The organism is Bacillus cereus group sp. RP32, assembly GCF_040459735.1.
GTDB classification, from domain to species: Bacteria; Bacillota; Bacilli; order Bacillales; family Bacillaceae_G; genus Bacillus_A; species Bacillus_A wiedmannii.
The window spans coordinates 3170493-3228163 of sequence record NZ_JARVHO010000001.1; the positions used below are offsets into that span (position 1 = coordinate 3170493).

Here is a 57671-nt window from a genome sequence, read left to right on the forward strand (position 1 = left end):
TGTTGACTGTTTATTCACAACCCAAGCCATTCTAAATTCCCCCTATTATTAATTTAAAAATAGATCTACAAATTCGTTTACATTCATATTTTCTAGTTTTTCTTCATTTAGACAAACTTCATGAATTTGTTCTTGTTGCTTACTAGAATAATGACCTGCCATATTTGCAGTGAATTTTTGAACAACTTTTGGAATTGCTTCGTCTCTACGGAAACGGTGACCAAGTGGATATTCACATTCCACATTTTCTGTTACAGTGCCATCCTTAAAATGAACTTGAACAGCGTTGGCGATTGAGCGCTTGTTCGGGTCAAGGTAATCTAAACTATACTGTTTGTTTTCAACAACAACCATCTTATTACGTAATTCATCTACACGTGGATTATTTGCTACTACATCCTCATAATCATCCGCAACGATATCTCCTTTTAACAAACCAATTGCCGTAATGTATTGTAAGCAATGATCACGATCAGCTGGGTTATTTAATGGACCTTCTTTGTCGATAATACGAATTGCTGATTCATGAGTTGTAATCGTAATACGATCAATTTCATCTAATCTTTCTTTAATTTCTGGATGTAATTTCACAGCACACTCTGCAGCTGTTTGTGCATGGAACTCTGCTGGATATGAAACTTTAAATAATACATTTTCCATTACATAAGACTCTAATGGTCTTGCTAACTTTAATTCTTGTTTATTGAATAATACATCTTGGAATCCCCAGCCTGGTGCAGATAATGCTGTTGGATATCCCATTTCACCTTTTAGAGCAGTCATTGCAAGATGAACACCGCGGCTTGTTGCATCACCTGCTGCCCATGATTTACGTGAGCCTGTATTTGGTGCATGACGATATGTACGAAGACTAGAATTATCAATCCATGCATGTGATAATGCATTAAAGATTTCTTCACGTGTTCCACCGAGCATTTTTGCAACTACAGCAGTTGTTGCTACTTTTACGTATAATACATGGTCAAGACCAACACGATTCAAACTATTTTCTAAAGCTAGTACACCTTGAATTTCATGTGCTTTAATCATCATTTCTAATACTTCACGTACTTTTAATGGTTCTTTTCCTTCTGAAATACGAACACGGCTAATATAATCTGCAACTGCTAAAATACCGCCTAAGTTATCAGATGGATGTCCCCACTCTGCTGCAAGCCAAGTATCGTTATAGTCTAACCAACGGATCATACATCCGATATTAAATGCACCTTTCACTGGATCAAGCACATATGACGTACCTGGTACACGTGTACCATTCGGCACGATCGTTCCTGGTACAACTGGTCCTAGTAATTTCGTACACTCTGGATATTGTAGTGCTAAAATTCCGCATCCAAGTGTATCAAGTAATACGTAACGAGCAGTACTGAATGCTTCTGCGCTAGTTACCTCTTTATTTAATACATAATCCGCAATTTCTTCTAATAATGCATCTTTTTGTTTAATTTCATTTGTTTTAATCATACTATTCTTCCCTTTCTGTCGAAAATTCGTTATTATTAATGATGGGTGTCGGTCAAACACCCATCTAGCGGGCGGTGCTAACAACTCCCCAGTTGTTCTTATTTACTAAGTACATGTCGCTCGCCAACATAATTTACACGTGGACGGAACAATCGATTGTTCGCATGTTGCTCAATTACGTGCGCGCATAGTCCTACTGTTCTAGAGCTAAAAAAGATTGGTGTGTAAAGTTGAATTGGAATACCAAGCATCCAATATACTGGAGCTGCATAATAATCAAGGTTCGGATAAATTCCTTTTTCCTTCTCCATAATCTTTTCTCCAGCTTCACACATTTCATATAGTGTATAATCGCCTTTTACATCACATAACTGCTTTAAAGCTTCCTTCATCATCAGTGCTCTTGGATCCATCTTCTTCATATACACACGATGTCCAAAGCCCATAATTTTTTCTTTGTTATATAGTTTCTTCTGTAACAACTCTTCAAACTTCTCAACATTACCAGCTTCTAAAAGCATGTACATAACCGCTTCGTTTGCACCACCGTGTAAGCTACCTTTTAAAGATGCAACTGCACCTGTTAAAGCACCATATAAGTCCGATTGCGTTGATGCAATAACGCGCGCTGTAAATGTAGAGTTTGGCATTTCATGTTCACTATATAAAACAAGGGAACGATCAAAGATCTTCTCCTCAAGTTCAGTTGGTTTTTTACCTGTTAACATATAGAAGAAATTCGCGCTATATGTTAATTCTTGAAGAGGCTGAATTGGCTCTTCATTATTTAAAATATGATAGCTATTCGCTACAATGTTTGGTACTTTGCTCAATAATTTGTACCCGCGGCTTTTGTTTACTTCTAACGAGCGGTTTTCGATATCATTATCGTAACCAGCTAATGCGGACACACCTGTACGCAATCCATCCATCGGGTGCGTTTCTTTCGGTAATGCCTTTAATACGTTGAATACACCTTCTGGTACCGCGTATTCTTCTTTTAATTTCTTTTCGAGTTTTGCTTTTTCATCCTCATTTGGTAGATGTTCTTCCAATAAAAGGTGCACAATGTCTAAATACTCTTTTGTTTTTGAGAGTTCGATTAAGTCATACCCTTGAATTACAATTTCACCTTTCACTGTGTCAAGAAACGAAATTTTCGTCTCCGCTGCCACTATACCATCTAATCCCGGGGAAAATTTTTCTTCAGCTTTCATCATTATTTCCTCCAATCCTAATAGATCTTCGTGCACATAACTGTAAGCCTTTACAAAATCGTGAAACTACATTTCTATTTCAATGTATCAGAGTTTTTAGAAGATTTCAATTTATTTTATAATGATAAGTTTCCTATACTTTTACCGATGTAACAATACAATTTTTCAAAAATAATTTTCATATTTTATAAAGAAAGGACAGACTTCTTTGTTCGACTTATTAAAACAAAATATAAGGATGAATCAGAAAATCCTACAGAACATATCATTCTCCCATTTTTTTTAAGAAAATAAAAAAACGAGCTGTACACATATACAACTCGTTTCTTCATAATATTTATTTCACTATCTCTTCAATATAATTCTTATATAAAACTTATTTACTTTTAAAAAAGTTATTATTTTACATAATTAAATTAAATTCCTACGTTTCCCCGTACTAACCTACAACTAAATGATAGTTTTGAAAGTGCTAAAGATCATCAACATTCAAAAAAATAGAATGTCTCTTTCTTTAACTTACATAATTTACCATACAGTTTCCTAAAGACTATTCCTAAAGAATATCCAGGCTGAATTGGACTATTAACATGCTATATTCAGAATTCTTCCTTAAACCATTGTAGAGCGTCATGTTCAATTGAAATTTTGATCTTTGTTCCTCTCGTTTACGCAAATTCTTTTTTACCTAATCGCTGTTTTACAAAAATGACAAAAATAATGAAAGCGATTAGTCCTGAAATTGCACTACCTGCAAATAAAATACGGTAACCGAACATTTGCGAAACAACTCCAAGTAAAATCGCACCAAGTCCAATCCCTAAATCAAATGCGGTAAAGAATGAAGCGTTAGCAACTCCTCTTTTACTCGGATCAACAATTGTAAGCATCGCTGCTTGTAATGCGGGCTGTGCTGAACCGAATCCAACACCGTATAATGCAGCTGCGATAACTACACCCATTAAACTATTTGAAATCGTTAATACAACTATTGCGATAATCGTAATACATAGTGCCGGGAGTATGATAAATACTTCTCCATACTTATCTAATAGTTTTCCTGAAATTGGTCTTACAATCGTTAAAGCAACTGCATATACAAGAAAGAATGTCCCAGGATTCACATCAATTGACGATGCAAATAGCGGTAAAAACGTCGTAATCCCTCCATATGCAAATGATAAAAAGAAAACAACAATCGTAATTGATAGAACGGATTTTTCAAACAGTTGCATTTTCCCTTTTTCTTTTTGTGGTGTGAATGGCATTTTCGTCATGAACGATAATAAGACTGCCATAAAGGATAAAAGAGTTGCTAACAAGAATAGGCTGTGAAATGAATAATTTTGTACAACCGATAATCCAATCATTGGGCCGATTGCCATTGCAATTGTCATAGCCATCCCATACCATCCCATACCTTCACCACGGCGTGAATCTGGTATAATATCAGTTATCGCTGTTCCAACAGCTGTTGTAGAAACAGCCCATGTTACCCCGTGAATAACACGTAAAACAGCTAAAAGGATAATAGTCGACGCTAAATTATAGGAATACATCGTTAACCCAAAAAAGATGAGTCCAAAAATAATAAACGATCTTCTACCATATTGATCTAACATCCCTCCAATAATCGGTCGTATTACAACTGCAGCTATTGTAAACATTCCCATCATGAGTCCAACTTGTGATTCATTGCCGCCTATCTCTTTAATAAAGAGCGGGAGCGTTGGTACAAGTAAATAAAATCCTGTAAATAAAAATAACATTGCGAAAGTCATTTGAATAAATGATTTCGTCCATAATCGTTCCATTAAAATTCCTCCATAAACACGTATGTTATTGCAATTAACACCTCCATTTTACATTTTCTTAGTCCCTTTTCCCTCCGTAAATAGACGTATCTTTTTATAATAAATGGTCCACCATCAATTTAAATTGGTCTTACAACTTTATAAGTATACATTAGCCTAAAGTCCTATCTATATGTACCTTTATACGTGTGAAAAGAATATACTACTTTATTATCACAACTTAGGAGTGATTATGTTATGTGGGTATCTTCAAGAGTAACAGCCGTCGTTCCTTCGACTCCTGGGATACACGTTCCAGCCGTTCATACAGCTAGTTCCGATGTAGGAATTGAACTCCCTGCAACTTGGCAACAATATCAAATTCCCGGTCAAGTTACTCCCTCATTTTGGCATCATGGCGCACATCCAAGTAGTACTACCTTTTACAACCCCAGTTATACTCCATTGCCTCAGGCTCAAGTCTTTTATCATTTTCCATCAATTTATTTTCAGAATTTCTACGGTACTTTTAACATTTAAATTCATCATTGCATAGCTGCTACATTTTAACGAAAATAATACTTCAAATAGAGAATTATGTAGTAATTTCACATAACAACTATTTAATCCTAAAAACCTATAAACTGCTTACTATAGAATTTTCTGTAGGAAATCAATAATCAATATTTTAATTTAAACGATAAAAAAGCACTTAAGATTGTAATTTTCACAAATCTTAAGTGCTTTTTTGTACTTTTTATTAACTTCTCTTATTGTCCATTATTGACAGGGGCTTCTCCTGTATTCCCGCCAGTATCTGGTTGTGTGGTCGCTGGAGGTGTTGTATTTCCTTGACCTCCTCCGTTATTCGCTGGAGGTGTTGTATTTCCTTGACCTCCTCCGTTATTCGCTGGAGGTGTCGTATTTCCTTGGCCTCCTCCGTTATTTGCTGGAGGTGTTGTATTTCCTTGGCCTCCTCCGTTATTTGCTGGAGGTGTCGTATTTCCTTGGCCTCCTCCGTTATTTGCTGGAGGTGTCGTTCCTTGGCCATTTCCATTATTTTGTTCATTTTGTTTCTTTTCTTCTTCTTGTTTCTTTTGCTCTTCTAGTTTCTTTTGCTCTTCTAGTTTCTTTTGTTCTTCTTGCTTCTTCAGTTCCTCTTGTTGCTTTTGTTCTTCTTGTTTTTTAAGTTCTTCTTGTTTCTTTAATTCTTCTTGCTTTTTCTCTTCTTCAGTTTTTTGCTGTTGATCTTGTTTTGGTTGTTCCGTTGTATCCGGTACGCTTGTATTTGGAGAAGAATCACGTTTTTCCCCTTTTATACGCAGCTCACTACCTTCTTGAATTACACTACTTGGCATTTTAAATCTTGATTTATCTGTAGCCATCTCGCTCATCATTTCTTTAAAGATCAACTGTGCGATTTTCGTATTTTTACTACTAATATACTCGTCTTTACCATCTTTCATATACCCAGTCCATACTGCCATCGTATATTGCGGCGTATAACCTGCAAACCAACTATCACGAGTCGCACTTTCTGGAATGTTATATTGAGCTAATTGTTTTGAAGCATAGTTTGTTGTACCTGTTTTACCAGCTACATCTAAAGAACTTATATTTGCTGCTGTACCAGTACCTGATGTTACTACTGAACGAAGCATATCAGTAATCATATATGCTGTAGAGTCAGCTATAACTTGTTTTGGTTTTTGCTCAAAACTTTGTGACTTGCCGTCTGGATAAACTATTTTCTTAACAAAATGCGGTTTTGCATACTTTCCACCATTTCCAAATGTCGCATAAGCACCCGCCATTTCAGTTGGTGATACTTCGTTTGTACCAATAGCTGTAGATTCTGCCAGCGGTTTATTAAATGTAATACCTAATTTCTCAGAGAATTCCTTTGATTTATTAAGTCCTACTTCTTTTGCAGTTTTAACTGCTGGAACGTTACGTGACATTTTTAACGCTTCACGCATAGTAATTGGGCCTAAATGACTTCTGTCCGCATTTCGAAGTTCTTGTCCAGTTGAATATTTAAATGGAGAATCATCAATTTGATGATACGTAGCCCATTTTAAGTATTCAATTGCAGGACCGTAATCAAAGATTGGCTTCATCGTCGAACCAGCTGCACGATCTAATTCAATTGCCATATTATGCCCTTTAAATACTGCTTTATTTTCACCGCGTCCACTACCTATAGCACGAACCTCACCTGTTTTCGTATCCATAAATGTGAAAGCACCTTGGAATTTATCATTTGGATAATTAATAATATTTGTATTTAAAATATTATCAGCTAATTTCTGTGCTTTTGGATCCAAAGTTGTATGAATTTCTAAACCATCTGAGCCAATATTAGCATCGGGCAATTCTTTTTCTACTTCTTTCACAACTGCATCCATAAATGCAGGATATGGCATTGCTTGAAGTTCAGTTGCAGGTTTAAGACCATCCGTTACTGAAACTTTCGATGCTTCTTCCATTTCTGCTTTTGTAATATAACCATGTCGATTCATTAATCCTAGTACAACATTTCTTCTTTCTGTTGCCCTTTGAACATTTTCTGTTTTCGTTGGATCATAGTTATTCGGCGCTTTTGGTAAACCTGCAAGCATCGCAACTTCTGGTAATGTTAACTCTTTTAAATCTTTATCATAATAGTTTCGTGCTGCTGTTGCGATTCCATATGAACGGTTTCCTAAATTAATTTTATTTAAATACATTTCTAAAATTTCATGTTTTGAATATTGTTGTTCTAGCTTATACGCTAAATATATTTCCTGAACTTTACGTTTTGATGTTTTTTCCATCGATAAGAAATAGTTTTTAATAACCTGTTGCGTTATTGTACTTCCACCTTGTGAACCATAATCTCCTTTAAGACTCACTAAGACAGCACGGGCAGTACCTTTAAAGTCTACTCCACTATGCTCATAAAAACGTGAATCTTCTGTTGCTAAAAATGCATTTTCTACTAATTTAGGAATTTGATCATACGTAACATTCGTCCGTTTTTCTTTCCCGTATTCATATACCAAATCGCCATTTTTATCATAAATTTTTGAGGATAACGGATTAACAAGTTTTGCTTTCTCAAGTTTTGGTGCATCCTTAATCATTACGAAGAAGGTAGCAACCCCCGCCACTAAACCAACAATACCAAGTAATAAACAAGTAATCAAAAACTTACGAAAGAACGATGTTTTACCTTTTGGTTTTTGTGTTTTAGAAGCTGGCTGTTTTTTCTTTTTAACTTGTCGTCGCTCCTCTCGAGAACGATAATTTTCTGACATGTTACTTTCTCCTGCCTTTCAATTCTCCCGTTGATTTACTTGAAAATATTGAGGTCACTTTCTAAACTGAATTTAATTAAGAAAGTATATTGACCTGGAGCATTCAATATTTTCCTAATTCACAGATTATAAATTTTAGAATTCTTCTTATGCAAACTATTTTCACTTCTATTTTTCCTAATAATGCTGCCCCTTTAAGCATAGAATGTAAAAAGTGAATTTTTCATACCTCGTATAAATAATATACCTTTTTTTCAAATGGTCAATATTTTCTTATTTATAAATCAAAGGTGAAATAAAAATAGCACAACGATATGTACTTCGTGTGAACTTCCTTATCATTACGTATAACGAACATTTAATATATCGCATATAAGTATAATATCTCTTTAATTATAAGGATTTCAACACTACAACCTCAACATCTACAAGAAATTATTAAAAATGAAAAGTGAGGAGTTGCATAATGATGAAGCTATCTCCCGTGAGTTCTAAAAATATTGTTGCTGTTGGCTATAATCCTTTTTCTATGATTTTACGCATTCAATTAAGGAATGGAATGTATGATTTCTTTAACGTGCCTGAAAACATTTACACCGGTTTATTAAGCGCACACTCTAAAACTAATTATCACAATACTTATATTAAAAATTCTTACCGCTATACTAAAATTTAAACTTAAACAGAATGAAAAAAAGAAAGGAGGTAGTCCCCCTTTCTTTTTACAATCATTTCACGACTTAGCTATCTCCTATTCCTCTTATTCATTTCATCATATGCTTCAATTTGTTTTTTTAATCTCCGGTCTGCTTTTTTATCATGTACAACTAATATCGCATGTATAACTCCTGGAACCCAAAATATTAATGTTAATAGGAAGTTAATTATCGCTTGAAATGGTTTGCCGCAAAATAATACGGCTACAGGTGGCAGAAGAATTGCCAATAAATACATCATCTCTTGAAAACTCCTCATTTTGTATTTTTTATCTCTCTTCTTTTCAAACGCTCACAAAACCAATTATTTTTATATTTCATACATTCCAATTAAGCATGAAAAACTTTTCTACTCTTATATATTCTATTCATATGCCTAAAAACCTACTACTTCAATCTTACCACGTATGTAAAATTGCCCCCCCTTCCTTTATCAAATGTGTATTTTCATATTTTTATTTTTTCTAATTTTTCTTCTTCCTCTATTATAGTTAATCCAATCGCAGAAATAATAGTTCCTATTGCTTGTATCCAAATACCAATGAGTGCTATTATCTTCTCATTCTTCTTATCAACCATACTGCCTTCATTTTCTATTTCATTCTTTGATACATTAATAATACCTTGATACGCTTGAAGTCCCGCACCTAAACTTTGCAAAGAATTACCTAGTATTATAATTCTCTGTATTGCTTTCATCTGAAGCAAAGCTGCTTCTACTCCTAAAAAAGCACCAATCGATTGTAAACTGTTCCCGACAATTATGAGATAATCATTCTCTTTCAATTGTTTATTTATATTAAAATATGTTCCTATTACATTTGATATATTCCCTAATGCTAATAATTCAATGCCCATTTTATCGAGCATTTCACTTTTATTCTCCAAACACATATTTTGATTTTCTCTTTCAGCTTCATCTCCGGTATCATTACTCGCTATTATTTGTAATATATAACCGAGGGCTTGTAATGAGCTTCCTACAATTACAAGATCTGATTCAACTTTCTCTTCTCCAATAAATCCTCTTGTCGTCCCAATAGCCGCAGTAAGATTTCCTCCTACTTGAAACCATGCTCCTGTCACTTTTAAACCGCTTGGATTCATTTTTATCACCTATTTAGAAATTTTCTAGTGCTTTTTTCGCCATACACAAATGACATCCTTTATCTCATATTTATTTTCTATATGTAATTTTGTGAATTCTAAAATGTGTTAATCATACAAAAAAGCACCTTTAAGGTACTTTTTTTAGACAAAGCGTATATCACTGAAAATACGCTAATTAAAAGATACGTATACAGTTCAAAATATATTTACATACATTCTGGGCATGTCAATGAAGCTCCATTTTTATCTATTGTTATATTTAATATATATTGAATCGCATGATGTGACCACATTTCAGGTGTGGGTGATTCATTTACATACTGTGGTGCACATGAATACAGCATTGGGGTCCTGATACTGCCGCCCGGATCTAAAGCAACAACAGCCATACCAGAGGGTAATTCAAGTGCCATAGATTTCGTGATACCTTCAATTGCAAACTTTGAGGCACAATATGGCGCAAGCTCAGCTTCTCCCTCTCGGCCCCAACTAGAACTCATATTAATAATCCTTCCTTCTTTCCTAGCTACCATCGCTGGGACAAATGCCCTAATTACATTTACTACACCATTTACGTTTACATTCATTATATTTTCGAATTCTTGAGCGGTTACTTTCCACAGTGGCCCATTTTTATTAACAATCGACGCATTATTTATTAACAAATCTGGTGCTCTATTTCTATGAAGTATATAATTTGCCCAACTACTTACTTGCTGAGAATCTGAAACATCAATTATTTGAAAATCATGTATATTTCCGTAATATTTTTTTAATTCTTCAATTTTATCTTTTGAACGTCCACAGCCATATATATTCCATCCCAATTCATGAAATCGATCAACCATTGCACGACCTAACCCTTGCGTCACTCCTGTTATAATTACAATTTTTCCAATTTCGTTTTGCTTCAAATATCTCTCCTCCTTTACAGCATTGTACACTCTTCCTTTTTATTCAGCCATTTACTAAAGTATCAACTCATTTCATACTTTAGTAGGAGTTTTTATGTAAACAAAAAGAGTAACCATAACAGTTACTCTTGCTTATATATCAAAAAAGTCATTATTTATTTCGTTATTGCTTTTATATTTCAGCTTCTCTTTCCCGCATTTCTCACACAATATATAAAAGTTACACCTAGATTACTTCATTATCCTTAATAAAACCATATTTATGCTTACAGTGAGATTCATCTAAAAAAATTTTAAACCCTTTTTTCAACATAGAACAGTTAACCTCTATGAAAGAATCTTCATCTATTCTGATTACCGATTTTTATTTAAATTCTCAATCTCATTTTGCAACTTTTTGAATTGTTCAAAATGCATAGTGATAGATTGACTGTTACCATAATCAACACTATGCTTCACAAATAAAACACCAGTGTCATGAAAAATTGCTTCCAATTCTTTTCTGATGGATACTTTCATTATATGTGCTGTTTTAATAGCCGATAAAATTGCAATTTCATTAAACTTTAATTTTATTTCATTTGGACAAAATGCTTCTTCAACCAATATAACTTCATTGCTATAAATAAGTGCAACAAGATTACTTGATTTTGCATCTGTTAAATCTACTTTTTTTATAACATTATTCATTACATTTTGCCTCCTTTGATTTCGCATATATTAATTATACAATTGTTTTTCAAAATTAATCGACCTTACATTAATTTTAACATACTTTTATTGTAGGATTAAGCTACACTTCAAACGTTTTACTATTCCACAATTTTTGTTACATGAACCATTTGGACTATAAGACCATATAGTAGTGTTAACAAATGATTGTAAAGCGGGTGAAAAGTATGCCCTCAGTTGTAGGGAATTTAGTTGTACAAAATAGTAACGGTTCATTTAATTTAGGCGATTTCTACAACGTTTCTCCGAAAGAAAATACGAAGGCTTATAATGGATCTGGTGCTTCAAACGTTGGTTTTGTTGTTAATACTTTTAATGGCGTGAGCGCGACTAATACGTTTGATTCTGACCTTGCAGATCAAAACCAAGTGGGTACAGCCTAATCCTATTTTTTCATCGTTCTGTTTAGGAATTTTAAATTTGTCTATACTATAATTAGGCTGTTACACAGCTATTATTGATTTTTGGAGTACCCTATCTTTTTCTCCCTTTCCCTGGGGCTCAGCAGCTAGTATGAATCTAGCTGCTTTTTCGTTTCATTATTTATATCCCTCATCTAAAATAGCGTAAAGGAAGCTAAAATTGAAATTTCAGCTTCCTTTACGTTATTTCAATAATATCAGAAGTATTAAATACGTAAGTTTTATAAAATGCGTCAGTACATATTACACTTTGCTTTAGCGGGTTTATATGCACAACTGTCATATAACTTGTAAGGATGTATCCATCTTCAAAATATGTCACCAATATTTCTTTCTCAGACAATAATGACGTTAATAATTTATCAGAAATTCTCTCTTTTACTTCGTTTGTTAAGAGCGGTTTTTGTACTTTAAACTTCTCTCCAACAATCTTTCGCATACTTAACAACTGTTCCGACATTACTGTAAATGGAACCCATTCTCTTTCTATTTTCTGCACCTTTACATCATTCATTTCTTTATCTCCTTGATCATTTATCCATTCTATTTCACACATATTGTTCCTCGATTATTCATTAATAATTGCTAGGCTCATATTTATCCCGCATTAACAGGTAGTGAAGCTCCTACCTCAAAATCCGCTATATATGAGGAGGTATGACGAAAATCAACTGCCCGTAAACGCTTAATTGGTGAAAGCTAATAAATAACGGACGATGAACACCCAACTAATTAAAGTTTCACTTTATTTCTTATTCGTATACTATCTGCACATACAAGAACATTAGTTCTAATTATACACGAACCTACGTTCTTTTGGAATGATTTAAATTATATTTTTATCCATCATTTATTTTTTCTTCATCAAGTGAGCTTTTCACTTCTTATATAATAGGCCGTCCACATATCAACAGAAAAAGCGACTTCATACAAAGTGAAGTCGCTTTTTTCTAATAACGTATATTTCTATATTTACTTTTCTATCCTGACAAGCGTTCTTTCCGGGATACAAATCTCATCTATATTAAAATGATTTATTTTTAATTTTAATTCTCCCACTCGTTCCTGATCTTCATCACCAACCCAACAACTGAATAATTCAAAATAGTCCCCCTCATTTAAATAACCTTCCATAATCGAGCATAAAGCTAATAGCTTTTTTTAGCTTCTTTCTTCTCCTTTTCACTTTGCCACTCAACAAGTTCAATGCCCCAGCTCGTTGAAACTTCATACGTGTAACTTGTTTGAAATTGAAACTCTTGTACAATTTCAAGCATACTTTCATCTGAAAAGCACGATCCAAAAACAATTGCATCATTAGAATCTGGATCCGTTAACGGAATTTCTACATTGCACCCTATATAACTTGCTAAACTCATTTTTACTCCTCCAATATTCGTATACAAAATACTTCATATAAACATTTATCTACTCGAATATAAAATCCCTGCCTAAACTAAAAAGTTTTAATTTTTCAAGTTTATTAACCAACTATAAATGAAAGCATATATTATAAAGAACGAACTCACAAAATTTCTATAGAAAAGAGAGCAATGTAAACACTCTCTTTTCGTACATACTGTTTAAGAATACATAATCTCCCCTTACTACATATATTTTGGTTGTACTATTATATGTAATTCCCTCTCCGTTACTGCTTTTTTTGGGTTACGAAAATACTCTAATTCGTATTTTAATACTTCATAGTCAACCATCCCAATCTTAATCCCTTTCGTTTCTTTTAAAATAGCTAATAAGTTACTTATATCTTCATCATGCGATTCAAAAACCTTCCCTCCGCCTTCTCTCTGAAAAATTACTTTCATATTTTCTCCTCCTACATAATATATTTATCTATTAAGTAATTCGTTTAAAAGCATTCTTTCTTTATTCTAAAAATTTCATACTAAAAAGAACATCCTTTTTTAGTAGAATGCTCTGCTTTTCACTTCATTTAACATCAATATTTTTTCAATACTATTGTATGTTTCATTCTGCAAATTATGTTTATCCACTTCAATAAAGAAAAACTTAAATCACTTCAGGTTTTAATTAGCCCGCGCCAATCAGACTACATGCAAATAGTGGAATGAAATTAAGCAAACGAAACATTATAATATCAACATTCTATGAAGCATTGATCATTCCAATTTTAAAAAAATACATAAATTCCCATTGTAATTCTTAATATTTAAATGTAATATTATATTGTCTTACTATCTATTTATAACACACACACTAACTAGAAAAAGGAACCTATATAGGTTCCTTTTTCTAATTGCAATCATTATTTCTTTTCTAGAAATTCAAATGTATTTTTAAATTCTTTATCATTCACTTTAATATCAGCATCTTTCAATAAATCATTAACTACTTGCTGTTTCCATTTACCTGTCGTATCTTGTAGTCTTTGCTGTTCTAAATCTTTACGAATTTGATTTTTTACTTCATCAAATGGCTTCAATTCTTTTTTATCTGTCACTTTAATAATATGGTAACCGTGAGTTGTTTTTACTGGCTCACTTACTTGTCCTGCATCTAATTTATATGCAGCTTCCTCAAATTCTTTCACCGTTTGCCCTGGAGCAAAACCAGTTATTTCTCCGCCTTGTTCTTTTGAACCAGGATCCTCTGAGTATTGCTTCGCTAAAGTTGCAAAATCTTCACCATTATTTACTTTCTCTTTCACTTCTTTAGCAGTCTTTTCATCTTTCACTAAAATATGACTTACCTTAATCTCTGGTTTATAGTTATCTTTTACATCTTTTTCTGTGACAGTCGCTTTAATCGCTTTCTCAAATGCGATTTCCGGCTTCATTTTTTCTTTTAATTCATCTTCATTTTTCAATCCAACTTGCTCTAAAGTCGATTTAAAGTTGTCACCCATTTTATCTTTTGCTTCTTCTACTTGTTTTTTTGCTTCCTCATCTGAAACTTTATATTTATCTAGTAACGCCTTACTTAACACCATTTGGTATAAAGTACTTTCCCCATATTTTTGTCTTAATTCTTTACTTAACTCTTTCTCTGTAACATTTCCTACTTTTGATGTTACTACGTTGTCTGAGGAACCACATGCCGATAATGCCAGTACTACGCATGAAATAATTGTTCCTAAAAATAACTTTTTCTTTTTCAATTCAAAATACCTCACTTTTATTATTATATAAGAATAACTATACATTATACTTGTGTTAACAATGTGTTTTCCACATGTAATTCATTTCATTTGAATAAACTATGTATCTTGTTCTTTTTTGTTCAAATATTAAAGGTCATCTTACTATTTATCAGTAAAATGACCCTTTACGTATTCCTATAGATTCTTAATAGTTACATGTTCTTCCAGTATCCAATTATTTTGCCCGATATCTACTGCATTTTTGGCTCTTCCCCACACACGAAAAGATTTTGATCCATCAATATTTCCTTTATAATTTATACATTCAGGCTCTGCATAATAATTCACTCCATACCCAACAGGATATTTTGAAACTGCATAAAACCATTCTACATCAAAATGTTTTACATATACCCACTGTTTATCATTGCCTAAGCAAATCATATCTTTATCTGCGTCTTCCCAATAACCATGTAAGACTAAATATGGATTTTTTTGAGTGATTGTACCTGTAAACTGAGGATTCGTAGGATTTTCATATACGTTTATGCCATATCCATCAGGATATTTTGAAACTGCAATACCAATACCATTTGATTGCTGTGTATTCTCTTTGTTAAATTGAATAGATTGATTTACTTGATCCGAACCTATAAACCAAGAAAGCGACTTATTTCCTATTAATTTATTTAAATCACATTTTCCAATACCAGGAACATTTCCCGCATCAGTATATTGCCAAATATCACACGGATATGCTGGCTTATTTCCTCCATAACGAGGAATCCATACAAAATCAACTTCAATATTACGTGCTCCAAATGATACATACGTGTGATGCCCCACGTATAGCCCTACTTTTTTCGCACCTAAACGGCGTAATTCATCTATAAACGCTTGTGTCCCCCCTTGCATATCCATCATCGTTTGAATTTCTACGTCCACCACCCAAAACTTAGCAGATTTATCGCCACGACTCCAAAAATCTTGTGCCTCTTTCCTTGCATCAGCAATAGATATAAAGCGACAAAATGCATAATTACCAAATGGAATACTGCGTTTCTTCATTTCATTCACATAATTTTGATACATAAAATCTACCGTATTCGAGCCATCTTGAACTCTAGCAATAACTAAATCTAGCCGAGATGCTGCAATATCCCAATCAATAGTTCCATTCCATTTTGAAATATCGATAATATACCCCACTACAATTCATCCCCTTTTTAATATCATATTCAAAGCTTGTCTTATTGAAAGCCCCTTATGCCTAATACTAGCTATCTATAATATAAATAAGGAGAATCTATATTATTTTTCAAAACATATAATCTTTTAATTAAACTTCCACTAATTTTATTTATTTTTCATACAGCTCATTCACAAATTCGAGATATGCACTATCATCTATTAGTAAATAATATCAATTAATTAACCTTTCATTAGCGCTATTATTAGAAACGTTTTCATTATTACTACTCATCGATATTAATCTTCTTTAGACTAATAAACATATGTATGACAGCTAACTTACTGTGTTTCTTACGATTATTCTATATTCACGAAAATGATTTCCCTCACATTTCTTATATATTTTCAATTCAAACAGACTACTTTTACATGCTATATGAAATTCTGTAACTCTTTCATCAGTGGCAGTTTCGTTCATCATTCACAGCTTGTTAACCTGTAATTAGCTAGACAAAATAACGTTTATGCATACAAAAAAGACATTTTCTATTAATGAAAATGTCTTCTTACAATTTAGTAAAACAGTTTTGGTGTCAACTCTGTATTTTGTAATTGTGCACTCTCACCGCTCGGAACACAGCTTGTGGAGAATAAAATTGGGATATCACAAATGTCATCGTTCATTACATCATGAAATACATTTGCAGCAACACCAGTAAATGTTTGACATAAATTTGAAATATCATCATTAAAAAATTGAATCACTTGCGCAGCAAAAACTGGAAAGACAACATTTGATCCACCAGGAAGCTGCGGCTGTACAACAACTTGTTCAAAATAAGGATTATTTTCTAACGCCACTTGAAATAAATGAGCAATTTCAAATGCATCTAGTGGACATGGAAGTGGATTTACAATGTTATTTTCATTATTAGTTACAATAACTGTTACACTTACATTCCCAAATTCTACAAAAGATTTTAGAAGCGTTGCTAACGCTATCGCTTTTTCATTACTTAACGCATGCACTAAAATAATATAATTCCCGCCAACTGGAATTAGCGGACCAACTGAAACAGTTGGATCAGCACCAATTGAATTTTTTAACTCATTGAAATATGTGATCCACGGTGGTGAAAGCTGAGCTTGTACATTTTCTTGCACTCTTTCATTACCTCCTAATACAATTCTTACTACTATAATATGTATCAAGGAAAAAAGTGTATTAGATAAATTACTTATTTTTTGCTTTTACCTATTATATCGATTAAACATTTTATAGAACATTCTCAGTTTCCAATGCATTTCCCACATTTTCACCACGGCATAAAACCCCATATTATTATCAACTCAACTAAAATTTCATATTATATTAATACGCCTTTATAATCTGAACGAAAAAGTGCAGAATAAGATGCTGCATATGAGGAGCTGATTTTATGAAAAAAAAACCTATAGTGGTTAAAGTTCCACCAAACTCAAAACTAAAAATCACATTTTTCGGTCCTTGTAACGAGGTAATTACAAATGTTTCTATAATTAATCAACTTTCCACACCTAAGTGTCAAACTATTACGCAATATCCAAACTATAAGAAATACGAAACTGAAGTACGATCATTATCCAGTTGTTAATCCATTCTATTCACAATCCTTACAATTTGGTTAGCTCCGCGACTTCGGGAATAGACCAAAATTACTCATTTCATGTTATTCCATTGATAATCTATTGATTTTTTACACGTTTTTATTAGTCGAGCATATATTATCGTATGGAGATTATCCACTCATAAAACCTATCTTTCTTTAGAGCGTACTTTTTATGTATGCTCTTTTTTTATTTATCTCTCATTCTGTACACATAAACCTGCTCACTTTTATATTTCACGGGCAATCAACCTACCTGCTGCTCATAAACAATTTAATCAATGTGTAATCAACAATACTCCTTTATTTATTATACATTCACTACACTGTTAAATTAGTGTATTCATTCAATCATCTTTCATCTAATATATTTCTCTTCTAAATTGACCATAGATGTATTAAAATTCTTTATATACTCAAGGAGGTCAAATATGTTCAAGTTGTATCCCATACTACTCATCTTAGGATTTATTTTATTTTTATATAGTGTAATCGCCTTAATGTTATTCCTTTCCATACAATAGCAATACCTACACAAACCTATGTTAAATATGTAATTTCTATATAGTAAAGAAAAAGCCCGTAATTATACGGCCTTTTATGTATTAATAAATTAAGATGTCTTTTCTATTCCATAAGACGACTAGCAAATGTAATGCAAAAGAAATTTCACAACCATGTTATATGTTTCGTTGTACTCTTTTTATTACCTAAAGATACCCCTTTCCCCCTTACATCCTAGTATGTGAAATGCTCCTGAAAAAAAACTACATTTAACCTATTTACTTATATATTTTAGAAAAACAATAATAATCCCCCACCATTTGGTGTAGGGGATTAACTAAACCTACTGAAAAGTATTTTATTCTCTTCGTTATTTAATTGGAGAAGGAAATCTTGCAGCTTCAAAATGAACCGTATTCAAACCATTAACATTTTGAACAATTACTCCGGCAACACTACTCTCAGCAAAAACTTCAACTGAATCCCCTGCTTCTAATTGAAGAATAGACGTTACTGAAACATCATTGTTAAAAAATACACCAGTCCCAAAGAAATCATTATCTATTGCTATTGCTGGATTTCCATTCACACGAATCTCAACTCTAGCTCTGTAATTTACATTAAAATCATTTGGAGAGAATGTTATATTCCCTAATACACTATATACCCCTTTAGTCTTCGGAATAAAAATAGATGTTGCTGCATTATATTCATTCGCTAAATCAAACTGTTCATTTTGAAATAATACTTTAACTGAAGTATTTTCCGGAACAGGTTGATTCATTGTATTAACAGCTCTAAATGCAGACGCCCTTACAAGCTTTTCTTTCTTATCATCACAACAATTCACTTTTACATACTTTCTATCACATTGACTATTTTTTCTAAAGCAATCATGACTTTTCTTTTTATAATCTTTACAATACTTACAGTAATAACAAGACGTAGTAAGTCCCCCTTTAAATTTATTATTACATACTATGCAATATAGATTAGAATAGCTTGGACAAACTGTTACTATTTTTAACAGAATAATCCCCACCATTTTGATGAGGATTATTCTTTCTCTTTTGTTTACTCGACTTTATTTAATTGGAGAAGGGAATCTTGCAGCTTCAAAATGTGAGCCGTCTTCTGAAGGACTTAAAACTCCGTCTATGCTACTTTGTGCATAAACCTCAACTTGATCTCCTTCATTCAATTGAATAATCGTCGAAACACTTACTACATTTCCAAAACCTATTGGACCGAAAAAGTCATTATCTATAGCTATTGCTGCGTTTCCATTTACACGAATTTCTACACGAGCTCTATAATTTAAACTAGGATCGTTTGGAAAGAAACCAATCGTTCCAATAATAGAGTAAACTCCCCTAGTCTTCGGAATAAAAATAGACGTTACTGGATTATACTCATTTGCTAAATCAAATTGTTCATTTTGGAACAATACCTTTACAAAAGTATTGGCAGGAACCGTTTGATTCACCGTATTTCTAGCTCTAAATGCAGATGCCCTAACAAGCTTCTCCTCATTGTCATTACACTTACTCGTGCTCTTACAACAATCATGCTGTTTCTTTTTATATTCTTTACAATACTTACAGTAGTAATAGCAAGACATGCTAGTTCCCCTTTCATGCTTATTACTACATATTATGTAAGGGGGATTCGCAATGTTTGGACGAGCTATTGTTTTAGCACTATACCTATCACCTATTTATATACACTTGAGAGGAAAACATATTAATAAAAACACAACCTAGATGTATAGTGCAATCCATTCAAATTTAATGGATTCTTCACTTAGCTATTTTACTTTCAATACAAAAAAGAGCGAATCTACATTCGCTCTTTTTTTATGGCCCAAAGCTTATCATCCAACCTAACATAAATCCAAATACAGCAAACAACAGCATAAAAACAAATAAACTACATGCCCACAATGCATATTTTCGACTTTTGCTTTTTGTGATCATACCTACGACTGAGCACACCACGCCAATACCAACTATTTGCAGAAAACCTTTACCTATAAATGTTTCTTGAGTAAGCAATATAATGTTCAAATACAATAACGCTAGAAAGGCAATAATTAATGAAATAGTCCCCATCCACGTTTCCTGTTTATACATATGATTCTTTCTTTTTTTTAAGAATGCCAATTCCATAACCTCGATTCACCTACTTTCAATTTTCTAACTTTTTCGTGGCTCATCAATTTTTCAACTTCTACTTTAGGCCCAGTTACAACTGCCCCGTATGTTTTCACCCCATTTTTTTCAAGGAAAGAAATACGCTTTGACAACTCTAATACTTTCGCTCTAGATAGCTTCACTGCTAAATCTTCATGCTTCTGTAATGACTTTAAAACATCAATAAATTGTTCCTCATGAGGTAAATCACTTTCAAAAGCACCACTTGGCCTTGAAATCATATCTGCTGGAAAGCCAATCGGTGCTACATACATACCCTCCTCATTCGTTTGCTTCTCCTCTAATCCTGTATGAATGGCATACCACACAATATCAATAGTAGGAAACATATCCGTTACCTCTTGTACACTTAATAATTCTCTAAAAGATACAAATGCTTCTACAACAGATTCTTGCGGAAGACCCTTTAATACTTGCGCTTCTTCGCTACTATTATAGGACGCATTATAATTATTAGGATGAGACAATACTTCGTTGTCTATATACGGGATTTCCGGAATTTTTTCATCTGTTGTATATTCACGGCTTACTTTCGTTGCTCTACTAAATACATAATCTGTTTTCTCTTCTCCTATTCGAATATCTTTCTTTCCTACTCTTTTATACAAATCAAAATGCAATTGCAAACTAAGCGGTAACAACGTTTGCTCCATGTCCCTATCTTTCAAAAATACATTTGGTTCTGTTACACTTAACGTTTGATTTACTACATTTCGTATCTCCATTGCGTTTGTAGGTGCCAATGTATAATATAAGAGTGTTGATATATATATAATAGGTTGAATAAGTAATAAAAAAGTAAATACAATTAAAACATTCGTAATACGTGCTCTTTTTTTACCTATTTTCAACAATTGCTCTTGTTTTCCATCAGATAGTGAAGCCGTTCTTTGATGAATAGCTTCTTGTAACAGTTCTTTATAATCATCTTGTTCAGAATGAGGTTTATCATTTGTCATTTTGACTCTTTTCCTCCTTTAACAATTCTTTTAATCTCTTTCTCCCGCGAAACATGTGACTTTTATACGTATTTAACTTTAAATCTAATACAGAAGCACCCTCTTCGTACGTTAATTGATGTACGTCACATAATAAAATAGCTTGTGCCTCTATTACCGGTAAAGTATGAATAATCTGAATTAACTTTTCATAACTATTTTTTGCGACTACATACTCTTCTGTAGATTCCCCCGCTTGTATTGTCTCTAATTCTTCCGTTCCTACAAAGGTTACTTTTTTCTCTTTCCTAACATAATCAATAAACGTATGATATGCCACTTTAAAAAGCCATGATTTTACCTTTTGATTTTCATAGTCTTCTAAATAAAGATACGCTCGATAAAAAGTCTCTTGCATCAAGTCCTCCGCTACGTGATGGCTACGAGAAAGGGAAAATAAATACCGGTACACATCGTTTATATAAACCTTATATATTTCTTCAATCTCCATCCCCCTCCTCCTTTCATATATAACACGAATAAACAAATTAAAAAGTTGCATTATTTTTCCTTTTTTCTTTTTTATTTATAAGAAAACATCATTTATACATTTTAATAACTATTTACAATTATAAACAAAATATGTGATGTTATGACTGTGAATATCTTTTACAGCCATTAAAAAAACTCCATTTGTATTATGTACGGAAATTATCTCATCGGTTATTTACAAATTGTAGGTGGGGACTATTTGACGCTTACATATACACAATCTTATCCCCCTCAATTGTTCCCGCCATTTACGGGCAATAAGACTCAAACCTCAAAATTCGGCACTTGCGGGAAAGTTGTTAGATGAGAGCCGCCCTGATCGTAACTGCCGAATTTTGAGGGCGGTTACGATCAGTTGCATATCCCCCTACTAATCTCTATAAGTTATATACAGTTCCATATGGGATAGTAAGAAAAGAACTTCCATACGGTGTGATTTGATGCACTGGATAAAAATACTCCATGGATGAATAATACGGCTGGATACCTTGTTGCTGCATTTGCATTTGTTGTTGCATTTGTAACGCTTGTTGAACAGCTTGAACTGTACTTTGTGCTCCGCTGAACGTTATTGATGTACCATACGCTGGTCGCATACCTGTATGGGTAAAATATGAATAAAACATTATTTTCATCTCACTTCCGTAAAAGTAATTACAATTTATGTTATGATTTTTTATTTCAGTGGGTGTGGAGAATTAATCTATTAGCTTTGATTAGGTTTAAAGATTTTTATTATCTGTTACACTTTCATATTTCATTTACAAGGTTCATCTACTAATACTAATTTAATTTTAGAGGGGTATTTTATTTGAATTTTCCGTTAATCAATTCACAAACTAAAGAGATAGTGAATTAACTACGTCTAATTAAATTCATTTACTTTTGAAACTATGAAAATGAATTTTCAAGATTATTAAAGGTATATGACTTATTAATACATCCTCTTCCAAATAAAAGCACCCTCAACGGATGCTTTATTTTTTACAATACTATAATTCATTAGCAATACTTCAATTGTCCACGAATTTCACCATTAGGATATTGTACTGTATGAACATTAATATATATGTTTCCAGATATGATTTCATTTACAAGAGTACCTAATGTTTGACCCGCTAACGGCCCGACCAAATCTTCTTGAGTAATCATTCCCGTAAGAGTTGCACACTCTATTGAAACTGGATTTGTTATAGGTCCAAATAAAAAAGCTACAACAGGACCGTTCGTTCCTTTTGACCCAAGATGCAGATGGGCAGCTACTACATCCTCTATATCGAATAAATCTAGCATGAATTTTAAGCTAAGCTTGTCCGGGCTTAATTTAAAGAAAGCCTCTCCTCGAGCACCTGTTTCTACTGGTGGAACTTCATTCCTACCACGTAACTTTGCAAAGAACATATTTACCACTCCTACGTTGTTATATACTCCTAATATATTCTTGTCCTTCATATATGGTGTTAATAAATCAGCTATTAGTTTACTTAATTTTTTATACCATAGGTTAAATTATCAATTTCTATAAAATCTATTAATATGACTATTACGTATTTCAATTTTATTCATATACTATATTAGATTACTCGAAAGGAGGCGAACGTATGGAAAGCTGTGTTTTGTTCGTTAATGGACAACCTCTTTTAGTGGTCTCAGTCGCTGGAATCGAAATTGCTAGATTAGAACTTTCTCTTCAAGTAGCATTGACTCTAATAGCATTAGGAATTCCAATCTGTGCATAAACGTTAGGTATCTATTCAAAAGAGAGCTTAGGCTCTCTTTTTTATTTATATCTTTCCTTCACAACAAAAAAGACGCCATTAAAATCACGGCATCGCGTAAAATAACTGCTATTTGTTTAATCATTACTTCACTAGCAGCCCTAATTCATGTAGAATTTCTGAGAACGAATAGCCATATGCAAAACCTACAATACGAATTCCTGGAATCCATCTATGTTCTAAATTTTCATTGTATGTTTTCTTATAATACTTTAATTTAGAATCTATACTGTATTTGTCGTTAATAATTACTTCATCGCTATGAAATCCATCCATTTCAATCTGAACAGCTACGTACTCTGCTCCCTCAATAAAGGCTTTATTATAACACTTTTCTAATTCTTCTAATGTCACTCCCATTATTAACCTCCTTTCCAAATGGGTGTTTTGTTCAATAAAAAAGAGCATCTAGATCAGTAGATGCGAAGATATATAAAAGGTAAGCTCTTGGAGTATTTAATAGATTATAAAATGGTTGCTTGTCCTACACTATATTATATGATTTCCATATAAAAATGGTTCATCAAAAAAATAAGATAAAAATTAATCTTTTTCATTTTAGGGATTTTTCACTTTATCAATAGTTATTTAAACTATTCTATTAATCGCTCCCCTCCAACTCCTCGCTTTCTTCACGTATTTGTCCAATTAGTGAAATTACAGAACCTACCGCCTGTATCCAACTTCCAGCAATATCTACCAACTGTCCTTTTTTATTTTCACCTGGTTCGCTGTTTACTTGAGTTTCTAAATTTCCCTCTACATCATTTGATCTATCTTCTTTACTAAATTGCCGTAATTCTCTTTTACTCTTTAGTTCGTAAATCCCTCCAATCGCCTGCAATGAATTCCCTGTAGCTTGCAGTAAGTTTCCTACAATATTTAAAGATTCATCTTTATCGGAACTATCCTCAAATTCATCAGCTAATGCTGTAAGTCCTCCTAAAGCCTGTGTCCAATTCCCCGCAATCACCAATTTAATTTTTGTTTCATTTTGAAACTCAATAACCAATCCAGATATTACAGTTACATTACCTATTGATTGAATTTCATTTCCGATTTTTTCAAGAGATATTCCCCCTTGACCATCAGCTTCTAAAGCATTTCCAACTGCTTGTAGTACGTTCCCATATACATTCAAATCTTTCCTTACATTACTGCTTATAAAATAAAAAGGTGTACTTCCAATAGCGGAAGTTATTGTACCTATAGCTGCTATCAATGCACCAAATATTTCTTTTAGTTGGTTCTCCATTTATAACCTATCCCAACATTAAGTAATTACTTTTATCCTATTCATTCATATATCTACCTGTTAAAAATTCAAACTGTCTCTTAGTTTTTTCTTCCTTTATCAGAGTGTCTTATAAAAGGATTCTTGCTTATAAATAATACTCATATATTGAGCGTAATTCTATATCGTTCTGATACTTATTAATAACACCGTTGCTTAAGCAACTCTCCACTTTATTTTATTAAAATACTCAATACACAGCGTTATTCCCATAAAATAGATAACCATTCGTAAAAAGCCCATATTGGACCAACAAAACATTATAAACATTCACATAAATATATATCTATTTATATCACTTTTTCTATTAAACAAAGTAGTTTTTGCAAATAGATGACTTCTTCACTAAAACACTTAATAAATTACTCTTTTTATGTTTTAAGTTATTAAAAATATATTTCCATTTTGTTTTCTAGTCTTACTTACACTTCTTTTTAATAACCAAGTATTGATTATACTTCCCATAAGAACGTCTCGCTTTTCTAAACATATACTTAGAAGAAAAATATTCCTGAACATTACACAAATACTTACAAATCCTTTAAATGCAGAAGAAAATACAAATTCTTAAGGCATACTTAACGATTATAAAATTTTTAAAAGGAGGTAATTATGAAAAATAATCAAAACTCAAACGATCCGTGCGAAAAATTCCAATTCCCCTGTTTTATTTCTATATCCTCTTGTGATCAAACTAATTGTTGTACACCTGTTTTTTCTCATCTTCTCAGCAACAAGAATTATCGGACCTGTGTATTTACTCCTATGGTTATAAATATTCTTGACTTTCATAAATGACTAAGGCAAACCTCTATTTTTCGCTTCTATTCAAATAAATTTATTTATTACAGTAAAAAACAAATGAAATTTTAGTATTACTCTCCCTCCACTTCCGTATTATTTAAATATTCCATACCCTTGTTCGCTTTAAAAATCTGGTATGCTAAATTACATATCTTATTATCTCAATATCACTTTATTAACTACAATTTGATAGAAATTCATTTGAATCACCTGACAAATCAACATTTGTAATTTAATTCCTTATTTAAAATTCCACCTTATTATTCTTAAACACTATATTCAAATAATCATATTAGGATTTCTTGTTGTATACACATCTATCTTTTTCATGTATTATATACGAGAAGAGTAAGGTAAGAGTTACTCTTTGCCATTTTAGGAAAGGTCCTGTTGGAAACAACAGGACCTTTTTTCATATAATTTCATTTCCGTTTATTTCCATAATGTTATTTATCAAAAACACTATGCCCACGTAACAAATATCTGTAAATCCATGAATATGCATGCGCTTTATGAAAAAAATAAAAAAGCACGTTATTCTTCATTTTAACGATAGCGCGCTTCACTCATCTTCTTTATTTGCTTTCTTTGATTTTTCATTCTCTTCTTTCTGGGCTTTCTCCACTGCTTTTAAAAACCCTTCCAATGCTTTTTTCGGATTATTATCATTTACTGGGTGTAGATCCATTCCAGTTTCCTCCTCTTAGAAAGTATTCCATGATTACCAAGTTCAATAAGAAACACAAAAGCCACGGCACTCAAGCACCTTGGTTGAATATATAAAATGAATTGGTATTTTCGTCATTCTTGCGGATCAGCTTTACAATATAGCCATTGTGTATGAACATCGGTTTTTCTAGCATCTAGTAAACCTCCTTAAAAATGCAGGATTTCCCTTTCCAATATCGAATTAGTAATGTTTGGAAAGGGGGTGTAACATGGCGGAAATTAAAGTGGGACTTACACAATTTTTAGACTTCACACTGAAAAGTAGTGCAGCTAAAACAAATTTTGTAAAGAATTTAAAATCTCAACCTGAATATCACCCGATTTTTGATTACTGGAAACAATTACGAGAAACTGTTATTAAATTTCATAAAAACGAACTACCTTTTGACTGTTTTGAAACATTAGTACAAACTGTTGATCAGAAGAAAAAGCAAAACTACATTGATGTTATAAAGCAGTACAAAAAATTTATTAAAAACAAAGAAGTCTCTTGGTTTGATCCAGGTAAATCACATTGGTTATCAGATAATTTAATCGTCCGCTCATCACCTGAACTCGGTTTGCTCATTAATGATGAGCCGCATCTTATTAAACTATTTTTCAAAGGAAAAAAAGAGCGAATTGATAAATATAACATCAACTCAACACTGACATTATTAAATGAATCAACATTTTCAAATGAATATAATGATGTGAATTATACTGTCCTTAACATCCAAAAGAACAGAATGTATGCGAATAACTCTATTAATAATGATCATTTAATAGCTCTTGAATCAGAAGCCCACCAGCTTTGTTATTTATGGAATAAGATATAAAGGGGATGGGTATCTCTTTCAATACCTTGTTCATGCGTAATTTGGGCACAATTTTCACAAATCCCATTCGTTTCGTTTAATTGAAGCTCACCTTCTTGTTTCTCACAAACAATGCACGGTGGGCGTTTTTGTTTCTTCACCCATTTCAACACCCTAATTATCCTCCTGACTTCTTAACCGCTAAATAATTCCTAAGATGTTCTTATGATCCCTTTCGCGTTCCACATCATGTTTTCTCTTTCACTCTATACAGTGCAGCAATTTCCCCTCTTGTTAGTCACGCTTCTTTCACCCATATTACTTTTTTTGGTTGTGATTATTGCTGGAACTTATATAACGCCGCCCTAATCTCTCCTCTCACAACTTCACGAATAAGTTCTAATAACGATTCCTCTAAATTCATATATGCATCCCCTACATCTTTTTTTGAATTTCCTGCTTGTTGTTTAATTCACTCATAAAATTTATAAGTAATAATCATCCACCGTTTACCTTCTCTAAGTACCGGAAAGAGATTGCTTGCTTTATCCGACATTATAGGACTTCATAAACATCTCATAAAAATATGTGAGAAAAGATCGTTATAGTGATGGCTATCATGAATACAATTTGATTTACCTTTGAAAATCCTTTTATTTAAATGTATAATTATATAAAATTTTTAAAAATTTGAATCGAGGTGAAAATCATGAGAAGTTTTGGCTCATTAATGATTTCTACTGTTTGTTCAGTACTTCTTGTAATTTGGAATACCTATTCCTTCTATAACGGATTCACAACAGGGCACACATACTACTGGATTAATGGTATCGCAGCCGTTATCTTCCTTCTATTCTTTATCCTCAACATGCGAGATTTCAAAAAGAAAAACTACAGAACCCTATAACAATAAGAGTTGATACATATGTGGAAAAAAATCAAAAATTATAGATTGAGCTTAAAAGATTTAAAGTTCATGTTATGGTTGTTCGGTATAACTTGCTTTATATACAGCTACAATTTCATTACAGGATTAGCTTTTTCCCACAAATTCCAAGTCTATGACTTAGGTGGTGCTATAGCTACATTCGCCGCATTTATGGATACTAAAAATAGGATTAAAAATAAAATTTATAAGACAACGTAATATAAAAGAGATCCTTTGTGATTTCCTTTTTTATCACAAATTGTCTTCATTGTACTTTCGAAAGATTTTAAAGCTTCTACTAGTGCATTTTTGTAATTACCTTTTCTGTAAGCTTTATGTGCATTTAAAAATTCTGCAGCTGGTCCTTCGAAGTCTTCTTCAAATAGTAAAGTTATAGTTGGTTTTACAACTTCTTCGTGCATGTGAGTTTGGTCTATACGGATAAGTTCTCCATTTGTGAATTCGTAACCCAAATTATTGTCTTTGAACCAATAATTCAGTTCTTCAATTGCCCCGTCGAATGATTGAGTTGTTGTTCTGTAGTAGTGGGATGGGTTCCATCCGTATTTTGCATAGTGTTTTTTGTAAATGATAAATGATAGTTCTATAATGTCGATTGCTTCTGTATCTGTGCATGTTTGTAAAAACTCGGAGCAACGTTGAAATGACGAATCATATTTTCCGCTGGTTAAATTGAATAATCCTAGTTCTTTAGACATTATTTTATTAACAACGTCCCATATTTGGTCGTTTTCTTCACCGATTGCTTGAATCCAAATGTGAATCACTTGGATTCTTAATCTTTCTCGTACGGTGTCATAAATGTATACATCTTTAATTTGTCCTGTTCGTTTTTTGCTCTTTTTGAAAAAGTTTCATACATAGCTATAATCCTCTTATCTTTTACAATCTATTATATAAAACTATAAATATTAATATAGGATCAGACAACAAATTATGTACTCAATAATCATCTGTATTACTGATGTAAGAAAAACAATGAAAGGGGTACTCATATAAATATAAAATTTGAGATTAATATTTCGCCAAAGTTTATTCTTGCTATCGCTCAATTGTTAAATTTTTTGCCTTAGCAGGAATCATTTGATTCTTGTTTTTTCATTCATTATGTTCGTTTGTTTTGTTTAAATAGGCTAATTTACCAATTCTATTAAATCCATTAATTTAACCATTACATATTATCGTTAAATACATATACTATATTAGATTGCTAGAAAGGAGGCGTAACCATGGATAGTTGCGTTGTGTTTGTAAATGGACAACCTTTTTTAGTTCTTTCAGTAGCTGGTATTGAAATTGCTAGATTAGAGATTTCTCTTCAAGTAGCATTAGCTTTAAGAGTGCTCGGGATACCAATCTGCGATTAATTACCGTACCGCTAAAAAAGAGAGCACTAGCTCTCTTTTTTATTTTCTCCCTTATCTTTCATTAACAACAAACAAGACGCCGCCAAAGTCACGGCAGCGCCTTACATATCTAAATATATACTAAAAACTTTTTGTTTCTAAATTGCCCTTTTCCAAAAACTTCTCTATCTACAACTCGAAATTCAGGCAGTAAGTTTAATATTGCTAATAAATAACGTGCTTTACGACCATCTAGATCTTTCCTTCTTAATCCTTCGTTCTTTTGCTCAAGCTTAGTTAAGACCTTAATAAAGTCCTCCTTAGTCAAAATTAAATCTCTATTTTTAGTTTGTGTCTTTTCTTGTAACTTTAGATGTATATATTCATTACAGACTTCTACTACCTCAGCATCTTCTTGATTATGCATAGTCGGTGCTACGCTGCATCTTCTTAATACATTTTGTTTATCGTTCCAGATTCTTTCTTTATCCATTCCATTACCTCCCCTTGTTATCTCCCTAAGTATATCTTTTATATTTTTACCTTGCTTTTGAATTTGTTTTGACATTTCCTAAATAAATTCCCATTTTTAATAAAATGGTTGATGAATAATTATGGAAAATTATCAATAGTAAGCTTCCCAAAAACAAGAATTTGAAATGGATGGAAGAACTATAGTAGTTGAAAAGTATCCTCAATACCTTAAAATTTTAATTGGTTATAAAAAATAAGTAATCTACAAATTGAAAAAGAGATAAAATGGTAACCCATGCAATTTCAGAAGTTTGACACAGCTCTGGAAAAAGCTTATAAAGAAATGTGGGGTTCCTGATATTCGGTTCCACGATTTAAGACATACCCATGCAACATTAATGTTGAAACAAGGTATTCATCCAAAGATCGTAAGTGAACGATTAGGACATAAAAGAGTAGGCGTCACATTAGATACCTACTCAGATGTCGTACCAGGCCTACAAGAAAAAGCAGTCGAAGATTTTGCAAACAATCTATTTCAAAAACACTAATGTTTGCAAAATGTTTGCAATTACGGATTTTGCATAAAAATACTAGCTTATCCGTGTGACATTGAGAGGAGACAAAAACATGAAAGAAATCAAATCTGAACAGGAATTCAAAGACATCATCGCAAGTGAGGAGCCAGTAGTTGTTAAGTTCTTTACTACATGGTGCCCAGATTGTGTGCGTATGGACAACTTTATCGGAGATGTAATGGAAGAGTTTAATAAGTTTGAATGGTATACTATTAATAAAGATGAGTTCCCAAGTATCGCTGAAGAGTATCAAGTAATGGGTATTCCAAGTTTACTTGTATATCAAAATGGCGAGAAGCTAGGCCACTTACATAGCGCTAACGCAAAAACTGAAGAGCAAGTTACTGAGTTTTTAGAAGCATACTAAGATGAAGACCCTCTGAAATATATTTTCTAGAGGGTTTTTATTTTGCCCAATCACCTTTGAGCGGTGTAGTATACGGATTCATCATAATACATCTATCCTTTTCCCTATCCCCTCGATCCAAATCGCGTTCACACCCTAACTTTGCACTTTACAACATATTTTTCCTTCACGAAACTTTGTTATCCCCTTCTTAAAAACCTAAAAAACGTCAACAATGTTTGTATAGACCCACACGAGTTTCGTTTGGTACTCTATTTATAGAAAGAAATTCCTTGTAGAAAGGTGAGTGATTAAAATGGATACTCTTTCTCATAAAGAAGCTGATAAAGGTGCTATTGTCAGCATTATGGCCTACATATTTTTATCCTCTATGAAAATCATCATCAGTTATATTACCCTCTCTAGCGCATTACGTGCTGACGGTTTAAATAACTTAACGGATATCGGTGCTTCTTTAGCGATATTAATTGGTCTAAAAATCTCTCGTAAACCTCGTGATCCAGATCATCCTTATGGGCATTCGCGCGCAGAACAAATTGCATCACTTGTTGCTTCTTTTATTATGGCAACGGTCGGTTTAGAAGTTGTTATTAGCGCCATTCAATCTTTTTTTAATCCGAAACAAGCAGCGCCTAATGTACTTGCTGCATGGGTAGCCTTATTTTCTGCTGTCGTTATGTACTTTGTATATTTATATACGAAAAAGATTGCAGCACGAACAAAAAGTAAATCATTAGAAGCCGCTGCAAAGGATAATTTATCAGATGCTCTCGTAAGTATCGGTACAGTAGTAGGTATTGTCGGTTCGCAGTTCCAAATGCCTATTTTAGATCCTATTGCCGCTTTAATTGTCGGCCTTATTATTTGTAAAACTGCATGGGAGATTTTCGTAGAAGCTTCTCATATGTTAACGGATGGAATCGATCCAGATAAGATGGAAGAGTACGCTGGTGCTATTGAACATATTGGTGGCGTGGAAAACATCGTAGACATTCGCGCGCGTATGTACGGGAATCAAACGTACGTTGATATTACAATCGAGGTAGATGCTCGTATGGAGGTTGGTGAAAGTCATTGTATTACTGACAACATCGAGGCAATGCTTCGGAAAAAGTTTGGCATTTACCATGCACACATTCATGTTGAACCAATGGAAAAAGAACCTATTATGACATAGGTTCTTTTTTAATGAACGCTTTATGAAATATAACACATAAAACGAGCCAGCTACCGCCAGCTGCCCATCCTGCTAATATGTCAGATGGATAGTGAACGCCAAGATATATTCGGCTAACTGAAATAGATAATACAACAAAGCTCGCTATAAAAATAATCAACAATTTTTTATGCAATGTAATACGTTCTTCAGTAATTGTGACGTATGCAATAAATCCTAAAAAAGCAGTAGCATTCATCGTATGACCGCTCGGAAAACTATATCCAGTTGCAGTAACAAGCTGCGTTACATCAGGTCTTGCTCGTTCGTACCATAGTTTAAGCATACTGTTTAAATAACGAGATCCATAATAATTAATTGTTAGAAGTAATGCACTAAGCAACTTTTTTCTAACGAGAAAATACATTACAAGAATGATGAGTACCGGAAAATATATTCTTTTGGAACCGATAAAAGACACCCAAGTAAAGTAAGCTGTCAAGTAATCGTTTCGAAAGCTTTGAATAAAATGCGCGACTATATTGTCAAATTTCTCAATACAAGCGGTATGATACGAAAGTGATAATACGACAAAACAAATGAGTAGCGTAAAACTTAACAAGTATAAATGTCGATATCGTTTCACATACATAACCTCACTATACAAAAAAATGGAGCGGTTGTTTTAGTTTTCCTCTCCATTTCTTTTTTATGCATAGTTTATTTAAAAATATAATTGTTAATTTTTTCTTGCATTGTTGGAATATCTTCATTCGTTACTGTAAAGCGAATCACTTTCTCGTCAAGATCAAGCGCTTCTGCAAATAAACCTGCTAATCCGCGAGATTTTCTGTCTACTTCCATAATAATTTCTAATCGATCATAAGCGCTTGGTAAGATTAATAATTCTAGTTCATCTAATTTCCCATAAAACTCTCCGGAAACAGGAACAAACTCAAATTCTTGCGCAAACGGAACTTGCTTACGTAATCGATACGGTAATTCTTCACATTCTATATGACGCGCTTTAAAACCTAATTGATTTACACTCTCTAACACACTATTTAATAGTGCATTGGGCAACACTTGAATGTAATCACGATCACTTGGATCTATACTGCGTTTAATATCAAGACCTGTATGCACCCAAACTGTTTTCATTCCAATTGTAAGCGGGGTTTCAACTGGCATTATAAATGAAAATGGAATTTCTTTTTTTTCATTCGGCTCAACAGAAAAAGGTTCTGTTAAACGAACTCGCTCTAAATCATATGTTGCTGTTACTTTTTTATCATCCACTTCTCGTACATACGACGTCGATAATGTTAAGTAAATGCTTTCAATTTGTTGGCTAACTGAACCACCAGTTATATGAACCTTCCCTAGTATCTCTTCTCCAACAATATACTCATCTTTTTCAAGAACTGTATCTACTTTTGCATTACCAATACCAACACTTGCTAAAAACTTTTGAAACACGGAACCTCCATCCTTTCTAAAGCAAAAGCTATATCTTTTTTTAAATCTTGTACATTCTCATAGTACGGCGTTTTTATTTGTAACATCCGCATAAGCATTTCACGGTTATAATTTTCCAAAGTTAATTCGTCATACCATGGTTTTTCATGTTTTTCATGTTTTTCATTAGATTCATAGCTTGCATATAATAAAAATAACGAGAAATGACCAAGCGCATAAAAATCGCTACGAAAGTGAACTTCTCGCATCAAAGCTTGTTCACCTTCATAAGCTGTAGCTCGTTCATCACCCTCACCCTTCAATTTAGCTAATCCAAAATCAATAATACTAATTTGGTTTTCTTTCATTAATATGTTTGGAATGCGTAAATCTCGGTGAATTATACCTTTATTATGAAACACCGATACAATTTCTAATATTTCATATAAAATTTTTAAAACTTCACGTTCTGTATATACATGCCCATCTAAGAAAATATAATCTTCGAAATTTTTACCAGGCATATATTCCATCACGAAAAAGCTTTTTTTCTCCCATACGAAATGATCATATAAACTAGGAATTGCATGATGATTTAATGTTTGTAAAATCATTTTCTCTTGTTCAAATGATTTTCTACCTGACTCATACCTTTGTTTACTCTGTCTTAATTGTTTTAAGACTTTATTTCTATTTATTTGTAAATCATTAACGACATATGTAACCCCATAACTGCCCATTCCAATTACTGATTCAATTTTATAACGTTCTGCAACGATTGTATTTTTTCGCAGTGGTCTATCAAATAAAGCTAGTATACGACGCCATTTCATCAGCTACTTGAAAAGAAGCTACGACTTTTACGTTTTCTTTTATAATGCTGATGCCCATAACCAGATGAACGTCGTTTATAATCGCTACTTGAATAAGAGCGACCTCTATGGCGATAATCACTACTAGAATACGAACGATTTTTTTTCCTACCTAATAAAGAATCAATAATTTTTTTGAACATCCCTTCACCTCTTGAGTAAAATTTTCTTTTAATTATACCAATAATTTCCGACTATATTTGTGACAAGTTTGTAAAGAGTAAAAAACGACGAGTTAAGCCCGCCGTTACTTTCACTCATCATCTTCATCAAAAACTTCATCAATCATACATTTCTCTAATAAATACTCAAATGTAATATCTGCGAGATCTTCAATTTCTTCTCGTTTTGGGACGTACCCTCTTTCAATTAGTTGCTCATAAAAAAACTCCGCAATCTCTTCCGTATCAATTACGACCTCAATTTCCTTCATGAGCATCACTCCTTTATTTCTGTTTTATGAAAAAATCTCAAAATTATGTATATGAGATTAGAAAAATAGTTTTTCTTTTTTTATAGGTCATATCCTTTGGACGAGATGCATACGATGGTAGTACAAGCTATCAAAAAGGGGGATTTAATTATGGAATACCAATATGAGGTAGAACAAGAAGTAGGGCAAACAAAAGAAGAGTTCATGCATGAAGATCAATGGGCAGACTCTCTTATTAAATGGCTTTTTATTTTTTTAATAATTGTAGGCATACCTTATACTGCATATGTTGTTGTTCAATTCATTCTCTCTTTCTAGTTAACTATTTTTTCTCTGTCAATTTAACTAAATAATTATGAACAACATCCATAACAATTTTGTATTCTTCATCTTTAAATGTATCGAATAACAATTGATAATCGTTATAAATATCAAGTAATCCATCAATGATCTCTTGACGATTTGTCTTAACACTCACTTTTTTTGAGTTGTTAATTGACTTTAATTTTCCTAAATCTAATTTATTCATACCAGCTTTATCTTGTTTCATTTTCTTCAAAATTGCATTTGCCGTTTGAGCATTAGCAAGTAACGTTAAATCTGATTCATCCGCTTCTAACCATTCACCATCCGTAATTCGTGACAATTCGTATATAGTATCTTCCCATGCGTCATTTTTATATCTCCATACTTCTGTACGAAAACCAACAATTCGAAACACATCTTTATCGTATCCTGTTACTTGCACGAGATCACCAAATGTGAAATTATAATTTAATTCAATCCACTCAGTTTCACCTTTTTTCATATCTTGCTCTGAAACGTGCTGCAACGTTTGCTCTACGTAAAACCCATCATGATTATTGACTTCGTAAACGTAAACTCCATCTAAAACCTTCATATTTGTGATTTTACCAACGGTTCCATATAGCGTAATCACGACTATGTCCCCTACGTTATATTTAGGTTGCTTTTTTCTCGCCATCTATATCTCTCCTTTTTTTGACGTCGTGATTTTGATAACAGTATATGCAACCTACATAAAAACGCTTATCACAGAAGCGTATATTCATAAATTTTTTCAATAAAAAATATCACCGTATAAAAAAATTATTTACAACGTAAAAAAAAGCTAGCAAATAGACTAGCTTCACGTCAAAAAATTCATATAGTTCTTATCTCTCTTGTATGTATAAATCCCAAGCTTCATCAAATATAGACATACTTTCTAGCAATCCACTTAACTCTAAGTATGAACTAATTTCATCATAATCTTCAGATTGCTTTGGAAAGCTTAAATCATCATACATTGCTTCTGCTAAATTCGATACTTCATTACTAAATAAAGCTGCACGATGCTTCATCATATAGTGGTAAAATGTCTTTTTCAAGAATATTCCCTGCCTTTCTAACTTGGATACATTATACAAGGCAAAAAAGAAAAAAACCAGCATAAAAGCTGGTTAAAAGTCGAAATAATTTCTTTTTAATAGACGTGGTCTTCCCATTAATTCTTCATATGTTAGTTGTTTTGGTAAATCTTTCGTATAAATTAGAAACAATTGATCTTCTATTTCTTTCACTGTTTGATCTGCTTGATAGTCCATACCACATGAGGAACAAGAAATGCATGGTGTCTCTTGGATTTCAATGGCTTTCGTACCATCTGGTAATTCCCAATATACAGTATTCAAGCTTTCTTTCGCTTCTGTACTGTCACACCACATACAATTCATACTGCATCACCCTCATTTTTTTTGTCGTTTTCTTCTAATTTAGCCATTTGCGATTGATACTTTTTATCTTTAAGTTGATCACGCTTATCACGTTTATCTTTTAGTGATGCATGAGTGTCATTATCTTCATAGTCTTTACGACGGCTCATACGCTGTAAGTCGTCTGGAACAAGGTTAAATTTCTTATCACTCATAAGACCTGCGATACCAACATCTGAACGTTTTTCTTCGTAGTTTGGATAGATTTCTTTAAAGTACCCTTCTGCTCTTCCTGGGATATAGCTCTCTGGCTCTGGATACGTTGTAATAACACCTTCAAAGTTACGAAGCACAACTTTATCTGCACTTTGCGAAATTAAATAGTTTGGTTGAAGCGCAATTTTCCCGCCGCCTCCTGGTGCATCTACAACGAATGTTGGAACCGCATAACCAGATGTATGACCGCGTAAACCTTCAATAATTTCAAGACCTTTAGATACTGGTGCACGGAAATGACCAATACCTTCAGATAAGTCACATTGATAAATGTAGTATGGACGTACACGGATTTTTACTAAGTCATGCATAAGTTTTTTCATAATTGGAACGCTGTCGTTAATACCAGCTAAAATTACTGCTTGGTTTCCAACTGGAACACCAGCATTCGCTAGCATTTCACATGCTTTTTTCGATTCCTCTGTAATTTCAATAGAAGTATTGAAATGTGTATTTAACCATACTGGATGGTATTTTTTAATAATATTACATAAGTTTTCTGTAATACGCTGCGGGAATACTACCGGCGCTCTCGTTCCGATACGAATAATCTCGACATGCGGAATCTCTCGTAAATTTTTTAATACATATTCTAAAATTTTATCGTTAATAAGAAGACCGTCACCACCAGAAATTAATACATCTCGTACTTGTGGTGTATCACGAATGTAACCAATTGCATCATCTAATTGTTTCTTAGGCACACCCATTCCAATTTGTCCACTAAAACGACGGCGTGTACAGTAACGACAATACATAGAACATTGATTCGTTACTAAGAACAATACGCGGTCTGGATAACGATGTGTCAGCCCTGGAACTGGTGAATCTTCATCTTCATGAAGCGGATCTTCTAAATCATATTTTGTTTTATATAACTCTTCCGAGATCGGTACAGATTGCATCCGAATCGGACAGCGTGGGTCATCAGGATTCATTAGCCAAGCATAGTACGGTGTAATATTTAACGGGATCGTTTTTGTTGAAATTTTAACGCCTTCTTCTTCTTCAGGTATTAAATTAATCACTTTCTTTAAGTCATCCAAAGTTTTGATCGTATTCGTTAATTGCCAAACCCAGTCATTCCATTGCTCTTCAGTAACATCCTTCCACAACTCGATATCCTTCCAGTGACGATTTGGTTTGTATACATCATGTAACATTGCTATTCCCCCTTTTTATACGCTCATCCTTTATATAAGCAATAGTTATGCCAACTTTACATTATTGATAAGTAAATGTACGGAGAACGCTATTACATCAACAAAAAAATATTTGTAAGCACTGTATGAAATCCATACATACTATCATATTCATTACTTTTTATATATGTAAACGCTCTTTTATTGGTGCAAACACACAAAAACCGCCAATTATTCGGCGGTTTTGTCGTACTTACTCAATTTATATTGAAGCGTTTGGCGAGGGATACCTAACATTTTTGCAGCTTGTAATATATTCCCTTCCGTTTCAATTAACGCTTGATCTATTAATTCCTTTTCCGTTTGATGAAGTGCTTCTCTAAGTGGCAATATGCTCTTATTCTTTGGCAGATTCTCTTTCCGAAATGTACGCGGTAAACAATTGGCTGTTAGTGTATCCCCTTCTGCAATAATGACAGCATGTTCAATCGTATGTTTTAGCTCACGAACATTGCCAGGCCATTGATAAGCTTGTAGTCTTTCTTTCGCTTCCTTATCCATTTGAAGTACACCTTTTTTATAACTTTTATTATATTCGTTCAAAAAATAAGACACTAATAATAAGACATCCTCAGTTCTTTCACGTAGCGGCGGAATATATAATGAAAAGACATTTAATCGATAATATAAATCAGTACGAATTTTATTCTCTCTTAAACATATTTCTGGTGGCTGATTCATTGCAGTAATAACGCGAACATCTACTTTTCTCGTCTTATTATCACCAATTCGACGAATAACACCATCTTCTAATACACGTAGCATTTTCGCTTGTAAATCGAGAGGCATTGAATTCAGTTCGTCTAAAAACAATGTCCCACCATCTACAAGTTCAAATAATCCCGCTCGTTCAATTGCCCCAGTATAGCTACCTTTCGTCGTTCCGAACAATAAACTTTCTAATAGCGACTCTGGCAAAGCTGCGCAGTTTTGTGCAATAAATGGCTTGTTCTTCCGTTTAGAAGCTTCATGAATCGCTTGTACAAATAACTCTTTCCCTGTTCCTGTTTCCCCATATATTAAAACATTTGCATCAGTTGGCGCTACTTTTTGTGCTAATTCTTTCGTCTGTTTAAATCGAGCATCATCCGTCACAATCGTCTCAAATGCAACATGCTTTTTAATTGCTTTTTTTCTAGATGACCGCTTTATTTTTGACTGCAAATCTACAATTGTATCCGTAAGTTTTTGAACTGTGGAATAATCCTTTGCAATTTCAACAGCCCCAGCAATATTTCCATCTATAAAAATAGGTAACGTCGTATTTACTGTACAAATGTCTTCCCCATTTAAATTTTGATAATGCTGAACTTGATGAACGATTGGTTTTTTTGTATCTAACACTTTCATTAACGTACTCGTTTCCCTAGATAAAGAAGGAAACGCTTCTAACAAATGTTTTCCTAACACTTTTTCAATTTTTGACCCATCGTGTTTTGCAGCTACAGTATTATAGAAAATTGTAATACCATTTTCATCTACTGCGTGTATAGCCTCATCAATACTGCCCAAAATCGCTTCAATGACTTCTTGTGTCGAAACTGCTAGCAATGTCATCCCCCCCTTTTGCCGAAAATTCAGCAATCACATGCCGAATTTCCGGCATACCTATATGCGATTATAAGCATTACGATTCCGTACTATTTAGACAAATCTTTCACCCATATATTCATATCTTCCAGCTTATCGAAAATGTAGCAGTTGTTCGCCAGTCTTCCTGTATACGTATAACCTAACTGATGAAAGGCCGCATTCATTCCGAAAGAAAGCGATCGAGCAATTGTATAGGAGCAGAAAATCGATTTTTCTTGCAGTTCTTCTTCTAACTTAATTAGTAAACTTTTCATAAACCCATGCTTACGATATTCGGGTAAAGTAGCACAATTCGTTAATTCTGCATTTCCTTCTTTTATATTCATTTCTGCAGATGCTGTACTAATTATTTTCCCCTCGAATTCGTACACATAGTATATTGTATCGTCTTCCTTCATCGTTTGTTTTACATAACTCGCTTCGTTTAAAGGAGTCGGATAAACTTCAAATACTTTTCCAAAGACAGCCGCTAATTCTTCCGCATCCTCTTCTGTCGCTTTTCTTAATAAAAATTTCTCTGGTACTATTTTTCCCTTTACTTCTTTTGCTTTAACACCGCTTAAAATGGTATCTTCCTCAGCCCAATGAATACTATTTCGTCTTTCATCATTAATAAATTTCACGAAGAAGTATGCATCGTGACCTTGAAAATAATGCGGTATTGTTGCTTCCAATAAAAAACCGAAAGAGAGCCATGTAGAAACATGCTCTCCCTTTCCTTTAATAATACATTTAGTGAAAGAATGCTTCTCTGCTAATTCGTCAATTGTTTGGATAATCCTCTGAATATTTCCTGTGTAGTGGTCTACTCGAATACGTTTATTAAAATAGTCTAAAACGCCTTCTACTGTATAGCCATTCGTCTGTTCTCTAAAAGATTCATAGTATTTCATTTTTTCACCTCACACCAATCTAGTAATGTACATGCAATAATTTTTGCGGCAGCTATCATTTTATCAACTTCTATATATTCGTTTGGATAATGTGCTACTTTCGTCTCTCCTGGACCAAATACTATCGTTGGTACACCTGAGATTTGTGTAAATAAACCTCCATCAGTCCCCCACGGAGATGCTTCAATAATCGGTTCATTCCCTTCGATTTCAACAAAGTTATGCTCTAGTGTCGTAATTAACTCATGATTTTCTTCTAGTTCACCAGGAACCCATCTCGCTCCAAACCATTCTACTTCTACAGGATTTTCAACAAACCAATTGTCCACATTATTTAATTCAGCGATCCAATTCTCGAACTCTTCTTTTGCTGCCTCTATAGTCTCATTCGGCGCAATACCACATCTTCCTTCTAAATTTAATGAATCAGGAACAGAACTTGGCCAACTCCCACCTTCAATTTTCCCAATATTAATTGGAATTGGAATGGGGATTCCTTTAAATAACGGGTCTGTAATTCGGTCATTTCTCTTCACTTCCAATTTTCTCAAATGATCTACAACAAACATACTTTTTTCAATTGCACTTACTCCTTCATAACGCGTTCCACCGTGTGCTGCTTTGCCTTTCACATGTAGACGAAACCACATGGACCCTTGTTGTTTCGGGAAAAACTTCATATTTGTTGGTTCTGGAATAATGACACCATCTGCTTTATATCCTCGTAATATAGTCGCTAATGTTCCTGCCCCGCCGCTTTCTTCTTCAATTACACTTTGAAAATAAATATCTCCTTTTAATTCAATACCAGATTCAATAATAGCTTCCATCGCAAGCATCAGTGCGACATTGCCGCCTTTCATATCCGTTGTTCCACGACCATATATACGATTCCCTATTTGCTCACCACTATAAGGGTGATGGTCCCACTGATTCACATCTCCTTCTGGTACGACATCAATATGTCCATTTAATATCATAGATTTCCCGTCGCCACTTCCTTTTAAAGTTGCCACTATGTTCGGGCTATCTGAAAAACTTGTACGCGGTGATACAAAATAAGGATGATCTTTCATTTTAGAAAATGAAGGTTCCCAAATATCAAGATCTAAACCTAGCTCACGTAATTTTTCAATCACAATTGCCTGCGCACCACTTTCATCACCAGATACGCTTTTTTCTTGAATTAATCGTTTTAAAAATTTTACGCTTTCCTCTTCATGACTCTCGATATAATCACAAATTTTCTTTTTTAATTGCTCCATATATTACATCTCCCCTCATTCGATTACTAGTAAGTTAGAGCCAATTTTGAAATCAGCTTCTGTATGTTGTTTTATATCTTCCACTGTGTATGGACTCATTAATTCTTGTAAAACGAGTCCACCCTGCGTCACTTCCATAACTGCCATATCCGTAATAATTAAATCTACACATTTCTTTGAAGTTAATGGTAATGTACACTCCGAAACAATCTTTGCGTTTCCGTATTTATCGACATGATTCATCACAACAACGACCCGCTTCGCTTTTTGTGCCAAATCCATCGCTCCCCCAATACCTGGAACGCGTTTTCCTGGTACAATCCAGTTCGCTAAATCACCATTCTCACTTACTTGTAATGAACCAAGAATCGTTATGTCTAATAAACCTTTTCGAATCATCCCAAACGCTGTGCAACTATCAAAATAACTCGCTCCTGTAATAAGAGAAGTCGGTAAACCTGCTGCGTTACATAAATTTTCGTCTTCATTCCCTTTTCTTGGCGTAGGTCCCATACCTACAATTCCATTTTCCGCATGAAACATAACGTTTATATCGTTAGGAAGATGATTTGGTACAAGCGATGGTATACCAATACCTAAATTTACAATCATACCATTTTGTATTTCTTTCGCCGCGCGCCTAGCAATCTTATCTCTCACTTCTAAGCCCATACCCATTTCCAATTCACTCCTTCCGACGGTACAATATAATTTACAAATACTCCTGGGACAACAATTTCTTCTGGATCTAAACTTCCAAGTGGGACGATTTCTTCTGCTTCTACAATCGTTATATCCCCTGCCATAGCTACGTGAGGATTCATATTACGAGCACTTTTATCAAACACAAGATTACCAAACGGATCCGCTTTTTTCGCATATACAATTGCAACCTCAGCAGTTAATGCTGTTTCAACTAAATATGTCTTGCCATTCATTTCAACTGTACGTTTTCCCTCTTCTACAATCGTATCAACACCTACATCAACTAATACACCTCCAAGTCCTACACCACCAGCGCGAATACGCTCTGCTAATGTTCCTTGAGGAGAAAACTCGATTTGTAACCTTCCTTCGTTTAGCTGTCTTCCTGCATTTGGATTTGAACCAATATGTGAAGTAATTAATGATTTTACTCTTTCATTCGTAACAAGACGACCGATTCCTACATCAGGAAATCCCGTGTCATTTCCTATTAAATTTAAATTTGTAACTCCTTTTTCTAAAATCGCCTGTATTAAAGATGGAGGGGATCCAATCCCCCCAAATCCTCCAAACATTAATGTCATATCATCGTGGAATAAAGAAATTACTTCCTCTATCTCTTTTAATTTATCGAATGTATTCGTAATAGTTGTCATGCGATACTATGCCCTCCTTTTTGCATCATTTCTTCTACACTTTTTGCAAAAATTGAAAGTAATTCATCTAACTCGGAATATGTAGTTGTCATCGGCGGTGCTACAAGCAGTGCACTATCTTCTTTTCCTGCTTGCCCTGAAACAGCTTGGTATAAAAGAAGACCATTTTTAGCTGCAACCGAAATAAGTTCCGACGCTTTTGTAAACGGTTGCAATTCTACTCCAATCAGCAACCCTTTTCCGCGCACATCAGCAATGATTGTCGATTGTTGCTGAACTTTCTGTAGTCCTTTTATTAAATACTCTCCCTTTTCTGCTGTTTTTTCAGGTAGATTATGTTTCTCCATATATTCAATAACAGCTAGAGCTGTTGCTGCAGATAATGGATTTGCACTTAACGTATGCCCACTCATTACAGAACGCGATCCACGTAAAATTGGCTCCATAACACGGTCACTTACAATCGTCGCTGCCATCGGTGTATATCCAGCTCCTAAACCTTTACCAAGAGTCATAATATCCGGTTCTACACCCCAATGCTCCATCGCAAACCATGCGCCAGTACGACCAAGCCCTGTCATTACTTCATCAGCAATAAATAAAATATCGTAATGACTGCAAATATCTTTAATGACTTTATAATATTCTTTCGGCGGAACGACTGCGCCTCCAGCTGCTCCGATAATCGGTTCAGCGATAAAAGCTGCGATATGTTCTGCACCAATTCTTTCAATTGATCTTTCTAGTTCAGTCGCACAAGCAAGCTGACAAGTTGGATATACCTTTTGCACCGGACATCTAAAACAATATGGAGCTGGAATAGTTGGATAATCTTCTAAAATTGACACGAAACGTTGTCTGCGCAGTGGATGCCCAGACATTGATAAGGCTCCCATCGTAATACCGTGATAACTCATCCATCGTGACAAAATTTTATGCTTCCCTTGAATACCTCGCTCTTGAAAATGCTGGATTGCAATTTTCATAGCTGTTTCATTTGCTTCCGTACCACTATTCACAAAAAAGCTCCAGTTCAAATCTCCTACACTTAAATCGCTTAATTTCTTCGCTAATTTTTCAGCTGGTTCACTCGTAAACTGTGATCTATAAACGAAAGCAATCTCCTCTGCTTGCTTTTTTATAACATCTGCAATCTCCTTTACGCCATGCCCAATACCTGCCGTAATTGCCCCTGACGAGCCATCAAAATATTTATTTCCGTTTTGATCATACAAATACACACCTTTTCCATGTGAAATCATTGGATACGGCTGACCAACAAGTGGTTTAATTAAGTAATCGCGCATAGCGCTCCCCCATTTCTCCAATTTGTATATATATATGAAGAAAATTGACGTTTCTTTCATAAAAAAGAACCCTCTGCGAAAGCAGTGATTTTATCAAAAAACTATTATAAAATATACAAATGAGTGCTAAATATTAATTTTGAAAACAGAAAATTCAGAACTTAAAACGAAGACCAACCCTTATCTATACGCTCCAATAACCCTCCTTTATATAAAATAAACGCTTCACTACATATTTTCTTAACATAATATCAGCTTCCCTCAATTGCCGACATTGTGTAAACTTCGACGAAACTCCCTTTAAACTCCTTCCTATTCTCCTACTTTATATTGCATATTTTCAAACAAATATCGACAATTAATCCTACTAAATGCATAGCAATTATTTTTATAGAAACCTATATTTTACATACATTCTCCTCCGTTTTATACAATAAAAAAAGAACCGATTAACCACATTAATCAGTTCGGCACGACGCTCTTTTATCGGTTAATACTGCCACTTGCTAACGTAAATAGAAAAAATAATGTTACAAATTCAAAATTCATCCTACATCGTAAAGCACAAAATCGTCCATAACTCCATTCACAATTCCTTTTTGGATATCCCCATCCCAATATTTTATTCCTTTCCTTATGTTTAAACTACCTTTCCTTTATAATTTATGTAGGACAATTATCACTTTGTATGTGTATTTGCCCATTATTAAAAAAATCCCTAGTTTTCTAAGGATTTTTGGACATGTTTTCGATATGTTACTTCATACGCTCTTAAGGTTTTTTATTTCGAAATATACGTTGTAATCGGTACATCATCATCCAACATAGATGATATACTGCTGTATACTCTAGAAAATTATAAGGCTCTTTCGCCTAAAAAACACTTATCCATAAGCAATACTCTTTATTAATTTTCAACTTTTCTTCTTCAAAAAACAATTTTTTCGCATAACCTCTTTCTTGTTAAGCATATAGTTTTAATGATGACAAAGGAGGAATATTCATGTCTCAATCTGAAATCGAAAAATATGGACAAGAAGCTGCACGTTACGAACAGCTCGCTCGTTACTATCAATTTAAAAATCCGAAAAAATATGTAGAACTATATATGAAATATTACGATACGCTTACGAAACTTGTACAGGCGTATGAAAAAAGAGATTCACAAGAAGCTGCTTTACCGTCACACATACGTTTTTTTCACTCTGCTTCCAATACACCTGCGGTTGACATTTTAGTAAACGGGCAAAAGGTTATTAAAAATATTTCATTTAAACAATTTAGTCCCTATTTAACATTAGTGCAAGGTAAATACCGTATAGATATTGTCCCTGTTGGAAATGAAACTCCCATCTTTTCAGCTTTAGTACCAATAATGGGGAATCACACTTATACTTTTGCCGCAATAAATAGTGACAATCATCTACAATTACAACCTATGCTTGATAATACACATTTACCAGCTGGTCAAGCAAAAATACGCTTTGCACATTTTTCTCCAGATACCCCTGTTGTAAATGTAGATTTAAAAGGTGGAGATCATTTATTTGAAAATGTACTCTTTAAACAAATAACAGATTTTTTGGAAGTTAGTCCTGGTACAGCAGATATTGATGTTTCACTCGCCGATAATCCCAGCGTCTTACTAACTATACCGAATTTCAAAGTCGAACCGAACATCATATATACAATTTCACTTTTAGGTTATTCAACTAAAGATCCTAAATTAGAAGCCATTATACTTACGAATTAAAACAGTCTACACCATTCATTTGGTGTAGACTGTTTATTTTTGAAATACAATTTGAAATTCTGTCCATTCGTTATCTGAACGGCACATGATGGACCCATTATGTTTTTCTACAATTTGTTTACATACAAATAATCCAATACCAGTTCCTAACTTTTTAGTAGTTACAAATGGTTCGAAAATCATTTCTACACTTTCAGCTGGAATCATTGGCCCATTATTTTTTATCACAATTCGAATCGATTGATCTTCTTCAAATACATCAATGATAATTTTCCGTTCTTCTTTCATTGATTCTAGAGCGTCAATTGAGTTCATTAATATATTTAAAAATACTTGTCTCACTTCACTCCGATAGCCAACAAGTGGAATTGGATACGGTAAATTCTTTTCAATCGAAACATTTGCATTGACCAAACTCGGATATAAGAACTGTATAATATCTTGAAACAAATCATTAAGCCAAAATTGTTCTGATTTATTCCACATTTCTTTTTTCGATACGAGTAAAAATTGCGAAATACGAAAATTTAATTGGTCTAATTCATGCGAAATAATATCTAAATAAGATAAACTTGGATGATCTGCCTTTAATAATTTAACAAATCCCATAATTGAAGTGAGTGGGTTACGGAATTCATGTACAAAACTTGCTGACATTTGCCCTAAAATCGTCAGCCTTTCTTTATGTGTTTCGTTAATATATTGCTGTTTTTCCTCTAAATTTTTTGATATAATTTCCGAGTATTTTAAAACAGTATAATAAATTAATTTATCAAAACAAGTATGTATTTGGGCCATAATCGGTTTCAATTCACGTGCGCTAACATCTAATTCACACATCGCTTCGAAAAGTTCATTTCTTCCCACATTTGCATTATAAACAAAGTCTCCAATATTCGCATCTGCCCCTGCACGTTCAATAGCAATTTTCTCGCATAATGGCTGAAGATAATCTATATCTTTTTCTTCCATAGTAAGTTCGATAATTAACTCTAATAAATCCTCTCCATTTTGAACTGCTTCTAGTTTAAATGGATCTTTATCGGAAATTATCATTTTGTTTTTCCAGTTCTCAACGAATTGGTGCCTGTTGTTTTTCAAGTGCGAACAAAATACTTCTTTAATATCCTTATCGATTGGAAAAACCCCCATTCCCTCCATTTCCATGCGACGAACACCCTTTATATTTTGAATATTAACACAAAAAATGCGATTCGTTAATAGATTATTGTCACATTTTGTTAATATGTGTTGATAAAATTTTTAATGTCCTTATTAATTGTTTAGATTGATACATTCCATTTTCCTTCCTTTCATTCAAAGTTTTTTACATTCGATGCGACTTTTTTTTGCATCCTGCTTCATTCTTTCGTACAATAGAAAATGAAAGGTGTGAAAAATATGGTAAATAAAAATGTGGAAGATTATCTCCAAGAAGGCATTTACGGCCAAAAGCAGAACAAACCAGAAGAACGTAATATGTATTTAACTACGTTACGTGAGCGTGTAGAAATCGCTTTAACTATCGGTCAAGTAATGCAAAGTAATGTATATTCTGAAGTAGCTAGTAGCATGCGCTCTTCTCAATTATTACAAATATTCCTAAATGGTGGCATTGCTTACCCACATTTATCAAAATACATTAAATTAGCAAATGAAAAAAATGTTCCTTTTACAATTGTTCAAAATAAAGGTATAGAAACACCAATCGGTTTAGTATTATCTCATAGCACTGCTGTTGACAAAGAACAAATTTATGTAGAAGATGCTATTTTCAAACAAGAAATGAAGTAAAAGGTACACTTGGTTAAATTAAATCGTTCCGAGAAACGTAAAACAAACAATAAAAAACGAGTATGGAATCGTAAACATTTCCAGCTCGTTTTTTATTAGGATGTTTAAGCTCGATCTACTTTATTTTTTAATACACACTAATTTCATTTCTGTCATTTCTTCTATTGCATATTTAATTCCTTCACGCCCCGTACCACTTTCCTTAACACCACCGTAAGGCATATGATCTACCCTAAACGTTGGAATATCATTAATCATGACACCACCAACCTCTAGCTCATCAATTGCACGCATTGCTTTAAACAAATTATTTGTAAACACACCTGCTTGTAGACCGTAACGTGAATGATTTACTTGCTCAATTGCCTCATCAAATTCTTTAAATGTATTTACTGTCATGAGTGGACCAAATACTTCTTGGCACTGAACAGATACATACTCTGGAACATTTGTTAATACAGTTGGTTCAAAAATCCTTGCATCACGTTTCTTACCACCGTATAAAACAGTAGCACCTTCCTTAATAGCTTCTTGCACCCACATTTCTATTCGCTCTACATCTTTTTTCGAAATTAAAGCCGATACGTCCGTTTCTTCCAGCAATGGATCACCAACAACAACTGCTTCCATCGCTATCTTTAGCTTTGAAAGAAATTCATCCATTCTCTTTTCATGTACAAAAACACGTTGTACCGAAATACAAACTTGTCCATTGTTTACATATGCTCCCCATTTTACACGTTCAATTACTTCATCTGTTAATTCTACATCTTCATCAATAATAACAGCAGCATTTGATCCCAGTTCCAACGTAACTCGCTTTAACCCAGCCTTTGCCTTAATTCCAATTCCAACTTTCGGACTTCCCGTAAAAGTAATGGAAGCAACATCATCATTTGTAACTATCGCCTCACCTACAGTTGAACCGGGACCAGAAATAATATTTAAAGCTCCTTTTGGCAATCCTGCCTCTTCAAATAATTCAACTAATGCATAAGACGATAATGGCGTTTGATCAGCTGGTTTTAACACAACTGTATTTCCGGCAGCAATTGCAGGGCCGACTTTATGTGCCACTAAATTTAATGGGAAATTAAATGGTGTAATAGCTCCTATAACCCCTATCGGTTTTCGTATTGTGTATGCAATACGCCCATCTGCACCAGGTGCTGCATCAAGTGGCAGTGTCTCGCCGTATATACGCTTCGCTTCTTCCGCTGCAAATTTGTATGTCTGAACGGTACGATCTACTTCTCCCCTCGCAGCACGAATTGGTTTTGCAGCCTCTTTTGCAATAATCTCTGCAAATTCTTCTCTTCTTTCATCCATTTTTTGTGCAACCTTCTCTAAAATAGTCGCACGATCATATGCAGATAATGTATTCATTTTTTTCATTGCATTTTTTGCAGCAGTAACAGCCTCTTGTACATCTTCTTCCGTTCCTTGTGCAATTTCCGCTAACGTTTCTTCAGAATATGGTGCGTATAATGGTTTATAAGTGTTTACAGACTTCCAATCTCCATTTATATATAAATGCTTTTTCATAACTCTTCCCCTTCCAAATATATGTATACAACAATATTTCACCTAGTGAAAGGTCTGGCTTATGCCATTGTATCATAGCCCTTATTCTGCCAAAAATATTATGCTCAAAAAAACCCTGCCATATAGCAGAGTCTACGAACTAATTTGTTCTTGAAATGGAATTTGTTTTTCATCTTCTAAAATAACAATTGATTCTACAGTTTTTGTAACTTCTAATCTCTTTATATAGTGTCCATCTAATTCTTTTACACAAAACTTATAATTTTCAATTTCAATGAAATCCTCTTCAGCAATTTCTATATTCTTCGTTAAAATCCAACCACCGATTGTATCAACACCATTATCATCAATTGTTAAACCTAATAACGTATTCACTTCACTAACAAGTACTTTTCCCTCTAGTATTGTTTTCGTTTCACTAACTTGTTGAATTTCTGGCTGTTCATCCGTATCAAACTCATCTTGAATATCTCCCACTATTTCTTCTAAAATGTCTTCAACTGTAACAAGTCCAGACGTACCACCATATTCATCTATCAATATAGCAATATGCGTTCTTTCTTTTTGCATTTTTAAAAATAAGTCGTGTATTGGGATAGAGTCGATAACTAAAATGATTGGCCTAATATATTGCTCTACTTTCTTATTACTTACTGCATTATGCTGCACAAAATCTGTGAAAATATCTTTAAAGTTTACAAAGCCTATTACGTGATCTTTGTCCCCATCTACAACTGGATATCTCGTATATTTTTCCCGAGACATTTTTTGCAAAGCTTCTTCAGCAGGCATTTCTTTACTTATAATATGCATCTCAGTTCGGGGGACCATTATTTCTTTCGCTATACGATCATCAAATTCAAAAATTTTATTTACATATTTATATTCAGATTGATTAATCTCTCCATTTTTGTAACTTTCTGAAACTAACAACCGTAATTCTTCTTCTGAATGAACCTCATCGTGCCCTTTCGGTGGTTTCAGCCCTAACAACTTCGTAATAATTCGAGCTGATCCATTTAGGATCCAAATAAATGGAAACGCCATACGATAAAAGAAAATTAACGGTTTAGCAACAAACAAACTCACTTGTTCAGCTTTTTGAATCGCGAATGTTTTTGGGGCCAATTCCCCTATTACAACATGTAAAAATGTAATAAACAAAAACACTAAAATTACAGCAAAAATGTCTGCTAGTTGAGTAGAAATGTTCAAATTTACAAAAAGCGTGTCAAACATTTGCTTTAACGCCGGTTTACCAAACCACCCAATCCCCAGAGCTGTAACTGTTATTCCTAGCTGACAAGCAGATAAATATTCGTCTAAGTTTGTAATGACTGTTTTGACAGATGTTGCGCGATTATTTCCTTCTGCAATTAAATAGTCAATTCGTGAACTTCGCACTTTAACAATTGCAAATTCTGCTGCGACGAAAAATGCCGTTAAGGCAATTAAAACAATCACTATACTTATACTATATATGTCCAAATACTTCTCCTTACTTACATTGTAAGCAAGGAAGCCACCTCCTACTTAATTTTATTCAAGTGAAGTAAGCATTCTAATACTCTAACAAAATTCTACATTAGCAACCACCTTTTTATATATTATATGCATACATAAAAAAGATATTTATCATTATGATAATCTAATTCATTTCCCTTAGTCAAATAGTTCTAAATCTTAAGATAAAATATTTTATATAAACGATATATTCTTCACAGGTTCATTTCGTGAAAAAACACTTTCTTTGCCGATTCCACACTTCTTTTGTCACACTAGAAGGGAACTTCCTTCATAGATCGAAATCATTCAACAGGATATATATAGGAGGGATTATTTTGGAATATAAAACACCATTTATCGCAAAAAAATTAGGTGTTAGCCCAAAGGCTGTTGTCCGGATTGCACAACAATTAAATCTTACGATAGAAAAAAATAAATATGGTCACTTTATTTTCACACAAGAAGATTTAGATCAAATGTTAGAATTCCATCTTTCACAAATAGAGCAGTCTCAAAACTCTCACCCTACTCAAAAAACATCATCAAATGATGTTGAAGAATTAAAAACTCAAGTAAATACAATTGTTCAAGACAAATCATCACATGAATTTGAGCAATTAGCAGCTCAATTAAACACTATTACGAGAAGGCTAGATCGAATGGAAGAACAAATGCAAGATAAGGCAAATGATGTTGTTACGTACCAACTTTTACAACATCGCCGTGAAATGGAGGAAATGTTAGAGCGAATTCAAAAGCTAGAAGCTTCCCTCAAGAAAGAAGAACCAATATATATTACTCCCGATTCAAAATCAACATATGAACGAGAAAAGAAGCCGAAGCGCCGCAAAATGATTTTTAGTATATTTGGATTATAATTTTTAGACCCTTATTAAAATAATAAGGGTCTTTTTTCATGAAGAATGACTTCATATTAAAATAGTATTCTCTTTATTATATATATTCATTTCGCCTTATTTTGTTAACATAATATTCTTACTGTATTCTGCGATTAATGCCTGTGCATGAGCATTCCCTTGAATCACATCTCGAAATTCTTTTAAAGAATACAAATGCGTAGCCCCTTTTCGGGCATGAATTCGCACTGGTACACCTTGTAAAGTATCATGAAACTGAAATGGCTTATCTACCGGTTCAATTGGGAAACCGATTGTTAATAAATACATATACATTCTTTTTGTCACTGCTGCAATATACCATTCTGCTTTCGTTTCTAATGCATGCATAAATAAAATAGCTGTTAGTCTTTTGAAGTGTCCTCTCCCACGAGACGTTTTCGCAATACTCAACTTGCCTATTTCATACACATTTTTTAAATCTTTCACTAAATCATTTTTAGAAAACGGATAGAAAAACTCAGAATTCGATTGCTCTGGTTCCGTATACTTAATACATTCTACTGTACCAATATGATGTTCATCTTCTATTAATAAAAATCGTGATGGATTTAAATTACGTTCTACGAACATTAAGTTTCTTTCTTCACAAAAATCTCCCCATAGTTGCTCGAACCAAAAATGTTCTTCTTTTGTTTGAACACGCTGGAACATATTTACCCGCCTTTCCCATCGCCGCTCTGTTTTTGATAACGCTTTCACTATCTATCATATAAGAACAAATCTACGTATGCAACTAAAAATATTTATGACTTATTATATTCTGCAAAACGAATTAAATTCCATCTTAATCGTCTTTTATCCCTCATGTACCGTTCTTCTAACAATATATTTATATTACTTTCAAATTCAAATCGTATAAAGCTGTCTTCCATACAGCATATATTTCTTCTTAATCTAAAAAAATCCTTTATAAAAAAGGATTTTTTTACTTCTTCATGCTTTTTAACCACTTCTCAAAAATTTGTACCATTCCATGTTTTCCGGCTAATTTCTCTTCCCCTTGTTTCGTTTTATATGGATATAATTGCAAGAACACACCACATCCAGACTCAATTTTTTTACTATGCATATGACTTCCTGGATATACACAAATAACTTCATAAATGGCCCTTCGATAATAGACTCTCTTTCCATCCTGTTCTTCTACATATTTTATAGACCAGTACTTATACATTTGCTCAGTTGCCTTCGTATTTCCAACGTGCTGAAAAATGTTGTACATTGGGCTATACTTCACTTCAATAATAATAGAAGATTGATATACGTATTTTCCTTCTTCCTTTACATAACAGTCTAAGCGAATGTCTGGCTTCTTCGTATCTTCTCCATTATAAAAATTACTCCCTTTACTTAATGCAATAAGGGGATGAGTTTCAATTAAATCATTAAATGCGACATGTACTCTAATATCATCTCGGTGTAAAACTACTGTCGTTCCATCCTGTAATCCATCTACATAAAAATGTTCTTGAATTTGTTCACGAATGGAATTTCTAGCCTCAAAACCAATTTTCTCTAACATGGAAATAACGATAAAAAAAGCGTAATATTCATACACTAAAAATGTTGGTTTATAAACAAATAATAAAGATGGAGATTGTTCTGTATATTGTGGAAGTACATCTAAATGCTGTAGTAGTTGTTGATGTGGTATCGGTAAATTTTGTGAGTACATGTTACCTGTTTCGGAAACTTCTCTCCAAAATGGAGAATGCATTAAAGTTTGAAAGTATTGTACACTTTCATGTACAAAGTGCGCTAATATTTTATATTCTTGTATCTTCATAGAGCTTTTTCGCAAATCCGCCTCTTTTAGTAAATGAATATTTTTATATTTTTGTTTCTCTCTATCGGTCACTGATCCATTACGCTCAATTGTTTGTATAATCGTTTTTACAGCTTGAAATTCTTCTGATTTCTTCCTTTTTGCTCTTTCTAATATTTCAATTGTTTGGCGCAAAAAACTTTCAGCTTCAAGTAAATAGAAATAAAATTGCATCGCTTTAAATTTAAGAAATGCATTTTCCTTACTATTTTTTTGTTCTATAAACTTACGATTATAATATTTTGCATACGGTTTTCTTTCCGCCACTATGGCTCCTTTTCTCGTTGCTTTCCGCTCTTTTTCTTCCCATTTATATTCATGTATAAATTTTGAACTCGATTCTATTTTCTTAAAAATTTGCTTTATCTTTTTCATTTTTTGCGGCAACTTTCTAAGTAACACTAAATAAGAAGAATCTTCAATATCACTAAGTGCAGAGAAAGTCTTTTTATAATAACCTCTATCTAAAATCAACTCATTCAAAATTGACTTTACATAGTTTTGAATCATTTCAAATTGATCATCAAAAAAATTTTTGGGAACGATTTGAAATGCGCCATAATATGTTCTATCTTCTATATTCACTTCAAAATGATATAATCCACAACGCCATGGATAAAAGAATTCCGTTTTTCCATGTTCATATATTAATACCTTTTGTTTTTTTTCATTTATTTCATATTTTGACTCTTTTATATTTTTCTGTCCCTCATATACTTTATTCCATATAAAAGTAATATTCATTGGACTTTCATAATGGTAATGCAATCTAATTGGTTTTAATTCTTGTACTTTATAAATACATTGAACTAATGCTGTAGTAGATGTACAAAGACGATTTAATAAAATATATTCCCCCTTTGCCTCAGTTCCAATGATTAACTTTAATACAAAAGGGAGTGTTTCTTTCGTATCAACGATTTCTGTTTCATATCGCCCTTCATTTTGCATAGCCATACAGCTCCAGTTCTCTACGCTTTTCTCTTATATATGCTAAAGAGTGTTCAAATGTAGATACTCTGTTTGCAAGTGGCGATTGCAAAAGAGGTAGTAATGTCGCCCCCCTTTTTACGTCTTCAGAAAGTAAAGATCCAACCATCATTTCAGTACCTCTTATTTTCGTCAATACACGTTGCTTGATTTGTAAATCAAATCCCTCTTCTCTACTGATCATATAGGAATGATTATTTTGGAACGGTATATTTTGCAAGTAAGTAGCGATTGCGTTTGCACATCGAAATGAAATTCCCTTTGACATATCATGTGATGACAATACAACATGTAACTTATCTAATAGTTCTAACTCTTCTTCAGAAAACACCTCAATCATCGCTTTATTCCTGACCCAGCTTATACGAAATTCTCCTGCAGTTACTTTCAGAGGTGGTTGTAATACAATTTTCTCTTGTTCCATACACATCTCACAAAACGGAATCTTTTGTAACGTTATTAAATTCGTCCGATCTAATAATCGATCTGAGAGTTCTTTCGTTGTTTCATCAAAGTTTACTGTACCTACAAATATAATATTTTCACCAATTTCAATTGTTGATGGAATTGGATTTTCTTTTTCTTGTACACCTTCATACAAATTTAGAATACGGTTTTGCTTTTCAAGTTGAAGAACAGATAGAAATGGAGTAAACCAATGCTCAATATGTGACATATTCATTTCATCAAAAACGATTATATATAGTTGATTTTGATTTTCTTTTGCCTTCATTAACGCCCTAACTAATTTTGTTTCACTTTCAATAAAAGTACCATTTGGATGAAGGTAACCAAGTAAATCATGTGGTTCTTGATACGATGGTGAAATCGGAATCCAAATCAATTCTTCCCCATACTGTAATCCAAGTGCTTCTGCATAAGCTTGCACAAATCGGGATTTCCCAGCGCCTGGTATACCACCTAGAATCGTCAACATATTTGTTTTCGCACTTATATGGAAATTATAAATGTCCGTTTCATCCAAATATAGCCCTTTATTACGTACAAAACTTTTTACATACTGTAAAAAGACGGATTCACGCTCATCCCATTCCCATTCATCCTTATGCACTTTTATTTCCTCTACTTCTACATGCTTACCTTCTTCAGTCATTCGTTTTTTTAATTGCTCATACATGTGATTGCTTACAAAATACAATTGATCTTCTACCGCTATTTCCACATACTTCATCCAGTCATTTAAGTCTATATACTTACATTCCCGCTGCTGTTCAAAATATGCGATTGAACTAATTGATGATGACTTTAAAGATATATTTCCATATAACCTTCCATCGTGCCACAATAATTCGGGAGGCTCAAAGTCTTTCGGATATTTTGGCATTAGAAATGACAAATAGCCATTTCCAAGTTTTCTTTCTAAAGACTCTCCTTTTTTGTATTCGGAAACTTTAGGTACTGGAATCATTTTATAGCCATTGGCCATTTCTCGTGGTTCTTCTGCACAAATTAACTCCACGTATATATGTCCTCTTTCATAATAGAGACGAAACATAACCAATTGCTTTTCTAATTTTCTTTTCTTTAATTCCGAAAAGACTTTTTCATTCTTTTTATTGCTACATAAACCTTCAAATACGTATGGTTCATTTTTTAATTGCTCTTGTAACGTGAATGGTATTGGCGATAGGCATTGTACAAAGAAGTTCTCTCCATTCTTCTCTCTCTCTGCTTTTGTAAACTTTCCGATAAACCTCATATAGTACATTCTTTTTATAAAACTTGGCTGAAGAGTTTTATGTAATCTCACCTTCGTCACCTTCTTTTTTTCATACTATTCTTAGTGTATGAAAGAAACGAAAAACTAGAAACAAAAAACCTGACGTTATCCGCCAGGTTCAAAATTAAAACGTATATTAATGAGATGGAAATGCTTTTTTCTCTTGTAAAATGGCATTATGAGCAATTTTCATTTTAGCAAGTACATATCGTAATCGATCTTCAGCGTTTTCATCTGTATTTTGCTGTAATTCCGCCAAATTTTCTACAGCACTCGCTAAATTTTCAATCACTCCTCGTAGTTCAGGATGATGATTAAAAAAGGATTCTTGCACTAATACTTTCCTTACTTCACTCGCTAAATCAACAATTCTGGTTAACTGTTCTTTTTCTTCCATTTTCATCCCTCCTGAATATCTTATGTATTAAATATTCTCTAGACAAAGAAAAAAGCCCTTTATTTAAAAGGACTTTTACATTTTTATATTTCCAGTTAATAACATATAAAGTGATGTGATAGCTGCGATAACAATTGCCCACATTACATATCTCTCAATACCTTTAAAACAACGATTTCCTTTTTCTTTTCTTGCATACATGTAAACAATAATCCCAATTCCATACACGATTGAAACAAGTAATAAATTTTTCAAACCTGCTGCATATAGAAGCCATACAGAATAAGTAGAAGCAATTAAAGCTAACGAGCCGTTTTTTACTTTTGCATCTTTTAGTTCGTTTGTAATAACTAATTTAAATTGGAATAACGCTGATAATAAATATGGTACTAAAATTGATGTTGAAGCAATAAAATACATAATTTGATATGTTGATTCTGAAAACAGAACGATTATAAATATAATTTGGGCAACGCCATTTGAGATCCATAATGCCATATGTGGCGTTTGTTTTTTATTTGTTTTCGTAAAGACTTTCGGAAACACGCCATCTTTTCCTGCTACGTGGGAAATTTCAGAAACAAGTAAAAACCAGCCTATTAATGTACCTACAAGTGAAGCAACTAACCCAATGTTAATCGCAACGGCGCCCCATGTCCCAACAACATGTTCTAATACATGTCCCATTGACGGGGTTTCT

General features: G+C 33.4%; 66 protein-coding genes and 3 pseudogenes (2 of these 69 cut by a window edge). 16 read left to right on the plus strand and 53 right to left on the minus strand.

Annotated features, from left to right (window positions below; translation table 11 throughout):
* The 5 genes and pseudogenes from prpB to QCI46_RS16320 form a co-directional block, all read right to left on the minus strand.
* Positions 1-30 carry the 5' portion of a methylisocitrate lyase gene (gene prpB / locus QCI46_RS16300; protein WP_088063295.1) on the minus strand. 879 nt of this gene lie to the left of the window's left edge, so the window shows 30 of its 909 coding nt (coding positions 1-30); it begins with the start codon at positions 28-30; the stop codon falls past the left edge of the window.
* A gap of 18 nt (positions 31-48) precedes the next feature.
* Complete coding sequence (gene prpD, locus QCI46_RS16305; protein ID WP_097907488.1) at positions 49-1485, minus strand: 2-methylcitrate dehydratase; 1437 nt, start codon at positions 1483-1485, stop codon at positions 49-51.
* A 98-nt stretch (positions 1486-1583) separates the two neighbouring features.
* Positions 1584-2705 carry a citrate synthase gene (mmgD, locus tag QCI46_RS16310; protein WP_116867973.1) on the minus strand — a complete coding sequence of 374 codons (1122 nt, stop codon included), beginning with the start codon at positions 2703-2705 and terminating at the stop codon, positions 1584-1586.
* A 472-nt stretch (positions 2706-3177) separates the two neighbouring features.
* Positions 3178-3355, minus strand: a pseudogene (locus QCI46_RS16315) (HesB/YadR/YfhF family protein); the annotation flags it as partial.
* A gap of 15 nt (positions 3356-3370) precedes the next feature.
* Positions 3371-4516 carry an MFS transporter gene (locus QCI46_RS16320; protein WP_353840893.1) on the minus strand — a complete coding sequence of 382 codons (1146 nt, stop codon included), beginning with the start codon at positions 4514-4516 and terminating at the stop codon, positions 3371-3373.
* 237 nt (positions 4517-4753) lie between these two features.
* Here QCI46_RS16320 and QCI46_RS16325 point away from each other — a divergent pair, with 237 nt between their 5' ends.
* A complete protein-coding gene (locus QCI46_RS16325) occupies positions 4754-5035 on the plus strand; it encodes a hypothetical protein (RefSeq protein WP_060488674.1) in 282 nt (93 codons plus the stop codon).
* 230 nt (positions 5036-5265) lie between these two features.
* Here the strand turns inward: QCI46_RS16325 and QCI46_RS16330 are convergent, their stop codons facing one another.
* Positions 5266-7794: a PBP1A family penicillin-binding protein gene (locus QCI46_RS16330; RefSeq protein ID WP_353840894.1), complete on the minus strand. Its 2529-nt coding sequence runs from the start codon at positions 7792-7794 to the stop codon at positions 5266-5268.
* A 466-nt stretch (positions 7795-8260) separates the two neighbouring features.
* Here QCI46_RS16330 and QCI46_RS16335 point away from each other — a divergent pair, with 466 nt between their 5' ends.
* On the plus strand, positions 8261-8470 hold the full coding sequence (locus QCI46_RS16335) for a KTSC domain-containing protein (protein ID WP_000977084.1): 210 nt from the start codon (positions 8261-8263) through the stop codon (positions 8468-8470).
* 68 nt (positions 8471-8538) lie between these two features.
* Here the strand turns inward: QCI46_RS16335 and QCI46_RS16340 are convergent, their stop codons facing one another.
* The 5 genes and pseudogenes from QCI46_RS16340 to QCI46_RS16360 form a co-directional block, all read right to left on the minus strand.
* Positions 8539-8751 (minus strand): YqaE/Pmp3 family membrane protein, encoded by a 213-nt coding sequence (locus tag QCI46_RS16340; protein ID WP_000990228.1) that lies wholly within the window; start codon positions 8749-8751, stop codon positions 8539-8541.
* A 206-nt stretch (positions 8752-8957) separates the two neighbouring features.
* Positions 8958-9617: a DUF6944 family repetitive protein gene (locus QCI46_RS16345; protein ID WP_353840895.1), complete on the minus strand. Its 660-nt coding sequence runs from the start codon at positions 9615-9617 to the stop codon at positions 8958-8960.
* A 209-nt stretch (positions 9618-9826) separates the two neighbouring features.
* Positions 9827-10534 (minus strand): SDR family oxidoreductase, encoded by a 708-nt coding sequence (locus QCI46_RS16350; RefSeq protein WP_353840896.1) that lies wholly within the window; start codon positions 10532-10534, stop codon positions 9827-9829.
* Between the two features lie 132 nt (positions 10535-10666).
* Positions 10667-10847: pseudogene (locus QCI46_RS16355) on the minus strand (hypothetical protein).
* A gap of 41 nt (positions 10848-10888) precedes the next feature.
* Positions 10889-11224: a hypothetical protein gene (locus QCI46_RS16360; RefSeq protein WP_001066867.1), complete on the minus strand. Its 336-nt coding sequence runs from the start codon at positions 11222-11224 to the stop codon at positions 10889-10891.
* A gap of 209 nt (positions 11225-11433) precedes the next feature.
* Between QCI46_RS16360 and gerPF the strand changes: the two genes are divergently transcribed.
* Positions 11434-11649 carry a spore germination protein GerPF gene (gene gerPF, locus QCI46_RS16365; protein WP_001141565.1) on the plus strand — a complete coding sequence of 72 codons (216 nt, stop codon included), beginning with the start codon at positions 11434-11436 and terminating at the stop codon, positions 11647-11649.
* A 217-nt stretch (positions 11650-11866) separates the two neighbouring features.
* On the opposite strand, the gene QCI46_RS16370 is transcribed toward gerPF, so the two are convergent.
* From QCI46_RS16370 to QCI46_RS16395, 6 genes are all read right to left on the minus strand, one after another.
* Positions 11867-12202: a YolD-like family protein gene (locus tag QCI46_RS16370; RefSeq protein ID WP_353840897.1), complete on the minus strand. Its 336-nt coding sequence runs from the start codon at positions 12200-12202 to the stop codon at positions 11867-11869.
* Positions 12203-12836: 634 nt separating this feature from the next.
* On the minus strand, positions 12837-13067 hold the full coding sequence (locus tag QCI46_RS16375; RefSeq protein WP_002071617.1) for a hypothetical protein: 231 nt from the start codon (positions 13065-13067) through the stop codon (positions 12837-12839).
* 228 nt (positions 13068-13295) lie between these two features.
* The gene (locus QCI46_RS16380) at positions 13296-13514 is read right to left on the minus strand and encodes a hypothetical protein (RefSeq protein WP_000864293.1); all 219 of its coding nucleotides are present in this window, start codon (positions 13512-13514) and stop codon (positions 13296-13298) included.
* A 461-nt stretch (positions 13515-13975) separates the two neighbouring features.
* Positions 13976-14827, minus strand: coding sequence for a peptidylprolyl isomerase PrsA (locus tag QCI46_RS16385; RefSeq protein WP_353840898.1), 852 nt, complete (start codon positions 14825-14827; stop codon positions 13976-13978).
* Between the two features lie 177 nt (positions 14828-15004).
* Positions 15005-16018, minus strand: coding sequence for a glycoside hydrolase family 25 protein (locus QCI46_RS16390; RefSeq protein WP_353840899.1), 1014 nt, complete (start codon positions 16016-16018; stop codon positions 15005-15007).
* 555 nt (positions 16019-16573) lie between these two features.
* The gene (locus tag QCI46_RS16395) at positions 16574-17164 is read right to left on the minus strand and encodes a hypothetical protein (protein ID WP_353840900.1); all 591 of its coding nucleotides are present in this window, start codon (positions 17162-17164) and stop codon (positions 16574-16576) included.
* Between the two features lie 275 nt (positions 17165-17439).
* Here QCI46_RS16395 and QCI46_RS16400 point away from each other — a divergent pair, with 275 nt between their 5' ends.
* On the plus strand, positions 17440-17634 hold the full coding sequence (locus QCI46_RS16400) for a hypothetical protein (RefSeq protein WP_060488666.1): 195 nt from the start codon (positions 17440-17442) through the stop codon (positions 17632-17634).
* A gap of 886 nt (positions 17635-18520) precedes the next feature.
* Here the strand turns inward: QCI46_RS16400 and QCI46_RS16405 are convergent.
* The 7 genes from QCI46_RS16405 to QCI46_RS16435 form a co-directional block, all read right to left on the minus strand.
* Positions 18521-19132, minus strand: coding sequence for a hypothetical protein (locus QCI46_RS16405; protein ID WP_098148284.1), 612 nt, complete (start codon positions 19130-19132; stop codon positions 18521-18523).
* Positions 19133-19234: 102 nt separating this feature from the next.
* On the minus strand, positions 19235-19771 hold the full coding sequence (locus tag QCI46_RS16410) for a C1q-like domain-containing protein (RefSeq protein ID WP_001278094.1): 537 nt from the start codon (positions 19769-19771) through the stop codon (positions 19235-19237).
* Between the two features lie 235 nt (positions 19772-20006).
* Positions 20007-20318 (minus strand): hypothetical protein, encoded by a 312-nt coding sequence (locus QCI46_RS16415; protein ID WP_088063285.1) that lies wholly within the window; start codon positions 20316-20318, stop codon positions 20007-20009.
* On the minus strand, positions 20300-21322 hold the full coding sequence (locus QCI46_RS16420; protein ID WP_353840901.1) for an anti-sigma factor: 1023 nt from the start codon (positions 21320-21322) through the stop codon (positions 20300-20302). The genes QCI46_RS16415 and QCI46_RS16420 overlap by 19 nt, the downstream gene beginning before the upstream one ends.
* Positions 21312-21812: a sigma-70 family RNA polymerase sigma factor gene (locus tag QCI46_RS16425; protein WP_088122040.1), complete on the minus strand. Its 501-nt coding sequence runs from the start codon at positions 21810-21812 to the stop codon at positions 21312-21314. Before QCI46_RS16425 ends, QCI46_RS16420 begins: the two co-directional genes overlap by 11 nt.
* Before the next feature lie 418 nt (positions 21813-22230).
* On the minus strand, positions 22231-22479 hold the full coding sequence (locus QCI46_RS16430) for a DUF3947 family protein (protein ID WP_137052593.1): 249 nt from the start codon (positions 22477-22479) through the stop codon (positions 22231-22233).
* A 376-nt stretch (positions 22480-22855) separates the two neighbouring features.
* Entirely contained in the window at positions 22856-23254 is a 399-nt protein-coding gene (locus tag QCI46_RS16435; protein ID WP_137052592.1) for a CHRD domain-containing protein, read from the minus strand.
* A gap of 200 nt (positions 23255-23454) precedes the next feature.
* Here QCI46_RS16435 and QCI46_RS16440 point away from each other — a divergent pair, with 200 nt between their 5' ends.
* A complete protein-coding gene (locus QCI46_RS16440; RefSeq protein WP_000443219.1) occupies positions 23455-23592 on the plus strand; it encodes a DUF3956 family protein in 138 nt (45 codons plus the stop codon).
* Between the two features lie 123 nt (positions 23593-23715).
* Here QCI46_RS16440 and QCI46_RS16445 read toward each other — a convergent pair whose 3' ends face one another.
* The 3 genes from QCI46_RS16445 to QCI46_RS16455 form a co-directional block, all read right to left on the minus strand.
* Positions 23716-23991, minus strand: coding sequence for a hypothetical protein (locus QCI46_RS16445; RefSeq protein WP_137052591.1), 276 nt, complete (start codon positions 23989-23991; stop codon positions 23716-23718).
* A 241-nt stretch (positions 23992-24232) separates the two neighbouring features.
* Entirely contained in the window at positions 24233-24886 is a 654-nt protein-coding gene (locus tag QCI46_RS16450) for a DUF6944 family repetitive protein (protein ID WP_353840902.1), read from the minus strand.
* Between the two features lie 1405 nt (positions 24887-26291).
* Positions 26292-26417 carry a hypothetical protein gene (locus tag QCI46_RS16455; RefSeq protein WP_277751946.1) on the minus strand — a complete coding sequence of 42 codons (126 nt, stop codon included), beginning with the start codon at positions 26415-26417 and terminating at the stop codon, positions 26292-26294.
* A 250-nt stretch (positions 26418-26667) separates the two neighbouring features.
* Between QCI46_RS16455 and QCI46_RS16460 the strand changes: the two genes are divergently transcribed.
* The gene (locus tag QCI46_RS16460) at positions 26668-27276 is read left to right on the plus strand and encodes a hypothetical protein (RefSeq protein ID WP_137052588.1); all 609 of its coding nucleotides are present in this window, start codon (positions 26668-26670) and stop codon (positions 27274-27276) included.
* Here QCI46_RS16460 and QCI46_RS16465 read toward each other — a convergent pair.
* Positions 27255-27428 carry a hypothetical protein gene (locus tag QCI46_RS16465; protein ID WP_170968804.1) on the minus strand — a complete coding sequence of 58 codons (174 nt, stop codon included), beginning with the start codon at positions 27426-27428 and terminating at the stop codon, positions 27255-27257. The two genes, QCI46_RS16460 and QCI46_RS16465, sit on opposite strands and share 22 nt — an antisense overlap.
* A 536-nt stretch (positions 27429-27964) precedes the next feature.
* Between QCI46_RS16465 and QCI46_RS16470 the strand changes: the two genes are divergently transcribed.
* The gene (locus tag QCI46_RS16470) at positions 27965-28162 is read left to right on the plus strand and encodes a hypothetical protein (protein WP_137052587.1); all 198 of its coding nucleotides are present in this window, start codon (positions 27965-27967) and stop codon (positions 28160-28162) included.
* An 18-nt stretch (positions 28163-28180) separates the two neighbouring features.
* Positions 28181-28402 (plus strand): hypothetical protein, encoded by a 222-nt coding sequence (locus QCI46_RS16475; RefSeq protein WP_137052586.1) that lies wholly within the window; start codon positions 28181-28183, stop codon positions 28400-28402.
* On the opposite strand, the gene QCI46_RS16480 is transcribed toward QCI46_RS16475, so the two are convergent.
* Complete coding sequence (locus tag QCI46_RS16480; protein WP_353841887.1) at positions 28387-29022, minus strand: STM4504/CBY_0614 family protein; 636 nt, start codon at positions 29020-29022, stop codon at positions 28387-28389. The two genes, QCI46_RS16475 and QCI46_RS16480, sit on opposite strands and share 16 nt — an antisense overlap.
* 411 nt (positions 29023-29433) lie before the next feature.
* On the opposite strand from QCI46_RS16480, the gene QCI46_RS16485 reads away from it, so the two are divergent.
* Positions 29434-29571 carry a DUF3956 domain-containing protein gene (locus QCI46_RS16485; RefSeq protein WP_000376554.1) on the plus strand — a complete coding sequence of 46 codons (138 nt, stop codon included), beginning with the start codon at positions 29434-29436 and terminating at the stop codon, positions 29569-29571.
* A 109-nt stretch (positions 29572-29680) separates the two neighbouring features.
* Here QCI46_RS16485 and QCI46_RS16490 read toward each other — a convergent pair whose 3' ends face one another.
* A complete protein-coding gene (locus QCI46_RS16490; RefSeq protein ID WP_137052774.1) occupies positions 29681-30043 on the minus strand; it encodes a hypothetical protein in 363 nt (120 codons plus the stop codon).
* Between the two features lie 265 nt (positions 30044-30308).
* On the opposite strand from QCI46_RS16490, the pseudogene QCI46_RS16495 reads away from it, so the two are divergent.
* The 3 genes and pseudogenes from QCI46_RS16495 to QCI46_RS16505 form a co-directional block, all read left to right on the plus strand.
* A pseudogene (locus QCI46_RS16495) lies at positions 30309-30575 on the plus strand (site-specific integrase); the annotation flags it as partial.
* A 79-nt stretch (positions 30576-30654) separates the two neighbouring features.
* Positions 30655-30969, plus strand: a complete 315-nt coding sequence (locus QCI46_RS16500; protein WP_137052773.1) for a thioredoxin family protein — start codon at positions 30655-30657, stop codon at positions 30967-30969.
* Between the two features lie 295 nt (positions 30970-31264).
* Positions 31265-32146, plus strand: a complete 882-nt coding sequence (locus QCI46_RS16505; RefSeq protein WP_048546607.1) for a cation diffusion facilitator family transporter — start codon at positions 31265-31267, stop codon at positions 32144-32146.
* On the opposite strand, the gene QCI46_RS16510 is transcribed toward QCI46_RS16505, so the two are convergent.
* From QCI46_RS16510 to QCI46_RS16530, 5 genes are all read right to left on the minus strand, one after another.
* Positions 32136-32771 carry a phosphatase PAP2 family protein gene (locus QCI46_RS16510; RefSeq protein WP_353840903.1) on the minus strand — a complete coding sequence of 212 codons (636 nt, stop codon included), beginning with the start codon at positions 32769-32771 and terminating at the stop codon, positions 32136-32138. The genes QCI46_RS16505 and QCI46_RS16510 overlap by 11 nt on opposite strands.
* Positions 32772-32845: 74 nt before the next feature.
* Complete coding sequence (locus tag QCI46_RS16515) at positions 32846-33604, minus strand: sporulation protein (protein WP_353840904.1); 759 nt, start codon at positions 33602-33604, stop codon at positions 32846-32848.
* On the minus strand, positions 33586-34416 hold the full coding sequence (locus tag QCI46_RS16520) for a serine/threonine protein kinase (RefSeq protein WP_353840905.1): 831 nt from the start codon (positions 34414-34416) through the stop codon (positions 33586-33588). Before QCI46_RS16520 ends, QCI46_RS16515 begins: the two co-directional genes overlap by 19 nt.
* Positions 34416-34598, minus strand: coding sequence for a hypothetical protein (locus QCI46_RS16525; protein WP_000473373.1), 183 nt, complete (start codon positions 34596-34598; stop codon positions 34416-34418). Before QCI46_RS16525 ends, QCI46_RS16520 begins: the two co-directional genes overlap by 1 nt.
* Positions 34599-34708: 110 nt before the next feature.
* Positions 34709-34888 (minus strand): YozD family protein, encoded by a 180-nt coding sequence (locus tag QCI46_RS16530; protein ID WP_087982478.1) that lies wholly within the window; start codon positions 34886-34888, stop codon positions 34709-34711.
* A 150-nt stretch (positions 34889-35038) separates the two neighbouring features.
* Between QCI46_RS16530 and QCI46_RS16535 the strand changes: the two genes are divergently transcribed.
* Positions 35039-35206 (plus strand): DUF3930 family protein, encoded by a 168-nt coding sequence (locus tag QCI46_RS16535; RefSeq protein ID WP_000456535.1) that lies wholly within the window; start codon positions 35039-35041, stop codon positions 35204-35206.
* A gap of 4 nt (positions 35207-35210) precedes the next feature.
* Here QCI46_RS16535 and QCI46_RS16540 read toward each other — a convergent pair whose 3' ends face one another.
* The 10 genes from QCI46_RS16540 to QCI46_RS16585 form a co-directional block, all read right to left on the minus strand.
* Positions 35211-35873: a hypothetical protein gene (locus QCI46_RS16540; RefSeq protein ID WP_000101496.1), complete on the minus strand. Its 663-nt coding sequence runs from the start codon at positions 35871-35873 to the stop codon at positions 35211-35213.
* 190 nt (positions 35874-36063) lie between these two features.
* Positions 36064-36279, minus strand: a complete 216-nt coding sequence (locus QCI46_RS16545; protein WP_000750728.1) for a YozE family protein — start codon at positions 36277-36279, stop codon at positions 36064-36066.
* Between the two features lie 72 nt (positions 36280-36351).
* Positions 36352-36624 carry a YokU family protein gene (locus tag QCI46_RS16550; RefSeq protein ID WP_000995761.1) on the minus strand — a complete coding sequence of 91 codons (273 nt, stop codon included), beginning with the start codon at positions 36622-36624 and terminating at the stop codon, positions 36352-36354.
* Positions 36621-38042, minus strand: a complete 1422-nt coding sequence (gene kamA / locus QCI46_RS16555) for a lysine 2,3-aminomutase (RefSeq protein WP_000902134.1) — start codon at positions 38040-38042, stop codon at positions 36621-36623. The genes QCI46_RS16550 and kamA overlap by 4 nt, the downstream gene beginning before the upstream one ends.
* 210 nt (positions 38043-38252) lie before the next feature.
* The gene (rocR, locus tag QCI46_RS16560) at positions 38253-39638 is read right to left on the minus strand and encodes an arginine utilization transcriptional regulator RocR (protein WP_353840906.1); all 1386 of its coding nucleotides are present in this window, start codon (positions 39636-39638) and stop codon (positions 38253-38255) included.
* An 83-nt stretch (positions 39639-39721) separates the two neighbouring features.
* The gene (gene ablB / locus QCI46_RS16565) at positions 39722-40567 is read right to left on the minus strand and encodes a putative beta-lysine N-acetyltransferase (protein WP_353840907.1); all 846 of its coding nucleotides are present in this window, start codon (positions 40565-40567) and stop codon (positions 39722-39724) included.
* The gene (locus tag QCI46_RS16570; protein ID WP_075311881.1) at positions 40564-41832 is read right to left on the minus strand and encodes a peptidase; all 1269 of its coding nucleotides are present in this window, start codon (positions 41830-41832) and stop codon (positions 40564-40566) included. The genes ablB and QCI46_RS16570 overlap by 4 nt, the downstream gene beginning before the upstream one ends.
* Before the next feature lie 15 nt (positions 41833-41847).
* Positions 41848-42510 carry a CoA transferase subunit B gene (locus QCI46_RS16575; protein ID WP_353840908.1) on the minus strand — a complete coding sequence of 221 codons (663 nt, stop codon included), beginning with the start codon at positions 42508-42510 and terminating at the stop codon, positions 41848-41850.
* Positions 42495-43193 carry an acetate CoA-transferase subunit alpha gene (atoD, locus tag QCI46_RS16580; RefSeq protein ID WP_000208097.1) on the minus strand — a complete coding sequence of 233 codons (699 nt, stop codon included), beginning with the start codon at positions 43191-43193 and terminating at the stop codon, positions 42495-42497. Before atoD ends, QCI46_RS16575 begins: the two co-directional genes overlap by 16 nt.
* The gene (locus QCI46_RS16585) at positions 43190-44500 is read right to left on the minus strand and encodes an aspartate aminotransferase family protein (RefSeq protein WP_001205889.1); all 1311 of its coding nucleotides are present in this window, start codon (positions 44498-44500) and stop codon (positions 43190-43192) included. Before QCI46_RS16585 ends, atoD begins: the two co-directional genes overlap by 4 nt.
* Positions 44501-45503: 1003 nt before the next feature.
* Between QCI46_RS16585 and QCI46_RS16590 the strand changes: the two genes are divergently transcribed.
* Positions 45504-46253, plus strand: coding sequence for a DUF4397 domain-containing protein (locus QCI46_RS16590; RefSeq protein WP_353840909.1), 750 nt, complete (start codon positions 45504-45506; stop codon positions 46251-46253).
* A gap of 33 nt (positions 46254-46286) precedes the next feature.
* Here the strand turns inward: QCI46_RS16590 and QCI46_RS16595 are convergent, their stop codons facing one another.
* Entirely contained in the window at positions 46287-47420 is a 1134-nt protein-coding gene (locus tag QCI46_RS16595) for a BA2291 family sporulation histidine kinase (protein WP_000425101.1), read from the minus strand.
* A gap of 234 nt (positions 47421-47654) precedes the next feature.
* On the opposite strand from QCI46_RS16595, the gene QCI46_RS16600 reads away from it, so the two are divergent.
* Positions 47655-48047: a YueI family protein gene (locus tag QCI46_RS16600; protein WP_353840910.1), complete on the plus strand. Its 393-nt coding sequence runs from the start codon at positions 47655-47657 to the stop codon at positions 48045-48047.
* A 120-nt stretch (positions 48048-48167) separates the two neighbouring features.
* Here the strand turns inward: QCI46_RS16600 and QCI46_RS16605 are convergent, their stop codons facing one another.
* The gene (locus QCI46_RS16605) at positions 48168-49592 is read right to left on the minus strand and encodes an aldehyde dehydrogenase family protein (RefSeq protein WP_353840911.1); all 1425 of its coding nucleotides are present in this window, start codon (positions 49590-49592) and stop codon (positions 48168-48170) included.
* A gap of 132 nt (positions 49593-49724) precedes the next feature.
* Positions 49725-51080 carry a hemolysin family protein gene (locus QCI46_RS16610; RefSeq protein ID WP_002108356.1) on the minus strand — a complete coding sequence of 452 codons (1356 nt, stop codon included), beginning with the start codon at positions 51078-51080 and terminating at the stop codon, positions 49725-49727.
* 353 nt (positions 51081-51433) lie between these two features.
* Between QCI46_RS16610 and racA the strand changes: the two genes are divergently transcribed.
* On the plus strand, positions 51434-51976 hold the full coding sequence (gene racA, locus QCI46_RS16615) for a chromosome-anchoring protein RacA (RefSeq protein ID WP_353840912.1): 543 nt from the start codon (positions 51434-51436) through the stop codon (positions 51974-51976).
* A gap of 96 nt (positions 51977-52072) precedes the next feature.
* Here the strand turns inward: racA and QCI46_RS16620 are convergent, their stop codons facing one another.
* The 5 genes from QCI46_RS16620 to QCI46_RS16640 form a co-directional block, all read right to left on the minus strand.
* Complete coding sequence (locus tag QCI46_RS16620) at positions 52073-52669, minus strand: hypothetical protein (RefSeq protein WP_353840913.1); 597 nt, start codon at positions 52667-52669, stop codon at positions 52073-52075.
* A 274-nt stretch (positions 52670-52943) separates the two neighbouring features.
* Positions 52944-54794 carry a hypothetical protein gene (locus QCI46_RS16625; RefSeq protein ID WP_353840914.1) on the minus strand — a complete coding sequence of 617 codons (1851 nt, stop codon included), beginning with the start codon at positions 54792-54794 and terminating at the stop codon, positions 52944-52946.
* On the minus strand, positions 54784-56604 hold the full coding sequence (locus QCI46_RS16630) for an AAA family ATPase (RefSeq protein WP_353840915.1): 1821 nt from the start codon (positions 56602-56604) through the stop codon (positions 54784-54786). Before QCI46_RS16630 ends, QCI46_RS16625 begins: the two co-directional genes overlap by 11 nt.
* Before the next feature lie 106 nt (positions 56605-56710).
* Positions 56711-56971, minus strand: coding sequence for a hypothetical protein (locus tag QCI46_RS16635; RefSeq protein WP_000391452.1), 261 nt, complete (start codon positions 56969-56971; stop codon positions 56711-56713).
* A gap of 75 nt (positions 56972-57046) precedes the next feature.
* Positions 57047-57671 carry the 3' end of a basic amino acid/polyamine antiporter gene (locus QCI46_RS16640; RefSeq protein ID WP_000129474.1) on the minus strand. The gene runs 803 nt beyond the window's last position, so the window shows 625 of its 1428 coding nt (coding positions 804-1428); the start codon falls outside the window, past its right edge — the gene reads right to left on this strand; it ends in the stop codon at positions 57047-57049.

Coding starts and splice junctions, on each gene's coding strand:
- QCI46_RS16535 (WP_000456535.1), top strand. CDS start 35,039: ATGGAATACCAATATGAGGTAGAACAAGAAGTAGGGCAAACAAAAGAA.
- QCI46_RS16430 (WP_137052593.1), bottom strand. CDS start 22,479: ATGTTTTATTCATATTTTACCCATACAGGTATGCGACCAGCGTATGGT.
- QCI46_RS16470 (WP_137052587.1), top strand. CDS start 27,965: ATGAGAAGTTTTGGCTCATTAATGATTTCTACTGTTTGTTCAGTACTT.
- QCI46_RS16420 (WP_353840901.1), bottom strand. CDS start 21,322: ATGACAAATGATAAACCTCATTCTGAACAAGATGATTATAAAGAACTG.
- QCI46_RS16525 (WP_000473373.1), bottom strand. CDS start 34,598: ATGTTCAAAAAAATTATTGATTCTTTATTAGGTAGGAAAAAAAATCGT.
- QCI46_RS16600 (WP_353840910.1), top strand. CDS start 47,655: ATGGTAAATAAAAATGTGGAAGATTATCTCCAAGAAGGCATTTACGGC.
- QCI46_RS16490 (WP_137052774.1), bottom strand. CDS start 30,043: ATGGATAAAGAAAGAATCTGGAACGATAAACAAAATGTATTAAGAAGA.
- QCI46_RS16635 (WP_000391452.1), bottom strand. CDS start 56,971: ATGGAAGAAAAAGAACAGTTAACCAGAATTGTTGATTTAGCGAGTGAA.
- QCI46_RS16605 (WP_353840911.1), bottom strand. CDS start 49,592: ATGAAAAAGCATTTATATATAAATGGAGATTGGAAGTCTGTAAACACT.
- atoD (WP_000208097.1), bottom strand. CDS start 43,193: ATGACAACTATTACGAATACATTCGATAAATTAAAAGAGATAGAGGAA.
- QCI46_RS16435 (WP_137052592.1), bottom strand. CDS start 23,254: ATGTTCTTTGCAAAGTTACGTGGTAGGAATGAAGTTCCACCAGTAGAA.
- QCI46_RS16340 (WP_000990228.1), bottom strand. CDS start 8,751: ATGATGTATTTATTGGCAATTCTTCTGCCACCTGTAGCCGTATTATTT.
- QCI46_RS16590 (WP_353840909.1), top strand. CDS start 45,504: ATGTCTCAATCTGAAATCGAAAAATATGGACAAGAAGCTGCACGTTAC.
- QCI46_RS16375 (WP_002071617.1), bottom strand. CDS start 13,067: ATGAGTTTAGCAAGTTATATAGGGTGCAATGTAGAAATTCCGTTAACG.
- QCI46_RS16540 (WP_000101496.1), bottom strand. CDS start 35,873: ATGGCGAGAAAAAAGCAACCTAAATATAACGTAGGGGACATAGTCGTG.
- QCI46_RS16505 (WP_048546607.1), top strand. CDS start 31,265: ATGGATACTCTTTCTCATAAAGAAGCTGATAAAGGTGCTATTGTCAGC.
- QCI46_RS16485 (WP_000376554.1), top strand. CDS start 29,434: ATGGATAGTTGCGTTGTGTTTGTAAATGGACAACCTTTTTTAGTTCTT.
- QCI46_RS16530 (WP_087982478.1), bottom strand. CDS start 34,888: ATGAAGGAAATTGAGGTCGTAATTGATACGGAAGAGATTGCGGAGTTT.
- QCI46_RS16335 (WP_000977084.1), top strand. CDS start 8,261: ATGATGAAGCTATCTCCCGTGAGTTCTAAAAATATTGTTGCTGTTGGC.
- QCI46_RS16330 (WP_353840894.1), bottom strand. CDS start 7,794: ATGTCAGAAAATTATCGTTCTCGAGAGGAGCGACGACAAGTTAAAAAG.
- QCI46_RS16370 (WP_353840897.1), bottom strand. CDS start 12,202: ATGAATGATGTAAAGGTGCAGAAAATAGAAAGAGAATGGGTTCCATTT.
- QCI46_RS16415 (WP_088063285.1), bottom strand. CDS start 20,318: ATGGAATTGGCATTCTTAAAAAAAAGAAAGAATCATATGTATAAACAG.
- QCI46_RS16520 (WP_353840905.1), bottom strand. CDS start 34,416: ATGAAATGGCGTCGTATACTAGCTTTATTTGATAGACCACTGCGAAAA.
- QCI46_RS16575 (WP_353840908.1), bottom strand. CDS start 42,510: ATGGGTATGGGCTTAGAAGTGAGAGATAAGATTGCTAGGCGCGCGGCG.
- prpD (WP_097907488.1), bottom strand. CDS start 1,485: ATGATTAAAACAAATGAAATTAAACAAAAAGATGCATTATTAGAAGAA.
- QCI46_RS16585 (WP_001205889.1), bottom strand. CDS start 44,500: ATGCGCGATTACTTAATTAAACCACTTGTTGGTCAGCCGTATCCAATG.
- gerPF (WP_001141565.1), top strand. CDS start 11,434: ATGCCCTCAGTTGTAGGGAATTTAGTTGTACAAAATAGTAACGGTTCA.
- QCI46_RS16410 (WP_001278094.1), bottom strand. CDS start 19,771: ATGTCTTGCTATTACTACTGTAAGTATTGTAAAGAATATAAAAAGAAA.
- QCI46_RS16345 (WP_353840895.1), bottom strand. CDS start 9,617: ATGAATCCAAGCGGTTTAAAAGTGACAGGAGCATGGTTTCAAGTAGGA.
- QCI46_RS16400 (WP_060488666.1), top strand. CDS start 17,440: ATGAAAAAAAAACCTATAGTGGTTAAAGTTCCACCAAACTCAAAACTA.
- QCI46_RS16445 (WP_137052591.1), bottom strand. CDS start 23,991: ATGGGAGTGACATTAGAAGAATTAGAAAAGTGTTATAATAAAGCCTTT.
- QCI46_RS16620 (WP_353840913.1), bottom strand. CDS start 52,669: ATGTTCCAGCGTGTTCAAACAAAAGAAGAACATTTTTGGTTCGAGCAA.
- QCI46_RS16475 (WP_137052586.1), top strand. CDS start 28,181: ATGTGGAAAAAAATCAAAAATTATAGATTGAGCTTAAAAGATTTAAAG.
- QCI46_RS16450 (WP_353840902.1), bottom strand. CDS start 24,886: ATGGAGAACCAACTAAAAGAAATATTTGGTGCATTGATAGCAGCTATA.
- QCI46_RS16500 (WP_137052773.1), top strand. CDS start 30,655: ATGAAAGAAATCAAATCTGAACAGGAATTCAAAGACATCATCGCAAGT.
- QCI46_RS16360 (WP_001066867.1), bottom strand. CDS start 11,224: ATGAATAATGTTATAAAAAAAGTAGATTTAACAGATGCAAAATCAAGT.
- kamA (WP_000902134.1), bottom strand. CDS start 38,042: ATGTTACATGATGTATACAAACCAAATCGTCACTGGAAGGATATCGAG.
- QCI46_RS16325 (WP_060488674.1), top strand. CDS start 4,754: ATGTGGGTATCTTCAAGAGTAACAGCCGTCGTTCCTTCGACTCCTGGG.
- rocR (WP_353840906.1), bottom strand. CDS start 39,638: ATGACATTGCTAGCAGTTTCGACACAAGAAGTCATTGAAGCGATTTTG.
- mmgD (WP_116867973.1), bottom strand. CDS start 2,705: ATGATGAAAGCTGAAGAAAAATTTTCCCCGGGATTAGATGGTATAGTG.
- QCI46_RS16440 (WP_000443219.1), top strand. CDS start 23,455: ATGGAAAGCTGTGTTTTGTTCGTTAATGGACAACCTCTTTTAGTGGTC.
- QCI46_RS16625 (WP_353840914.1), bottom strand. CDS start 54,794: ATGCAAAATGAAGGGCGATATGAAACAGAAATCGTTGATACGAAAGAA.
- QCI46_RS16570 (WP_075311881.1), bottom strand. CDS start 41,832: ATGGAGCAATTAAAAAAGAAAATTTGTGATTATATCGAGAGTCATGAA.
- QCI46_RS16595 (WP_000425101.1), bottom strand. CDS start 47,420: ATGGAAATGGAGGGAATGGGGGTTTTTCCAATCGATAAGGATATTAAA.
- QCI46_RS16455 (WP_277751946.1), bottom strand. CDS start 26,417: ATGGATCTACACCCAGTAAATGATAATAATCCGAAAAAAGCATTGGAA.
- QCI46_RS16460 (WP_137052588.1), top strand. CDS start 26,668: ATGGCGGAAATTAAAGTGGGACTTACACAATTTTTAGACTTCACACTG.
- QCI46_RS16380 (WP_000864293.1), bottom strand. CDS start 13,514: ATGAAAGTAATTTTTCAGAGAGAAGGCGGAGGGAAGGTTTTTGAATCG.
- QCI46_RS16320 (WP_353840893.1), bottom strand. CDS start 4,516: ATGGAACGATTATGGACGAAATCATTTATTCAAATGACTTTCGCAATG.
- ablB (WP_353840907.1), bottom strand. CDS start 40,567: ATGAAATACTATGAATCTTTTAGAGAACAGACGAATGGCTATACAGTA.
- QCI46_RS16550 (WP_000995761.1), bottom strand. CDS start 36,624: ATGAATTGTATGTGGTGTGACAGTACAGAAGCGAAAGAAAGCTTGAAT.
- QCI46_RS16425 (WP_088122040.1), bottom strand. CDS start 21,812: ATGGAGATTGAAGAAATATATAAGGTTTATATAAACGATGTGTACCGG.